Source organism: Sinorhizobium sp., from assembly GCF_059070375.1.
Genome location: NZ_JCACWC010000004.1, coordinates 230,687 through 286,805 on the forward strand (window position 1 = coordinate 230,687; position 56,119 = coordinate 286,805).

Below are 56,119 nucleotides of genomic sequence, written 5' to 3' on the forward strand. Positions count from 1 at the left end.
CCGGGTGCGGGTCTGAACATCGGGCAGGCCCCTGGAATCGGCAGATGCGAAACCGCCGACGGTCGTTACTGATTGGTGGCGCGCCTTGCGCCAGGTGTGATGGGGCGTGCGATGCTTGATCCGGACATGGCGGGTTCGGGTCTCCACATTGCCGAAACCGTCGCTTTCGGCGGCCCGTGCCGGCAAACCGGCGGGCATCGCAAGTGCGAAGGCCACGACTAGAGCTTTGGCCGCGCGGACCATTTGCGAGGGGTTCATGTCTCGCTGCCTCCGGATCATCATTAACAAACCGTTAAAGTGCATCCTGCGGCAACCGACGGGAAATGTCACGGATTCAGCTGGGTTTTTTCGTGCATATCGTTAAAAGGCCGGATGTCTCTCCGAGGCGGGAAAATGCCGTTTTCCGTCAAATCGATTAAATTGATTTTGCACTGCAAACACACTTGTCGTGAAGCCCTATGGTGATTAAAGGTCCGGGTGACTGAATTGCGCACAATCGGGTGCGATACCGGACGAAAAGAGTCCAGTTTTGGACGCATATCCGGTCATCCCGCGAGGTTCCGATGACGAATGTCACAAGAAGCCGGCCGCTCTCGCCGCATCTTCAAATCTACAAGCCGATCCCCACCATGATCATGTCGATCATGCACCGCATCACCGGCGGCGCGCTCTATTTCGGCACCGTCCTGGTGGCGTGGTGGCTGATCGCCGCTGCTTCGGGCGCTGCCTACTACGACTGGGTGAACTGGCTGTTCGGCACGTTCATCGGCAAGGTCGTCCTCTTCGGCTATACCTGGGCCCTTGTGCACCATCTGCTGGGCGGCATCCGCCACCTCGGCTGGGATCTCGGCTACGGCTATGAGAAGCACTTCGCGACGAGAATGGCGAAGGCCATGATCGTCGCATCGGCGACGCTGACGCTCGTCATCTGGGTCGTCGGCTACCTCGCTCGTTAAGGGACTTCGACATGAATATGCGCACACCTCTCGGCAAGGTCCGGGGTCTCGGTTCGGCAAAGGAAGGCACGGATCACTTCTGGCGGCAGCGCCTCACGGCCGTCGCCAGCATTCCTCTCACGATCTTCTTCGTCGTCTTTCTCGCCCATTATGCGGGCGCACCGCATGCGGAACTGATCGCGGCCCTTGCGAACCCCTTCGTGGCGGTTGCCATGGGTCTGATGGTCGTCGCCGGCCTCGTTCACATGAAGATCGGCATGCAGGTCATCATCGAGGACTACGTCCATGCGGAGGGCGCCAAGATAGCGCTTCTCATGCTCAACACATTCTTCACGATCGCGGTCGGCGGGCTCTGTCTTTTCGCCGTCCTGAAGATCGCTTTTGCAGGGTAATTTCGTCATGGCATCGATCAGTTCACCCGCTGCAAACGGCAAGGCATATCAATATGTCGACCATTCCTTCGACGTCGTCGTCGTCGGCGCCGGCGGGGCGGGCCTGCGCGCGACGCTCGGCATGGCCGAGCAGGGCCTGAGGACGGCCTGCATAACCAAGGTCTTCCCGACGCGTTCGCACACGGTCGCGGCACAGGGCGGCATCGCCGCTTCGCTGCAGAACATGACGCCCGACTGCTGGCAGTGGCATCTTTATGACACCGTCAAGGGCTCCGACTGGCTCGGCGATGTCGACGCCATGCAGTATCTCGCAATGGAAGCGCCGAAGGCGGTCTACGAACTCGAGCACTATGGCGTTCCGTTCTCGCGCAACGAAGAAGGCAAGATCTATCAGCGCCCCTTCGGCGGCCACATGCAGAACTACGGCGAAGGGCCGCCGGTGCAGCGCACCTGTGCTGCCGCCGATCGTACCGGCCACGCGATCCTGCATACGCTTTATGGCCAATCGCTCCGGAACAATGCCGAATTCTTCATCGAATATTTTGCCATCGACCTGATCATGTCGGCTGACGGGCGCTGCACCGGCGTGGTCGCCTGGAACCTCGACGACGGCACGATCCACCGGTTCGCCGCCAAGATGGTGGTGCTGGCGACCGGCGGCTACGGCCGCGCCTATTTCTCAGCGACCTCGGCGCATACCTGCACCGGCGACGGCGGCGGCATGATTGCGCGCGCGGGTCTGCCACTGCAGGATATGGAATTCGTGCAGTTCCATCCGACCGGCATTTACGGCGCAGGCTGCCTCATCACCGAAGGCGCCCGCGGCGAGGGCGGCTATCTGGTCAATTCCGAGGGCGAGCGCTTCATGGAGCGCTACGCGCCTTCTGCCAAGGACCTTGCCTCGCGCGACGTCGTTTCCCGCTGCATGACGATGGAAATCCGCGAGGGCCGAGGCGTCGGCAAGAACAAGGACCATATCTTCCTGCATCTCGACCATCTCGATCCCGCAGTGCTGCACGAACGCCTGCCGGGCATTTCGGAATCGGCGAAGATCTTCGCCGGCGTCGACGTCACGCGCGAGCCGATCCCGGTGCTGCCGACCGTTCACTACAATATGGGCGGCGTGCCGACCAATTACTGGGGCGAAGTGCTGAACGCGGACGGCCAGAACCCGGAGCGAATCGCCCCCGGACTGATGGCCGTCGGCGAAGCCGGCTGCGCCTCGGTGCACGGCGCCAACCGGCTCGGCTCGAACTCACTGATCGACCTTGTCGTCTTCGGCCGCGCGGCGGCGATCCGCGCCGGCCAGATCATCGACCGCAACGAGGCGGTGCCGGACGTCGACACGGCCTCCTGCGACCGCATCATGGAGCGTTTCGACCGGCTGCGGCACGCCAACGGCACCACGCCCACGGCAGTGCTGCGTGACAAGATGCAGCGCGCCATGCAGGAAGACGCGGCCGTGTTCCGTACGCAGGAGTCGCTCGAATCCGGCTGCCGTCGCCTGTCTGCGATCTGGAAGGAACTGCCGGACGTCAGGGTCACCGACCGCTCGATGATCTGGAACTCGGATCTCGTCGAGACGCTGGAGCTCGAAAACCTGATGGCCAACGCCATCACCACGGTCTACGGCGCCGAGGCGCGCAAGGAAAGCCGCGGCGCGCATGCGCGCGAGGACTACAAGGACGGCCCGCTCGCCGGTCGCGACGACGTCAACTGGCGCAAGCACACGCTTGCCTGGGTCAACGAAGCGGGCGACGTCCGGCTCGATTTTCGTCCGGTGCACACCGAGCTGATCGCCGAAGGCATCGATCCCTACAAGATCGAGCCGAAGGCGCGCGTCTACTGATCTCGAGGACTAAGGCACATGGTTGAACTCGCTCTCCCCAAGAACTCGCAGATCACCGAAGGCAAGGTGTGGCCGAAACCGGTCGGTGCGGCGAACCTGCGCGAATACCGGGTCTATCGCTGGAATCCGGACGACGGCAAAAACCCGCGGATCGATACCTATTACATCGATATCGACGATTGCGGCCCGATGGTTCTGGACGGTCTGCTCTACATCAAGAACAACATCGATCCGACGCTGACGCTGCGCCGCTCCTGCCGCGAAGGCATCTGCGGCTCCTGTGCGATGAATATCGACGGCACCAATACGCTCGCCTGCACCAAGGGCATGGATGAGGTGAAGGGCGCCGTGAAGGTGTATCCGCTGCCGCACATGCCCGTCGTCAAGGACCTCGTGCCCGACCTCACCAATTTCTATGCCCAGCACCGTTCGATCGAGCCCTGGCTGAAAACCGTTTCGCCGACACCGGCCAAGGAATGGCGGCAGAGCCACGAAGATCGCCTGAAGCTCGACGGCCTCTATGAGTGCATTCTCTGCGCCTGCTGCTCGACCTCCTGTCCGAGCTATTGGTGGAACGGTGACCGCTATCTCGGCCCCGCCGTCCTGCTGCAGGCCTATCGCTGGCTGATCGACTCCAGAGACGAGGCCACCGGCGAGCGTCTCGACAATCTCGAAGATCCGTTCCGGCTCTATCGCTGCCACACGATCATGAACTGCGCCCAGGCCTGTCCGAAGGGGTTGAACCCCGCCAAGGCGATCGGCGAGATCAAGAAGATGCTGGTCGAGCGGCGGTTCTGACCCTTCCGTCCTGCAGGTGTTCTCAGCATCATTTCAACGGCGGGCCTCGGCCCGCCGTTTTGCTTTCACGTCCGTCACATCGACGTGTTGCTAAGTGATTTGAAACGCGCCGCCAGGCAGTTAGGTAATAGCCGAGGATGGAGGGCCGCCGATGCTTCGCCTGCTGCTCGGTTTTCTCGTCGCTTGTTTCCTGCTGCTGCCGGCGCGGGCGGCAGAACCGCAATATGCTATCTTCGCCGGCGGCTGCTTCTGGTGCGTCGAGAGCGACTTCGACGCCGTGCCCGGCGTTCTCGAAACGATCTCCGGCTATGCCGGCGGCAAGAGCGCGAACCCCACCTATGAAGATTATTCGAGGGGTGGACACCGCGAGGTGGTGCGCGTGAAGTTCGACCCGGACCGGGTCTCCTATGCGGAGCTCGTCGGCATCCTGTTCCGTACGACGGACCCGACGGATAACGGTGGCCAGTTCTGCGACCGGGGCTTCGCCTATACGACCGCGATCTATGCGCTGAACGAGCGGCAGGCGATGGACGCGAAGGCGGAAAAGATCAAGGCCGAGGCGGAGCTCGGCCGGCCGATCGTCACGCCCGTCGAAGGCGCAGCGAAATTCTGGCCGGCGGAAGACTACCATCAGGACTTCGGCAAGCGGAACCCGATCCGCTACTGGTACTATCGCAACGGCTGCGGCAGGAACCGAACGGTCGAGAAGCTCTGGGGCGATCGCGCCTATGCAGGCGTCAATCATTGATCGTTTGCCCCTCATCCGCCCGTCGGCATCCCGCATAAGAAGTGTTGGATAGGATTCGGTATGCCATTGGCCGGTTTGCTTTCGCGCCTGGCCTCTCTTCAAGCCCATTTGCGGGCGTAGCCCGCGTCAATGCGTTTCTCGAAGCGCGCTCCTTCGCTGTCCGGAAGGCATCCTTTCTACTTTCGGATGACAACGCGCAGACGGCGTTGTGCCGCCGCTTGCTTGATCAGGGTGGCCACCTTGCGAACGAAAGCCGGGCTGAAGGTGCCGATCGGCGTTGTCGATGCGAGATCATAGGCTTCGTCGAGACGGAGCAGGTTGTACTCGTCCAGGATCAGCCAGGACGGGAAACGGAGCCCGCCACGGCGGCATTCGATTTCGCTGACGGCAATGTGGACGATCGACGGATCCGGACTCCGTGAGGTGATCGGGAACAAAAACAGCTTCACCGGCTCCGTCGGTGTCTTCACCAAAAGGCAAACCGGCCGCTCCTTGCGGCCCGATTCCTCACCGTCGCCGGCTTGCCTCGCCCAAAGATAGTAGCAGCGAAGGACGTCACCGGCCTTGAACATCGTCGTCGTCATCGCTGGCAATGATCGCATCGAGGCCGGTCATGAGTTCATCATGAATATCGTCCGGCGCATTCTCGAGCGTGTAGGCGGCTGCGTGAGGCCGGCCAACCAGTTTCTGATACTGAGCAGCGGACAGGATGACGAGCTTTTCCTTTCCGCGCTTGGTAAGTGCTACGGGCTCGATCAATGCTGCCTCGAGGATCTCGCCGGACGCGCGATTCATTTCGCTGAAAGTGAATTGCTTCATCTGCGTCGCTCCGTTGCCAATATACGTAAAATACGTAAATTATGCGGCTGCGTCCAGCGCTGAGTTGCCCCGTGGCCCGACCTGGGTGAGCGCGTCAAACTGCGGCTCGATGTCCTCCGCCACTGCAGGCTTCTCCGGGCTGCATCGTAGACCTTGAGGGAGCGCCTTCGACGAGCGCGGCGGACCCCGGTCGATCCGCCGTATCCCCCGTCAGCGCGCAGCCCAATTCGCGCCGCGGCGGAAGATCGTGCGCATCTCGGGCACCTCGAATTCCTTGGCCACATGGCCGAGCGAGGAGTAGAAGACCCGGCCCTTCCCATGCTTGCGCTTCCAGACCACCGGCATCGTCACGCCTTCGATCCAGGAGGCATGCTCGCCGGAGAAGGTGGTCGTTGCCAGCACCTCGTTGGACGGATCGACATGCATGTAATATTGCTCCGAGGTATAGGGAAAATCTACGATACCCTCCATCAGCGGATCGTCGGGGCGCGTAATGTTCACGCGATAGTCGATGATGTTGCCCGGGTGGGCCACCCACTGGCCGCCGATGATGAACTGGTATTCGACGCTCTCGCGGAAGGCATCGCCCGCGCCGCCGTGATAGCCGGCGATACCGACGCCGCCTTCGACGGCCGCGGCGAGATTCTTTACCTCTTCCTTCTCGATCTTCGACATCGTCATGATCGGAACGATCAGCGACAGGTCGTGGATCGACGGATCGGCGAAGGCTTCGGTCGTGTGTTCCAGATAGACCTTGAACCCGTCCTCCTGCAGCATGTCGCGAATGATATGGGCGCATTCCTGCGGCTCGTGCCCGCTCCAGCCGCCCCAGACGATCAGTGCCTCGCGCATTCTCATTCCTCCTCAAATTTGACTAGCGGCCGATGCGGCCGTCGACGAGCGATTGCGACAGAGGTGCCGGCCGCTCGGCCTTCGTGCTGATGCTGACGGTGGAACCGGTGTCGGCCGCCTTGTGGAACGCTTCCATGACCTCCAGCACGTGCAAGGCGAGGTCTCCGTTTGCCCGGTGCGGCCGGCCCGAGCGGATCGCATGTGCCATGTCGGCCACCCCGATCGAGCGGTAGTTGCCGTCGGCATAGGGCTCGCTCGTCGCGGTCTGCTCGAAGGCGCCGCCCTTTTTCAGTAGCTCGATCTGGCCGCCGAAATGGTTCGGATCCGGGACGATCAGCGTGCCCTCGGTTCCATAGAGCTCGAGAGGCACATGCCTGTGGCCCGCCACATCGAAGCTCATGCCGATCTGCACGACGGCTCCATTCTCGAAGGCCATGATGCCGGCGACATGGGTCGGCACGCGGACGGGGATGCGTTCGCCGTTGCGCGCCTCGCTGGTTATGGTCCGCTCCTTCCGTGCCGCCGTGGCAAATCCGGCAACCTTGGCGACGGGGCCAAGGAGGTTGACGAGGTCGGTGATGTAGTAGGGACCCATATCGAGCATGGGCCCGCCGCCGACGTCGTAATAGAAGTCCGGATTGGGATGCCAGCGCTCGTGACCCGGGCACATGAAGGTGGCGGTGCCGCCGACGGGCGTGCCGAGCACGCCGGAATCGACGATTGCGCGTGCCGTCTGATGCGAGCCGCCGAGAAAGGTGTCCGGGGCGGCGCCGATTCGCAGGCCTTTCGCGCGAGCCAGCGCCACCAGCTTGCGTCCGTCAGCGAAGTCGGTGGCGAGCGGCTTTTCGGAATAGGTGTGCTTGCCGGCCTCGAGGGCCTGCATGGCGACGGCCACGTGCGCCTTCGGCACGGTCAGGTTGACGATGAGCTCGATCGACGGGTCCGCGAGGAGATCGGCGACGCTGCGGGCCTCGACCTTGAACTCCGCCGCGCGCTCTTCGGCAAGGTTGCGGTTCAGGTCGGCGATGCCGCGGATGTCGAGGATCGGAAAGGCTGCCATCGCCTTCAGATAAGCCGACGAGATGTTGCCGCAGCCGATGATGCCGATACCGAGTTTTTCCATCAGTCTCCTCCCGAAATGGATACATAAGTTCGGCGCAGCGCATCAAAGCGCCGGCGCCGGTCCGGTCGTCCCCCAGGGGGACTCGTAGAGTTCGCAGAGCGCCACAACCGCCGCCCCCTGGGCCCAGGTCTCGTCGGCCGATTCGTCGAAGACGAGTTCGGCCACCGTCGAGATCGAGGGCGGGATCGCGTTCTGAAAGGACCGGCGGATGCTCTCCACGAAAACGGTGCCGAGCGACAGGCTCGAACCGACGATGACGACGCGCGGCGGTCCGAACAGCGTGACGATGTTGGCGACGGCGAGCCCGACCGCTTCTCCGGCCCGCGAGGCGGCCGTGGTCAGCGCTTCGTCGTCGGCCGCGATCAGCATCTGCGCATGCGTCATGCCCCGTCCGAGGCGCACCGCCTCGGCGAACCGCCCGTCCATCGGGTGTTCGCCGAGAATCGCGTTCTCCCCGGCGAGCGTCGAAAGGCGCACGGTACGGCTCTCGCCGACGCCGAGCACAAGATCGCCGAGATTGTGGCTCAGGCCCCCGGCGCCTCGGAAAAGCTGGCCGCCATGCAGCACGCCGAGCCCGAGGGTCTGCTCCAGCGAAACGAGAACCATGTCGTCGAGGTCGCGGGCGCGCCCGAACCAGTGATGGGCAAGCGTGATGGCGTGCGCGTCGCTCTCGACGATCGTCGGGACGTTGAGCCTGCTCGTCATTTCGCTTGCGAAATCGACGTCCGTTTCCCGGAAGATCGGGCTGGAGCGGACGTGACCGGTGCGGTGTTCGACCACGCCCGGCAGGCCGATGCAGATCGAATCGATGTCGTCGAGCGAAAGGTCGGCGTCGACCACACAGCGGCGCACGCCGTCCTCGATCAGATCGGCGATGACGGCGATCGGCTGGCGGTCGACCCGGATCGGCAATGTCAGGTCGGAGAGTACCTCGCCGCGAAAGTTGGTGACGGCGAAAACCATACGATTGGCGGCGATCTTGGCACCGACGACGCGAGCGGCCTCCGGGTCGAGCTCCAGCATGACGCGCGGGCGGCCCCTTGCGGCAGCGTTGCGGATATCGCCCTCGTGCCGGGTCAGGATGAGGCCATCGTCAAGCAGCGACGCGGTGATCGCGGAAACGGTGGTCGTGGACAGTTCGGTGCGTTCGCTGATCTCGACGCGTGAAATGGGGCCATGCCGGCGGATCGTATCGAGCACGTTGAAGCGATTTATCGCGCGCATCAGTTCGGGATCGGCGGTCTTCATCGGTCTTCAGTATGCTCGCATGCTCGATTGGCTGGCTGGGCGGGTCAAATCATTTAGCAGGAATACGAATTAAATAACGGGCAATTAGCGCCTCCTGTCAAGCGGAGCTCCCGAAATATTCGCGACGACTGTTGACATTTGCCGGCATCTCCTCTGAATTAATCCGCATCGGGGACAAAATGAAGAGGACGTTTTGCCCCCCTTTGAAGGAGTTTGGGAGGAGAAAAATGATGATGCTCGAACGCGGGTCGGCGCCTCTGCGCGCCACCAGACTTTCCGCGCTTGCTGCCGTAGCCGGCATGGCGCTTCTCTTCGATGCGAGCCACGCATCCGCCGATACGGTGGTCAGGTGGCTTCATCTGGAGACTGTTCCGGCCCATTTAAAGATGTGGGAGGACATCGCTGCAAAGTACGAATCGGAACATGCGGGCGTCGATATTCAGCTCCAGTTCCTGGAAAACGAGGCGTTCAAGGCGAAGCTGCCGACGCTTCTGCAGTCGGACGACGCGCCCCATTTCTTCTATAGCTGGGGTGGCGGCGTGCTGAAGCAGCAATCCGAGACCGGGGCGCTCATGGATCTGACGGAGGCAATGCGCGCCGACGGCGGAGCCTGGGAGAAGAGCTACAATCCCGCTGCGCTCAAGGGCTTCACCTTTGACGACAGAATTTATGCGGTTCCCTTCAAAATGGGAACGATCAGCTTCTTCTACAACAAGGAGCTCTTTCAGAAGGGTGGCGTCAAGGCCGAGGACATCAAGACCTGGGACGATTTCCTCACGGCCGTGAAGACGCTGAAGGAGGCCGGCATCACGCCGATCGCCGGCGGCGGCGGCGACAAGTGGCCGTTGCATTTCTACTGGAGCTACCTGGTCATGCGCAATGGCGGCCAGCAGGTTTTCGAGGATGCCAGGAACAATGAGGGCGAGGGCTTCCTGCATCCGTCGATCATCAAGGCCGGCGAGCAGCTCGCCGAACTCGGCAAGCTCGAGCCGTTCCAGGGCGGTTATCTCGGCGCGAGCTGGCCGCAGACGCTCGGCCTCTTCGGCGACGGCAAGGCGGCGATGATCCTGAGCTTCGAGACGACCGAAGCCACCCAGCGCGCCAATTCCGGCGACGGCAAGGGCCTCGCGCCAGAGAATATCGGCCGCTTTCCCTTCCCCGCCGTCGAGGGCGGAGCGGGTGCTGCCACCGACACACTGGGCGGTCTCAACGGCTGGGCGGTAACCAAAAATGCTCCGCCTGAAGCGCTGGATTTCCTGCGCTACCTGACCAATGCGGAAAACGAGCGGCTGATGGCGAGCATCGGCATGATCGTCCCTGCGGCGGCAGGGGCCGAGGATGGCGTCACCAACCCGCTTGTGCGGGCTTCGGCCGACCAGCTCGCGGCCTCTACCTGGCACCAGAACTATTTCGACCAGGATCTCGGCCCCTCCGTCGGCCGTGTCGTGAACGACGCTTCGGTCGAAATCGTCTCCGGACAGATGTCCTCGGAAGAGGCGGCCCGGATGATCCAGGACGCCCGCGAACTCGAATGAGAGCGTAAGCGAGGGCGGCGGGAGCTCCCGCCGCCCGGCTTTCCTTCGACCATCCGGAACGAAAGGTGCGAGGACCAGATGACCGACGCGACTGCGACGATCACCGCGGTGCCGGCCACGGCAAGCCGCAAGAAAGTACGGTACAAGAGCCCGACCGTGCGCGGGCGCCTGCCGGTACTCATCCTCTTCCTGCCGCCTGCCCTGCTGCTGTTCACGGTCTTCGTCATCCTGCCGATGGGAGAGGCGGCCTGGTACAGCCTCTATCGCTGGAACGGCTACGGAACCCCGACGCAGTTCGTGGGCCTGCGCAATTTCGAGGTGCTGTTCAACAATGCGGCCTTCTCGCGGGCGCTGATCAACAACGGCATCATCATTCTCGTTTCGGTGCTCCTGCAGATTCCGCTCGCCCTCTGGCTTGCGATGATGCTCGCGCACAGGATCGCCGGCGTCGTCGCCTTCCGGCTGATCTTCTTTCTGCCCTACGTGCTGGCGGATGTCGCGGCCGGACTCATCTGGCGTTTCGTCTATGATGGCGACTACGGGCTCGTGGCCGCGGTCGCCGGCTTCTTCGGCGTCGCCACCCCTTACGTGCTCGCCGACCGCAGCCTTGCCATCTATGCGGTGCTTGCCGTGATCATCTGGAAGTATTTCGGCTTCCACATGATGCTGTTCATCGCCGGCCTGCAGGCCGTCGACAGGAGCGTGCTCGAAGCTGCCGAGATCGATGGAGCGACCGGTTGGCAGAAATTCCGCTACGTGACGCTGCCGCTCCTCGGCTCGACCGTCAGGCTGTCGATCTTCTTCGCCGTCATCGGATCGCTGCAGCTCTTCGACCTCGTCATGCCCCTCACGGGCGGCGGGCCGTCGAACTCGACGCAGACCATGGTGACCTTCCTCTACACCTACGGTGTCACCCGCATGCAGGTGGGGCTCGGAAGCGCGGTCGGCGTGGTCCTCTTCGTCATCTGCGTCACGCTCGCTTTCGGCTACAAACGGATATTCATGCGCCATGACTGACACGACTTCTTCCGTTCGCATGACCGCAGCCAGCCTCTATCTCTACGTGTCGCTGTCGCTGGTGGCGATGCTGGTCCTGCTGCCCCTGGTCACCACGGCGCTCGGCGGCTTCAAGTCGCTCGGGGATCTGCGCGTCAATCCTTTCGGCCTGCCTTCCGAATGGCTGTGGTCGAACTATCTCGATATCCTTTTCGGCGACCGCTACTGGCGGCAGATGCTGAACTCGCTGTTCATCGCGGCCATAACGGTGGCGCTGACCGTCATCGTTTCGGCCATGGCCGCCTTCACCTTCGCCCATGTCAGGTTCTTCGGTTCGAACCATTTGCTGAACTACTTCCTGATCGGGCTCATGTTCCCGGCGGCAACGGCAATCCTGCCGCTCTTCATCCGCATCCGCGATCTCGGCCTGCTCGACACCTATTGGGGCGTGATCCTGCCCCAGGTGGCCTTCGGCCTCGGCATGAGCATCCTGCTTTTCCGCAATTATTTCCGGAACCTGCCGGAAGAACTCTTCCAGGCCGCCTTCGTCGACGGCTGCGGCTACATCCGCTTCTTCTGGTACATTTCCCTTCCGCTTTCCCGCCCCATCGTCTCGACGGTCGGCATCATCACCTTCGTGCATAGCTGGAACAGCTATATCCTGCCGCTGATCATGCTGAACACCGAGGCGAAATATCCCTGGCCGCTCGGCATCATGGTCTATCGCGGCGAGTTCGGCACCGATTGGCAGCTCGTGCTCGCCTTCATCACGCTGACGATCCTGCCGACGGTGATCGTCTTCTTTCTCGCCCAGAAGCACATCATCGCAGGCCTGACGGCCGGAGCGGTGAAATCCTGAGCCCTTTCCTGACGCGTCGTTCCAAGGAGAAAGCACATGGCATCCGTCGAACTCAGGGACATCCGCAAGAGCTATGCTGCGCTCGAGGTGGTCCACGGCGTGTCTCTCTCGATCGCGGAGGGCGAATTCATCGCGCTCGTCGGTCCGTCCGGCTGCGGCAAATCCACGTTGCTGCGCATGATCGCCGGATTGGAAGAGATCAGCGACGGCGAGGTGCTGATCGGCGGCAAGGTGGTCAATCCGCTGACGCCGCGCGAGCGCAACATCGCCATGGTCTTCCAGTCCTACGCGCTCTACCCGCACATGTCGGTGGCCGAGAACATGGGCTTCAACCTCAAGCTCTCCGGTCTCTCGCGTCCCGAGATCGACAGAAGGGTGGGCGAGGCGGCGCGCATGCTGGCGCTGACGGAGCTTCTCGATCGCAAGCCGAGCCAGCTTTCCGGCGGCCAGCGCCAGCGCGTCGCCATGGGACGCGCGATCGTCCGCGACCCGGCCGTCTTCCTGTTCGACGAACCGCTCTCCAATCTCGATGCCAAGCTCCGGGTGCAGATGCGCACCGAGATCAAGGCCTTGCACCAGAAGGTCGCCACCACCTCGATCTACGTGACCCACGACCAGATCGAGGCGATGACGCTCGCCGACCGCATCGTCGTCTTGAACGGCGGCAGGATCGAGCAGGTAGGCACGCCGCTGGAGCTCTATCGCACGCCCGCCAACCTCTTCGTCGCGGGTTTCATCGGTTCGCCGGCCATGAACGTGCTCGACGGAACGGTCGATGCGGATGACGGGGAGCCGGCGGTGCGCCTCGGCGACGGGTCGGCGATCCGCATCGCGCCCGAGCGCAAGGTGCGGCCCGGGCAGGCGGTCCGGATCGGACTGCGCCCGGAACATTTCGTCGCGGGCGGGGAGGGCAATGCCATCGCCGGCCAGACGCTGCTGGTCGAGCCGACCGGTGCCCAGACGCATGTGCTTTTCGAATTTGCCGGCGAACAGATAACCGCCGTCGTCGACGGCGACCACCCCGCCCGCCATGGTTCCCTCTTCAAGGCGGCGATGGACCGCAGCCAGGTCTATGTCTTCGACAGGCAGACGGGCGCGGCACTGTGAGCATTACGCCCGGCCGTCCGCCCGGGCGGGCCATGTCCGTGTGAAGGCACATGCGAGCGAATCCGCCGGGCGTCTCAATCCTGCAACTGCCGGACGCGAAATGGCTTGCCTTGATTTGAAAGGTGGTTTTGCTGTAATTCGGCCTATATTATCGCGTTGCGTTATGGTTCGCGGACAATGTCGGGGGTAAAGATATGCGGGTTTCACATGCGGCGGCCGGGTTGGCGGTTGTACTTGCGCTAGCCGGATGCCAGCGGACGTCCTTCGGTGGTTTCGGGTCTCAGGATGTTTCTCGCGCTCCCGCTCCCCTGCAGGCGCAGCCCGTACCTTCCGTCTCCGCGGGGCAACTGCCGCCCCCGGCGGGGGCGTCGCAGTTCCCGGCCGCACCGACGACAGGCACCGCAGCGCCCGGCGCCGCGGCCGGCACGGAAGTGGCCGCAGCCACCAATGCGCTCGACGTCACGAAGGAGTCGATGGTCGGCAACTGGCGCGTTTCGAGCGCCGGCAGTTCCTGCGACATGTTCCTGACCCTCACCAATCTCGGCAGCGGCTCGCGCGGCGGCACGCGCGGCTGCGCCGGCGAGCTGACGGCCATGGGATCCTGGGAAGTGGCGGGCAAGCAGGTCGTGCTCAAGGACCGCAGCGGCAATCCGATCGCCCGGCTCTACAAGACGGCCGATGCGCGCTTCGACGGCTCGACCAATGGCGGGCAGCCGGTCAGCCTCAGCCGCTAGGGCGGAGGAGAAGTGTGTGCGGTTTCGCCCGCATCCCGCATCTCAACTTGCAAGAATCGATCACGACCGGCGATACGGCTCTGCGGCTTTCCAAGGCCTTTGGTACGACGCCGGAATTCTGGATTAATCTCCAAAGCCATTATGAACTGGAACGCGCGCGTGATGCCGCAGGTGATCTGAGCATTTCTCCGCTTCACGCCGCATGATGGACCAAAGCCGCAAAACCACGAAACGGTAGAAGCGCATCGTGCTCAATCCCGACGACAGCATTCTTCGCAAGCTCGAGGCGCTCGTTGCCGCCGGCGAGCGGCAGCGCGACCCGGCTCAATTCGCAATCGCAAGACGGCTCGACAGCCTGACGGCAAAGCTCCTGGCGAGCCGCCCCTCGCGCAAGACCAATGCGCTCGGCTGGCTCTTTGCGGCGCGCAAAAAGGACCAGCCGCCGGTCAAGGGGCTCTATATCCACGGCGGCGTCGGGCGCGGCAAGACCATGCTGATGGACATGTTCTTCGACGCCGTGCCGATCCAGCGCAAGCGCCGCGCCCATTTCCACGAATTCATGGCCGATGTGCATGAGCGCATCTACAGGCACCGGCAGAAGCTCAAGAACGGCGAGACCAAGCAGGCCGATCCGATCCCGCCCGTCGCTTCCGATCTCTTCGGCGAAGCGCGGCTCCTGTGTTTCGACGAGTTCACCGTCACCGATATCGCCGATGCGATGATACTGGCGCGGCTCTTCGGCGAACTGTTCGCCAAGGGCTGCGTGCTTGTCGCGACCTCAAACGTCGAGCCGGACAATCTCTATCGCGACGGCCTCAATCGCGGTCTCTTCCTGCCGTTCATCGATCTTCTGAAGGCGAATGCCGAGATCATCTCGCTCGAGACGGAAACGGATTATCGTCTGGGCAAGACCGATGGCACGCCCGTCTGGCTGTCGCCGCTCGGGCCGGAAACGGAAGCCGCCATGGATCGCGCCTGGTATCGGGAAACGGGCGGAGCGCCGGTCGCCCCGGCCGAGATCGGCCGCAAGGGGCGCACGATCCGCGTGCCGGCGGCCGCCGGCCGGGCCGCGCGGTTCACCTTTGCAGACCTGTGCGCGCAGCCGCTCGGCGCCGCCGACTACCTTGCGATCGTCGCGCAGTACAGCACCATCTTCCTCGACCACGTTCCGCATCTCGGGCCGCACCTGCGCAACGAGACGAAGCGCTTCATCATCCTGGTCGACGCTCTCTATGATCAGGGCGCCCGCCTGTTCGCCTCGGCTGACGCCGAACCGCAGCATCTGCTGACCGCCAGGAAGGGCACCGAAGGCTTCGAATTCGACCGTACGGTTTCGCGTCTCATCGAGATGCAAAGCCAGGATTACGCTGCGGCTCACCCGCACGATTCAGCGGAGGAATGACGCTTAGGCGACAAGAATTCTTACGTTTACGTAAGAATTTTACGATCTAACCGATTGAATTTGCTCTGCTCAAAAGTATCGATTGATATTTTTCACTTTGCCGTTTAAGGGCTTTCGGCGAAGGTTTGGCGTTTGCCGCGTTTCAGGCCTTGATCATTTTGGGATCACAAAGGAAGCACTTTCATGGCGCGCAACAAGATCGCACTTATCGGTTCGGGGATGATTGGTGGCACGCTGGCGCATCTCGCCGGCCTGAAGGAACTGGGCGACATCGTCCTCTTCGACATTGCCGACGGCATTCCCCAGGGCAAGGGCCTCGACATCGCGCAGTCCTCTCCGGTCGAGGGCTTCGATGCATCGATGACCGGTGCGAGCGACTATTCCGCGATCGAGGGCGCCGACGTCTGCATCGTCACCGCCGGCGTGCCGCGCAAGCCCGGCATGAGCCGCGACGATCTGCTCGGCATCAACCTCAAGGTCATGGAACAGGTCGGCGCCGGCATCAAGAAATACGCTCCGAACGCCTTCGTCATCTGCATCACCAACCCGCTCGACGCCATGGTCTGGGCGCTGCAGAAGTTCTCCGGCCTGCCGAAGAACAAGGTCGTCGGCATGGCCGGCGTGCTCGACTCTTCGCGCTTCCGGCTCTTCCTTGCGGAGGAGTTCAACGTCTCGGTCAAGGACGTCACCGCTTTCGTGCTCGGCGGCCATGGCGACACCATGGTGCCCCTCGCGCGCTATTCGACCGTCGCCGGCATTCCGCTGCCCGACCTGATCCAGATGGGCTGGACCACCAAGGAAAAGCTCGACCAGATCATTCAGCGCACCCGTGACGGCGGCGCCGAGATCGTCGGCTTGCTCAAGACCGGCTCGGCCTATTATGCGCCGGCCGCCTCGGCGATCGAAATGGCCGAGGCCTATCTCAAGGACAAGAAGCGCGTGCTGCCCTGCGCCGCCCATCTCTCCGGCCAGTATGGCGTCAAGGACATGTATGTCGGCGTGCCCACCGTGATCGGCGCCGGCGGCATCGAGCGCATCATCGAGATCGACCTCAACAAGGGCGAGAAGGAAGCCTTCGACAAGTCGGTCGCGGCCGTCGCCGGCCTTTGCGAAGCCTGCATCAACATCGCACCCAGCCTGAAGTAACCGCCATCCGGCCTATCAGACAGGAAAGAACCCATGAACATCCATGAATACCAGGCCAAGGCTCTGTTGAAGAGCTATGGCGCGCCGGTCGCGGAAGGCGTCGCGATCTTCTCCGCCGACGAGGCCGAAGCGGCTGCGAAGAAGCTGCCGGGACCGCTTTACGTGGTGAAGAGCCAGATTTATGCCGGCGGCCGCGGCAAGGGCAAGTTCAAGGAACTCGGCCCCGATGCCAAGGGCGGCGTGCGCCTGGCCAAGTCGGTGGACGAGATCGTCGCCAATGCCAAGGACATGCTCGGCAACACGCTGGTGACCAAGCAGACCGGTCCGGCCGGCAAGCAGGTCAACCGCCTCTATATCGAGGACGGCGCCGATATCGACCGCGAACTCTATCTCTCGATCCTCGTCGACCGCTCCGTGGGCCGGGTGGCCTTCGTCGTTTCGACCGAGGGCGGCATGGATATCGAAGCAGTCGCCGAACATACGCCGGAGAAGATCGTCACCGTCGCGATCGATCCGGAAAAGGGTGTGACCGCAGAAAATCTGAAGACGCTCGCCGACGCGCTGAAGCTCGAAGGCGAAGCGCGCGCCGATGCCGAGAAGCTCTTCCCGATCCTCTACAAGGCATTCGTCGAAAAGGACATGAGCCTGCTCGAGGTCAATCCGCTGATCGTCATGACGAACGGCCGGATGCGCGTCCTCGACGCCAAGGTCTCCTTCGACGGCAACGCCCTCTTCCGCCATGAGGACGTGGTCGCGCTGCGCGACACGACGGAAGAGGACGACAAGGAAATCGAGGCGTCGAAATACGACCTCGCCTATGTCGCCCTGGACGGCAATATCGGCTGTATGGTCAACGGCGCCGGTCTCGCAATGGCGACGATGGACATCATCAAGCTCTACGGCGCCGAGCCCGCGAACTTCCTCGATGTCGGCGGCGGTGCCTCGAAGGAAAAGGTCACGCAGGCCTTCAAGATCATCACGGCCGATCCGGCGGTGAAGGGCATCCTCGTCAACATCTTCGGCGGCATCATGAAATGCGATGTCATCGCCGAGGGCGTGCTTGCAGCGGTCAAGGAAGTCGGCCTCAAGGTGCCGCTCGTCGTGCGCCTGGAAGGCACCAATGTCGAGCTCGGCAAGAAGATCATCAATGAATCGGGCCTCAACGTGATTTCCGCCGATGATCTGGACGACGCCGCCCAGAAGATCGTTGCAGCCGTGAAGGGAGCCTGAGGTTTCATGTCCATCCTGATCAACAAAGACACCAAGGTTCTCGTTCAGGGCCTCACCGGCAAGACCGGTACCTTCCACACCGAGCAGGCACTCGCCTATAACGGCACCAAGATGGTCGGCGGCATCCACCCGAAGAAGGGCGGCGAGACCTGGACCGGTGCCAAGGGCGAGCAGCTGCCGATCTTCGCGACGGTCGCCGAGGGCCGCGATGCGACCGGCGCCAACGCTTCCGTGATCTATGTCCCGCCGGCCGGTGCCGCCGCGGCGATCATCGAAGCGATCGATGCGGAAATCCCGCTCATCGTCTGCATCACCGAGGGCATTCCCGTCGCCGACATGGTGAAGGTCAAGGCGCGGCTCGAAAAGTCGTCTTCGCGCCTCATCGGCCCGAACTGCCCGGGCGTGCTGACGCCGGACGAGTGCAAGATCGGCATCATGCCGGGCAACATCTTCCGCAAGGGTTCGGTCGGCGTGCTTTCGCGCTCCGGCACGCTGACCTACGAGGCGGTGTTCCAGACCACCAATGAAGGCCTCGGCCAGACGACGGCAGTCGGCATCGGCGGCGACCCGGTCAAGGGCACCGAGTTCATCGACGTGCTGGAAATGTTCCTGGCAGACGACGAGACCAAGTCGATCATCATGATCGGCGAGATCGGCGGCTCGGCCGAAGAGGAAGCGGCGCAGTTCCTGAAGGACGAGGCGAAGCGCGGCCGCAAGAAGCCGATGGTCGGCTTCATCGCGGGCCGTACCGCGCCTCCCGGCCGCACGATGGGCCATGCCGGCGCCGTCATCTCCGGCGGCAAGGGTGGTGCGGAAGACAAGATTGCGGCGATGGAATCGGCCGGGATCCGCGTCTCGCCTTCGCCCGCACGCCTCGGCAAGACGCTGGTCGAAGTCCTGAAGGGCTGACGAACGATCCCGCGGCGCCCGCGCGTCCTGCCGGACGCATCAAGGTCGCCGTGGCACTTTGCAGCGGGGCGGCAGGCCATGCCGCCCCAATGGAGCCACGAAAGATACGATGATGAGCGTCAAGTCCGGTGCAGATGGCGAACAGCCGGAACCGGGCCGACGCAGCCGGAACGACGCGCCTGACCGTTGAAGGCGCCGATCCGGCAGAAGGCAAACACGACCGGGACAACCCGGCACACCAACTTAAGTCAGGAGGCGGGCTGAAGTCCGCGATAGACCATGACAAGGCAAGAGGCCAACGAGCAATTCCAGCTCACATCCTTTCTGGACGGCGCCAATGCCGCCTATATCGAGCAGCTCCATGCGCGCTATGAAGCGGACCCCTCATCCGTTTCGGCCGAGTGGCAGTCCTTCTTCAAGGCGCTTGCCGACCGGCCCGAAGATGTGGTGAGGGCGGCCAAGGGCGCCTCCTGGAAGAAGCAGAACTGGCCGATTCCCGCCAATGGCGAACTCGTCTCGGCCCTCGACGGCGACTGGGGCACGGTCGAAAAGGTCATCGAAAAAAAGGTCAAGGCGAAGGCCGAGGAAGCCGCAGCCGCTGCCGGCGTGGCGCTCAGCGAGGCCGAGGTGCATCAGTCGACGCGCGATTCCGTCCGCGCCATCATGATGATCCGCGCCTATCGCATGCGCGGCCACCTGCACGCCAAGCTCGACCCGCTCGGCCTTGCCGATCCGGTCGAGGATTACGACGAACTCTCCCCGAAGACCTACGGCTTCGAAGAGAAGGACTACGACCGCAAGATCTTCATCGACAACGTGCTCGGCCTCGAATATGCGACCGTGCGCGAGATGGTCGAGATCCTCGAGCGGACCTATTGTTCGACGATCGGCGTCGAATTCATGCATATGTCCAACCCGGAAGAGAAGGGCTGGATACAGGAACGCATCGAAGGCCCGGACAAGGGCGTCGAATTCACCCCCGAGGGCAAGAAGGCGATCCTGCAGAAGCTCATCGAGGCGGAAGGCTTCGAGCAGTTCATCGACGTCAAGTACAAGGGCACCAAGCGCTTCGGGGTCGACGGCGGCGAATCCCTGATCCCGGCGCTCGAGCAGATCATCAAGCGCGGCGGCCAGCTCGGCCTCAAGGAGATCGTGCTGGGCATGGCGCATCGCGGCCGCCTCAACGTTCTCTCGCAGGTCATGGCCAAGCCGCACCGCGCCATCTTCCACGAGTTCAAGGGCGGCTCCTACACGCCCGATGACGTGGAAGGCTCCGGCGACGTCAAATATCACCTGGGCGCTTCCTCGGACCGCGAGTTCGACGGCAACAAGGTCCACCTGTCGCTGACGGCAAACCCGTCGCATCTCGAGATCGTCAATCCGGTCGTCATGGGCAAGGCGCGCGCCAAGCAGGACCAGATGGCGACCGTATTCGAAGGCGACATCATTCCGCTGCGCGAACGCGTCAAGGTCATGCCGCTGATCCTGCACGGCGACGCGGCCTTTGCCGGCCAGGGTGTGGTCGCCGAAATTCTCGGCCTCTCCGGCCTGCGCGGGCACCGTGTCGGCGGCACGGTGCATTTCATCATCAACAACCAGATCGGCTTCACCACGAACCCGGCCTTCTCGCGTTCCTCGCCCTATCCGTCGGACGTGGCGAAGATGATCGAGGCGCCGATATTCCACGTGAACGGTGACGATCCGGAAGCGGTGGTCTATGCGGCCAAGGTCGCGACCGAATTCCGGATGAAGTTCCACAAGCCGGTCGTCATCGACATGTTCTGCTACCGCCGCTTCGGTCACAACGAGGGCGACGAGCCGGCGTTCACGCAGCCGAAGATGTACAAGGCGATCCGTGCGCACAAGACCGTCGTCCAGCTCTATTCGGACCGGCTGATCGCCCAGGGCCTGATCAGCGAAGGCGAAGTCGAGAAGATGAAGGCCGATTGGCGCGCCCATCTCGAACAGGAATTCGAGGCGGGTCAGTCCTACAAGCCGAACAAGGCCGACTGGCTCGACGGCGCCTGGTCGGGCCTGCGCACGGCCGACAACCAGGATGAGCAGCGCCGCGGGCGCACTTCGGTGCCGATGAAGCAGTTGAAGGAGGTCGGTCGCAAGCTGTCCGAAATTCCGGCCGGCTTCAGCGCGCACCGCACCATCCAGCGCTTCATGGAAAACCGCGCCAACATGATCCAGACCGGCGAGGGCATCGACTGGGCGATGGCGGAAGCGCTCGCCTTCGGTACGCTGGTGACCGAGGGCACCAAGATCCGCCTGTCCGGTCAGGATTGCGAGCGCGGCACCTTTTCCCAGCGCCATTCGGTCCTCTACGATCAGGAGACCGAAGAGCGCTACATCCCGCTCGCCAACCTGTCGCCGACCCAGGCACGCTACGAGGTCATCAACTCGATGCTCTCGGAAGAGGCCGTCCTCGGCTTCGAATACGGCTATTCGCTCGCTCGCCCGAACGCCCTGACGCTCTGGGAAGCCCAGTTCGGCGACTTCGCCAACGGCGCGCAGGTGGTCTTCGACCAGTTCATCTCGTCTGGTGAGCGCAAGTGGCTGCGCATGTCGGGCCTCGTCTGCCTGCTGCCGCACGGCTACGAGGGTCAGGGGCCGGAGCATTCCTCCGCCCGGCTGGAACGGTTCCTGCAGCTTTGCGCGGAAGACAACATGCAGGTCGCCAACGTCACGACCCCGGCGAACTATTTCCACATCCTGCGCCGTCAGGTGAAGCGCGATTTCCGCAAGCCGCTGATCCTGATGACGCCGAAGTCGCTGCTGCGTCACAAGCGGGCGGTCTCCAGCCTGTCGGAAATGGCCGGCGAGAGCTCCTTCCACCGTCTCCTCTGGGACGATGCCGAGGTCATCAAGGACGGCCCGATCAAGCTGCAGAAGGATTCGAAGATCCGTCGCGTCGTCATGTGCTCGGGCAAGGTCTATTACGACCTTCTGGAGGAGCGCGAGAAGCGCGGCATCGACGACATCTACCTGCTGCGCGTCGAGCAGCTCTATCCGTTCCCGGCCAAGGCGCTTATCAACGAGCTCAGCCGCTTCCGCAACGCGGAGATGGTCTGGTGCCAGGAAGAGCCGAAGAACATGGGCGCCTGGGCATTCATCGATCCCTATCTGGAGTGGGTCCTTGCCCATATCGATGCCAAGTACCAGCGGGTGCGCTATACCGGCCGTCCGGCCGCCGCTTCGCCGGCGACCGGCCTGATGTCCAAGCATCTGGCCCAGCTTGCCGCCTTCCTCGAGGATGCGCTGGGTGGCTGACCAAGCCCCTCACGGTCTGCCGCTCGCTGACGCGCTTTCAGCGTAGCGGTTTTCCGTCCGGGAGCGCGTAACTCAAAGAGCTAGAAACAGAAATCTGATCAACGGAACAAAACTCATGGCAACAGAAATCCGCGTTCCCACCCTTGGCGAATCCGTCAGCGAAGCGACCGTCGGCACCTGGTTCAAGAAGGTCGGCGACGCGATCAAGGCCGACGAGCCGATCCTCGAGCTCGAGACCGACAAGGTGACGATCGAAGTCCCGGCCCCGGCCGCCGGCACGCTCAGCGAAATCGTCGCGCAGGCGGGTGAAACCGTCGGCCTCGGCGCGCTGCTCGGCCAGATCTCCGAGGGCGGCGCGGGTGCTGCCGCCGCTGCGCCGGCTGCGGCCGAGAAGAAGCCTGAACCTGCGGCGGCTACCGCTGCTCCGGCTGCGGCCGCACAGCCGGCCGCCGCTGCCGCGACGCAAACGTCCACGTCGATGCCGCCGGCACCGGCGGCTGCCAAGCTCATGGCCGAGAACAGTCTTTCGGCCGATCAGATCGACGGCTCGGGCAAGCGTGGCCAGGTGCTGAAGGGTGACGTGCTCGCGGCCGTCGCCAAGGGCATTTCGGCTCCGGCTGCAGCCGAGCCGGCCAAGATCCAGGCCCGCGCGCCGGCACCGGCGGAAGATGCCTCTCGCGAAGAGCGCGTGAAGATGACCCGCCTGCGGCAGACGATCGCCCGGCGCTTGAAGGATGCGCAGAACACCGCGGCTATGCTCACCACCTATAACGAGGTGGACATGAGCGCCGTCATGAGCCTGCGCTCGAAGTACAAGGACATCTTCGAGAAGAAGCACGGCGTGAAGCTCGGCTTCATGGGCTTCTTCACCAAGGCGGTGACGCATGCGCTGAAGGAGTTGCCGGCCGTCAACGCCGAGGTCGACGGCACCGAGATCATTTACAAGAACTTCTGCCACGTCGGCGTCGCCGTCGGCACCGACAAGGGCCTCGTCGTGCCGGTCGTGCGCGATGCCGACCAGATGTCGATCGCCGAAATCGAGAAGGAAATCGGCCGTCTCGGCAAGGCAGCGCGCGACGGAACGCTGGCTATGGCCGACATGCAGGGAGGCACCTTCACCATCTCCAACGGCGGCGTCTACGGTTCGCTGATGTCCTCGCCGATCCTCAACGCTCCGCAATCGGGCATCCTCGGCATGCACAAGATCCAGGACCGCCCGGTCGCGATCGGCGGTCAGGTCGTCATCCGGCCGATGATGTATCTGGCGCTCTCCTACGATCACCGCATCGTCGACGGCAAGGAAGCGGTGACCTTCCTCGTGCGCGTCAAGGAAAGCCTCGAGGATCCGGAACGCCTGGTGCTGGATCTCTAGATCACGGTGATTTAGGCCGGGTCGGCCTGAATGGCGGGGGCCGCGTGCCCCCGTTTCCATCTCCACCGATGCCCGGACCGGGACGCACGTCTGACGGGCATCGACAGCCACGGAACCAGAGGTTAGGTTTTGGGGGCACGCTATGCGCGCATCCCGGACAGTTGGGCATCGTAAGCACCGGTCGCAACCATGATGAGCTATCTGATCGAACTCGCTTCGCTAATGGCGATCTTCACCTTCGCCATCGTTTCGCCCGGCGCCGACCTCGCCATGGTGCTGCGCCAATCGCTGGTGCACGGCCGCCGCGCGGCGATCGTCACCTCCTTCGGCATCGGCGCGTCGCTGATGTTCCACGTGACCTACACCATTCTCGGCCTTGGGCTGATCATCTCGCAGTCGATCTACCTCTTCAACATCGTCAAGTGGTGCGGCGTCGCCTACCTGATCTACATCGGCATCAAAGCCCTTCGCGCCGGCCAGACGGAAATCGCGGTCGAGGCAGCGGCCGAGACCGGCGAAGCCCGCAGGCAGCAGTCGGCGCTGAAGGCCTTCGGCCTCGGCTTTGCGGCCAACGCGCTCAATCCCAAGGCGGTCTTCTTCTTCCTGTCCATCTTCTCGACGGTCGTCAGCGCCCATACGCCGATGACGGTCAAGTTCGGCTATGGCTTCGTCATGGCGAGCGCGCTGATCCTCTGGTTCGTCGGCGTCAGCCTGTTCATGACGACGCCGCGGATGCGGGCGGCCTTCACGCGCGCGAGCAAATGGATCGACCGGGCGAGTGGCATGGTCTTCATCGCTCTCGGACTGAAGCTGGCGACGGAAAAGGCCGCGTGATGATCTGCGGCCGCAACGTTCTCTTCGCTTCGCTTATGCTTTCGGCAGCACCGGCGCTTGCGGACGAGTGCACCCAGGCGCGGGCGGTCTACGCCGATCCGGCCGGAACCTATGAGCTGCGCTTCGAGCCCGTCGGATCGGAGGCAGCAGTCACCAGCAATCACTTCAAGATCAGGATCGGGGACACCGGGCTTCTGCTCGATGGGGTCGTGATGCAGTCCGGCGAACCGCTGCGGGCGAACGGGATCGTCATGAACGACTGCCCGACCGGCGACGTCACCGGCGCGGAACTCGAGGCCTGCACCGTCTGGCAGGGCCCGATCTATGCGGTCGACAAGGCCGGCCAGATCGGGCTGCTTCAGCCGGAGGACGCGCCCGCAGCCGATCGAGTCCTGCTTCCGGATTTCGGACCGTCGCTGCGTGAATCGAGTGCCTGGGGCGAAGGCAAGGGCACCACCGACAGTTCGGACGTCTTCCAGTTCAAGGGGTGTGGATCATGAGCAGCGGACCTGTGCTTCTCGTCACCGGGGGCAGCCGCGGCATCGGCGCCGCGGTCGCGCTTGCCGCGGCCAGCGAAGGCTGGCGGGTCGCCGTCAACTATGCGTCCAATCGCGATGCGGCCGAGGACGTGGTCCGCCGCATCGCGGAGGCCGGCGGCACGGCCGTTTCCGTCGAGGGCGACGTGGGCAGGGAAGAGGGGGTGAAGGCGATCTTTGCAGCCGTCGACACCGCCTTCGGCCGTCTCGACGGCCTCGTCAACAATGCCGGGATCATCGGTCCGCCGCAGCGCGTTGACGAGGTTTCGCCCGAGCGGATCGAGCGGCTGTTCCGCACCAACGTGACGGGCTCCATCCGTTGCGCCGCCGAGGCGGTGCTCCGGATGTCGACGCGCCACGGCGGGCGGGGCGGCTCGATCGTCAATCTCTCCTCCATCGCCGCCGTGCTTGGCGCGCCGGGGCAATATGTCGACTATGCCGCCACGAAGGGCGCGATCGACAGCTTCACGGTCGGCCTGGCGCGTGAAGTTGCCACCGAGGGCATACGCGTGAACGCGGTCCGTCCCGGCATCATCGATACGGAAATTCATGCCTCCGGCGGGCTGCCCGACCGCGCCCGCGACCTCGCACCCACGATCCCGATGCAGCGGCCCGGAACGGCCGGCGAGGTTGCCGATGCAATTCTCTATCTCCTGTCCGACAAGGCGACTTACGTGACGGGAACCATTCTCACCGTCAGTGGCGGGCGGTAGCCCTCCCAAGACCGTCCTCCCAAGAAGGATTATCAAATGGCCTATGATCTCATCGTTATCGGAAGCGGCCCCGGCGGCTATGTCTGCGCCATCAAGGCGGCGCAGCTCGGCATGAAGGTTGCCGTGGTCGAGAAGCGCAGCACCTATGGCGGCACATGCCTGAATGTCGGCTGCATCCCCTCCAAGGCGCTGCTGCATGCTTCCGAAATGTTCCATCAGGCGCAGCACGGCCTGGAGGCGCTGGGAGTCGAGGTCGCAAGCCCGAAGCTCAACCTTCAGAAGATGATGGCCCACAAGGACGCGACCGTTAAGTCCAATGTCGACGGCGTCTCCTTCCTCTTCAAGAAGAACAAGATCGACGGATTCCAGGGTACCGGCAAGGTTCTCGGCCAGGGCAAGGTCTCGGTCACGAACGAAAGCGGAGAGGAGCAGGTGCTCGAGGCGAAGAACGTCGTCATCGCCACCGGCTCGGACGTCGCCGGCATTCCGGGCGTGGAGGTCGCGTTCGACGAAAAGGTGATCGTCTCCTCGACCGGGGCACTCGCGCTCGAAAAGGTCCCGGCGAGCATGATCGTCGTCGGCGGAGGCGTCATCGGCCTCGAGCTCGGCTCCGTCTGGGCGCGCCTCGGCGCAAAGGTGACCGTGGTCGAATTCCTCGACACGATTCTCGGCGGCATGGACGGCGAGATCGCCAAGCAGCTTCAGCGGATGCTGACCAAGCAGGGCATCGACTTCAAACTCGGCGCTAAGGTCACGGGCGTCGTGAAATCGGGCGACGGTGCCAAGGTCACCTTCGAACCGGTGAAGGGCGGCGATGCGACCACGCTCGATGCGGAAGTCGTGCTCATCGCTACCGGACGCAAGCCCTCGACGGACGGCTTGGGTCTCGCCAAGGCGGGCGTCGTGCTCGATTCGCGCGGTCGCGTCGAGATCGACCAGCATTTTCAGACGAGCATCACCGGTGTCTATGCGATCGGCGACGTCGTGCGTGGGCCGATGCTGGCGCACAAGGCCGAGGACGAAGGCGTTGCCGTCGCCGAGATCATCGCAGGCCAGGCCGGGCATGTGAATTACGACGTCATTCCAGGCGTCGTCTATACCCAGCCGGAGGTCGCCTCCGTCGGCAAGACCGAGGAAGAGCTGAAGGCCGCGGGCGTCGCCTACAAGGTCGGCAAGTTCCCCTTCACGGCCAATGGCCGCGCCCGCGCCATGCTGCAGACGGACGGCTTCGTGAAGATCCTCGCGGACAAGGAGACCGACCGCGTGCTCGGCGGCCACATCATCGGCTTCGGCGCCGGCGAAATGATCCACGAGATCGCGGTGCTGATGGAGTTCGGCGGATCGTCGGAGGACCTCGGCCGCACCTGCCACGCCCATCCGACGATGTCGGAGGCGGTAAAGGAAGCGGCGCTCGCCACCTTCGCCAAGCCGATCCACATGTGATTATCGGGAGGGCCCTGCCCTCCCACCGCATTGACCGGCCGGTCATTCCACCTGCGTCACAGTGAACCCCTGCTGACGCAGGAGTTCGACGAGGCCTTCCTTCCCGGGAAGGTGCAGCGCGCCCACGGCCATGAACACGCCGCCGCCCTTCAGGAGGGGCGCGGCGCGGTCTGCCATGATCCTGTTGCGATCGATGATGATCCGCTGCTCGAATTCGGCATAGCCGGCGTCGTCGGATGAAATCCCGGCGGAGGCGAGTTTCATCATGGGCATGATCGTGCCCGTCTCGCCGGAGAGGTAGAGATCGGTGGTCGTCGTCATCACGTCGTCGATCGTCTTGCCGAGAGCAAGCGTTTCGATCAGTGCCTTGAGATGCATTTCGACCGGCAGCGAATCCATTGCCGAAAGCTGCTCGACCAGCGTTTCAAGACCCTTGAGCGTCTTGCCCTCCCTCAGAGCGTCCTCGGCGAGCTTCTTGTCGAGGAAGGAGGCACCGGCCGCCTTGCGCGAGAACTCGCAGGCCGGCAGGGCGACGAAGCTGGCAATCATCCAGGGCTTCATCTTGGTGACGAGCGGCAGCGGGATGCCGCGCGCCTTGAGACCGCTTTCGAGTAGCGCGCGGTCCTCCGGCTTCAGGAAATCGTTGATCGTTTTGTCGCCGGTGAACATGGTCAGTTCCGGCTGCATCATGATCGCGGCGGTTGCCCTGTTCTGGTCGACGATCTCGTCGGACTCGACGATCACCGTCTCAGCCCTTGCGAAGGCCTCCGTCGCGCCGCCGGGCATCGCCAGCACGCGCGGATCGGTGACATGCATGGTGCCGAGCAGGAAGGAGGGTGCCTGACCGTGCCCTTCGATCTTCCAAAGCAGGCCCTTTCCGTTGGGCACCGCCGCTGCTTCCGCGCGCAGCGCCGCCAGGCGGGCCGGATCCGAATGTTCGAGGCCGGTCAAGATGTTGCTGCCGGCGCAGTCCGTCTCTTCCGCCCGTGCCTCCGACACATGGAGCAGGGCGGCAACGAGGCTCGCTGCCGTCAGTAGATTGAGCAGTGCCGTCAGCCACAACAGGCCGTCGGCCGCCTTGGCCGCGAGATCGCGGACGGGTCTGGTGAAAGTGTTCATGGATGCCCCCGGCATTGACGGAACCCTACTCCCCCACGGTCACGGGTTCCTTAACACGCTTGGTTAACGGCCAAGGACGTCAGATTTTAGGCGCGCGGGTGGGCGCGGTCGTAGATTTCCAGAAGCCGTGCCGAATCGACGCCGGTATAGACCTGCGTGGTCGACAGGCTGGCATGGCCGAGCAGTTCCTGGATGGTGCGGAGATCCCCTCCGCCCGCCAGAAGATGCGTCGCGAAAGAGTGGCGCAGCGCGTGCGGTGTCGCCGAATCCGGCAGGCCGAGTGCGGCGCGCAGCTTCTGCATCTCGCGCTGGATGATCGCCGGCTGGAGCTTCGCGCCGCGGGCGCCGCGGAAAATCGGCTCTCCGGGCTCGATATGGTAGGGGCAGAGCTTTCGATAGGTCTCGACCGCTTCGGCGGCGGCGGCGATCATCGGCACGATCCGTGTCTTGCCGCCCTTTCCGGTGACCCTGAGCGACGTCACCGGTCCTGAGAAATCGGTGGGGGTCAGGTCCAGCGCCTCCGCTATCCGCAGGCCGCAGCCATAGAGCAGGGTCAGCACTGCGGCATTGCGCGCCGCGATCCAGGGTTCCTCGGCCAGTTGCGCGTCCGCGGTGACGACCTTCAGGGCCTCCCGGTCGGTCAATGCCTTGGGGAGAGACTTCGGCTGCTTCGGGGACCGCACCGCCCCTGCACCCGCCGCATTGGCGAGCCCGTTTCTCTCGAGATAGCGCAGGAAGGAACGCAGACCTGCCAGGCCGCGGCCGAGCGTGCGTGCGCCGGCGCCTCCCTTGCGGCGCTGCGCCAGGAAGCCGCGCAGATCCGCGGGGCGAAGGGCGCGAATATCCGAGAGCCGCGGCGGACCGGCGAGGTGCCCGGTCAGGAATGTCAGGAACTGCCGCGTGTCGCGTTCATAGGCGTCTACCGTTTTTTCGGACAACCGGCGTTCCTCGGCGAGGCTCGCAAGCCAGCGCCTTCGTTCCGCCATCACTTCGGGATGGCCTATGGCAAGAAGTTCGTTCATCATCGGGCCCGGCGGGTTCATCAGCGCGGTGCGCTCACTGATCCAGGCTCGGAGCATCGCATCGGGCGTGTTATGTTTTTGCTAACGTGCTGAAGTTTGCTGCTGCGGCCCCTTGGAATTTGTCATTGTTCGATCATATTGAACTGCAATGTTCGGCCAGCAACAGCGGATGGGACAATGTCGAGACGTGATTCGGCGAGCGCTCTGGCGCATTTTGCAGAGGCGGTTGCGCTGGTCTCGCAAGGGCGTCCGGGTCATATCGTCGATACGCTGATCGCGGAACGCGGCCAGAAGATCGTCTGCCATCCCCTGTGGCCCGTCATGCGGCCCTTTCTCTACACGCTGCTCAACTACCGCAAGGCGATCGAGTTCGCCAATGCCGTCGCCAATATGCCGGGCTTCCAGGCCTTCGAGCATCTGAGTTCGCTTCTCGCTCTCGAGATCCGCGCCGATAAGCCGGAGCGCATTCCCGAGAAGGGCGGGTTCCTGCTCGTCAGCAACCATCCGACGGGGATCGCCGACGGCATCGCCGTCTTCGATCTCCTGAAGAGCCGGCGGCCGGACATGATGTTCTTTGCGAACCGCGACGCGATCCGCGTCAATCCGCGCTTCGTGGAAATGGTCATTCCGGTGGAATGGCGCGAGGAATACAAGTCGAAGCTCAAGGCGCGCGAAACGCTGCAGGTGACGAACAGGGCCATCGAGGCGGGCAAGGCGACCGTGCTCTTCCCCTCCGGCCGCATCGCCTATTGGGCCGAGGGACGGCTCAACGAGCGCCCCTGGAAGAGCTCGGCGGTCGGCTTCGCACGCAAATACGGCCTGCCGATCCTGCCGGTGCATATGAGCGCGCGCAATTCCGGCCTCTTCTACTGGTTTGCCAAATGGTCGACGGAACTGCGCGACATGACGGTGTTCCACGAACTCCTGAACAAGAAGGGCGACCGCTTCGACTTCCGGATCGGCAATCTCATTCCGGCGGATGCGCTCGACGGCGATCCGGTGGAGGTGACGCGTGCGCTGGAGCGTCATACGGTACACGCACTGGCTGCCGACAGCGATGCGGCGTTCGAGCTGTCTGCCAGGGCGGTTGTGCCGGGCTAAGCCGTCACCATGATGCTTCGCTCGATGTTCGCCGAGAACTACCGGTCGCTGCGCTCGATCCGAATGGATTTGGCCGGCGTCAATCTTTTCATCGGAGAGAACGGCGTCGGGAAGTCCAACCTCTATCGTGCCCTGCAGCTGGTTCAGGCTGCCGTGAGAGGCCATCTCGCCCGCGAGATTGCGGAAGAAGGCGGCATGGCGTCCGCCATCTGGAGCGGCCCGCAGCGCGTCGGCAAGCCGGCGCGTATTCGGCTGGACGCCGAACTGATCGACGAGGAGCGAGCGATCACCTTCCGCTACCGGATCGAGGCGGGTTTCCGCCCGCCAAAGGCGGCGGCGGGTTTCGCCTATGAGCCGCAGGTCAAGGAGGAGGAGCTCACGATCGAGACGGGCCGGCGCCCGGTTCCGGTGATGAAGCGCACCGGCCCCGGTATCTTCGTGCGCGGCGAGGGCGGCCGGATGGTGGACTATCCGGAGCAGGCGATGACCTCGGAGACGGCTATCGCGCTGCTCGGCGACGCCGGCCACTACCCTGAAATCGGCAGCTTCCGCCGGGCGGTCGACCAATGGCGGTTCTTTCACGGCTTTCGCACCGACCGCGAATCGCCGCTGCGGATGCCCTGCCTCGCCATCACCGCGCCATTGCTGGACGAAACCGGCGCCAACATGGCCGCCGTCTTCGCGACGCTCCGGCACACGAGGCAGGATACGGTCGATCTCGATCGCGCGGTCGCCGACGCCTTTGCAGGCGCCCGCCTGCAGGTGCCCGAACCCGGCCAGTTCGCCGAATTCTCGCTCGTCTTTCCGGACTTTCCGCACCGGGCATTTTCGCCGCGCGAGCTTTCGGACGGGCAGATGCGTTTTCTGGCACTTGCGGCGGCGCTGTTATCCTATCGCCGTCCCCGGTTCATCGCGCTCAACGAGCCCGAGACGAGCCTTCATCCCGATATGCTGCCGGCACTGGCTGCCATGGTCGCCAGTGCCGCTGGGGAGAGCCAGATCTGGATCGTCACGCATTCCGAACGCCTGGCCGAGCTGGTCCGGCAGCAATGCGGCGTTCGCCCGCGGCGTGTGATTCGCAAGGACGGAGCCACCTGGATCGATGGCATGCGGCTTACCGGCGCGGTCGAAGAGGAGGACGAATAAGGGCTCTCTTATCTGGCCTGCCGGCCACCCTGCAGGCAAGGCAACATGACGGCCGCGTACTCGTCCCCTCGCCCGCCTGCAGAGCGACCTTTAGAAGACGGGCGAACTCGGAAAAAAGGCCCCGCATCACTGCGAGGCCCCTGGTCAGTTCCGTTCGACGCCGGAGGATCAGGCGATCTTCTGGCCGGTCTTGGCCCAGTCGGCGAGGAACATTTCGAGGCCCTTGTCGGTCAGCGGGTGCTTGACCAGGGCTTTCAGCGTTGCCGGCGGGGCGGTGACGACGTCGGCGCCGATGAGGGCGGCCTCCTTGACGTGGTTGACCGTGCGCACCGAGGCGGCGAGGATCTCCGTCTCGTAGCCGTAATTGTCGAAGATCTGGCGGATTTCGCGGATCAGGTCCATGCCGTCTACGGCGATATCGTCGAGGCGGCCGATGAACGGCGAGACGAAGGTCGCGCCGGCCTTGGCGGCGAGCAGCGCCTGGTTTGCCGAGAAGCACAGCGTCACATTGGTCTGGTGACCGTCCGAGGTCAGCGCCTTGCAGGCCTTGAGGCCGTCGAGCGTCAGCGGCAGCTTGATGCAGATGTTGTCGGCGATCTTCGAAAGGGCGGCCGCTTCCTTCATCATCGCGCTGTATTCGGTCGCGGTCACTTCGGCCGAAACCGGTCCTTCGACGATCGAGCAGATTTCCTTGGTAACCTCGACGATGTCGCGGCCCGCCTTCAGGATCAATGACGGATTGGTGGTGACGCCGTCGAGCAGGCCGAGATCGTTCAGTTCCCGGATGTCCTTCACATCGGCGGTATCAACGAAAAATTTCATCGGAGTCTTCCTTTGGCACTCAGCCGTTTCGGGCGCATCTCCACAGCAGGAAATTCCATGGCGGATATCGCGCGCGTTGAAACTCGGTTGGAACCGTGACAAACCCTGCTTTCCGCAAGGCAGCGGTTCGCTGCGAGTTTTCTTTAACTGAAAGCGGTGGCAAGGTCACGGCAAAATGACTCTTGATTCAACCGATTTATTCGGCCCCGTACTCGACCGCCGTGTGGTGCCCGTCCTGGTGCCCATGCCGGCGCCGAGGGCCTATTCCTACGCGGTGCCCGACGGCATGGCGGTCGAGCCGGGATCGATCGTCCAGGTGCCGCTCGGCCCCCGTTTCGTCGTCGGCGTCGTGTGGGACGGCGAAGATGACGGCGGCGTCGATCCGAAAAAGCTGAAGCAGATCGAGAAGGTCTTCGACTGCCCGCCGCTCGGCCCGGACATGCGCGCCTTTCTTGACTGGGTGGCGAGCTACACGCTGACGCCGCCGGGCCTCGTCGCCCGGATGGCACTCCGGGCGCCGACCGCGTTCGATCCGGAGCCGATGGTGGAAGCCCTGCGCCTGACCGAGATGCGGCCGGAACGGATGACTGCGGCGCGCGAGCGCGTCCTCGCCACCGCGAGTGACGGGCTTTCCTGGACCCGCTCGGGGCTCGCCCATGCCGCGGGGGTCTCGTCCAGCGTCATCGACGGCCTGACGTCGCAGGGCGTGTTCGAAACCGTCTTCATGCCGCCGCCGCCGGTCGTCGCCGCGCCGGATCCGGCTTTCGCCGCGCCGCGCCTCGAAGGCCCGCAGAGGCAAGCGGCTGCCGACCTGCTGGTCGCCGTCGAGGAGCGGAAATTCTCGGTATCGCTGATCGACGGCATCACCGGTTCCGGCAAGACTGAGGTCTATTTCGAGGCGATAGCGGCGACGTTGCGCGCCGGCAAGCAGGTCCTGATCCTGCTGCCGGAGATCGCGCTGACCGCAAGCTTCCTCGAACGCTTCCAGGAGCGCTTCGGCGCGAAGCCCGCGGAGTGGCATTCCGATCTCGCGCCGCGCACGCGGGAAAAGGTCTGGCGGCAGGTGACGACCGGCCAGGTGCGCGTCGTCGCCGGCGCCCGCTCGGCGCTGTTCCTGCCCTTCGAGGATCTCGGCCTCATCATCGTCGACGAGGAGCACGACCCCGCCTACAAGCAGGAGGACCGCGTCTTCTATAATGCGCGCGATATGGCCGTGGTGCGCGGGCGGATCGGCAATTTTCCGGTCGTGCTCGTCTCCGCCACGCCTTCGGTCGAGAGCCGGGTGAACGGCGAGGTGGGGCGTTACCGGCCGATCCATCTGCCCACCCGCTTCGGCGATGCGGCGCTCCCCGATCTCGGCATCGTCGACATGCGCCGCCATCCGCCGGAACGCGGCGGCTTTCTCTCGCCGGTGCTCGTGAACCAGATCGGCAAGACGATCGGCCGGCGCGAGCAGGCGCTCCTGTTCCTGAACCGGCGCGGCTATGCGCCGCTGACTCTCTGCCGCGTCTGCGGCCATCGCTTTCAGTGCCCGGACTGCTCGAGCTGGCTGGTCGAGCACCGTTTCCGCGGGCAGATCCAGTGCCATCATTGCGGCTATTCGGAGAGGACGCCGGAAGCCTGCCCGGAATGCGGCACGCTCGATCATCTCGTTGCCTGCGGCCCCGGGGTAGAGCGCATCGCCGAAGAGGTCGAGCGGCATTTCCCCGACGCGCGCACCATTGTGCTCTCCTCCGACCTGATGGGCGTCAAGCGGCTGCGGCTGGAGCTCGAGGCGATCGCCCGCGGGGAGGCGGACATCGTCATCGGCACCCAACTCGTCGCCAAGGGGCACAACTTCCCGAACATGACGCTCGTCGGCATCGTCGATGCGGATCTGGGTCTTGCCAACGGCGACCCGCGCGCTGCGGAACGGACGTTCCAGCTCCTTTCCCAGGTGACAGGGCGTGCCGGCCGGACGGGCCTCAAGAGCCTCGGGCTTCTGCAGACCTATCAGCCGCAGCATCCGGTCATGCAGGCGATCGTGTCCGGCGATTCCGACGCTTTCTACGAACGCGAGATCCATGAGCGGGAAAGGGCGGTGCTGCCCCCTTTCGGCCGGCTCGCCTCGATCATCGTTTCGGCCGATACGCGCGGCGATGCCGAGGGCCACGCCCGCGGACTGCGCAATGCCGCGCCGCGCGTCGACGGCATCGCGATCCTCGGACCGGCGGAAGCGCCGCTCGCGCTCATCCGCGGCCGACATCGCTTCCGGCTTCTCGTCCACGGGCGGCGCAACAGCGACATGCAGTCCTTCGTCCGGGCGATGATCGCCGCCGGCCCCAAGGAGCGCGGATCGGTCAGCGTCCAGCTCGACATCGATCCGCAGAGTTTTTTGTGATCACTGTCGGATCTTCGTCCTTCGACCGATTCACATCCGGAAGGACATAGGCTAGACCTCTTTCACGCATCGCGTCGGCTCGGCGCGAGGCGGAGGGTCCACAGCAACGGGCGGGGACGGAGATGGAGTTCTACATACCGACGGAAACCGGGGAGCTGCTGGCTTTTTGTGCGGCCGCGCTCGCGGCGCTGATCGGGCTCGTCATGCTCTTTGCGCCGCGCCTGACCTTTCGTGCCGCCGGAATCGGCATCGCCGAGGGGCGGCGGGGAGGGCTGGCGGAGGCCCGCTCCACCATGGGCGGCATGCATCTCGGCCTGGGCCTCGGCGCCATCCTGCTTGCCCAGCCAATGGTCTACCTCGCCGTCGGCGCGGCTTTCGCACTCGCGGCGTTCGGTCGCATCCTGTCGATCATGAGCGACAACGGCGCGACCCTCTTCAACTGGCTCGCGCTCCTGGTCCAGGCGGCGCTCGCGATCCTGCCTCTTGCCTATGTTTTCGGGCTGATCTGATCGCCGACAAGGGCCTGCGACACTATTTACGGCAAAATTCGGCCGAAGCGGCCGGGTAATGCCGCATTCCTGCCGTTGGCGTGTTGCGAGTCCAAACATCCTATGCTAGACGAACCGCGAACTGCGGGGGAAGTGGGTCGACCGGCCTCGATATCCTGCGAGTTATTGCAGCAAATTCAAGATGTTAGGTCGGCGGTTCGCCTGTCCTGGCATTCCTGGATGATTTTGAGAGAAGCTTGTGCCCGTGGCAGACACATCCCAGCTCATTTCCGGTGTTGCAGAAAGATATGCCTCCTCGCTTTTCGAGCTTGCCCTTGATGCCGGGTCGATCGAAGCAGTCGGCGCCGATCTGACGCGCATCCAGGCGCTGATCGACGGCAGCGACGATCTGAAGCGGCTGATCGTAAGCCCGGTCTTTTCCGCCGACGACCAGTTCAAGGCCATTTCCGCCCTCGTCGAGAAATTCGGCTTCTCCGGGCTGGTCGGCAACTTCCTGAAGGTCGTCGCGCGCAATCGCCGCCTCTTCGTGCTGCCGGGCATCATCAAGGCGTTCCGTCTGCTCGCTGCCCGTCACAAGGGCGAAATCACCGCCGACGTCACGTCGGCACATGCGCTGACGCTGGCGCAGGAAATCGAATTGAAGGCGGCGCTGAAAGGCGTCACCGGCAAAGACGTGGCGGTAAACGTCACCGTCGACCCGTCTATTCTTGGAGGTCTGATCGTGAAGGTCGGGTCCCGCCAGATTGACACCTCCCTTCGCACCAAACTCTCTACCCTTAAGCTTGCACTGAAAGAGGTCGGCTGATGGATATCCGCGCCGCGGAAATTTCCGCAATTCTTAAAGATCAGATCAAAAATTTCGGCCAGGAAGCGGAAGTTTCCGAAGTCGGCCAGGTGCTTTCCGTCGGTGACGGTATCGCCCGCGTCTACGGCCTCGACAACGTCCAGGCAGGCGAGATGGTCGAATTCCCAGGCGGAATTCGCGGCATGGCGCTGAACCTCGAAGCCGACAATGTCGGTGTGGTTATCTTCGGCTCGGACCGGGACATCAAGGAAGGCGACACGGTCAAGCGGACCGGCGCCATCGTGGACGTTCCCGTAGGTCCGGAGCTGCTCGGCCGCGTCGTGGACGCACTCGGCAATCCGATCGACGGCAAGGGCCCGATCAATGCCAAGCAGCGCGCCCGCGTCGACGTCAAGGCGCCCGGCATCATTCCGCGCAAGTCGGTCCATGAGCCGATGTCGACCGGCCTCAAGGCCATCGACGCTCTCATCCCGGTCGGCCGCGGCCAGCGCGAGCTCGTCATCGGCGACCGCCAGACCGGCAAGACCGCGATCATTCTCGATACGATCCTCAACCAGAAAGCCATTCACGACAATGGCCCGGAAGGGGATAAGCTCTATTGCGTCTACGTCGCTATCGGTCAGAAGCGCTCGACGGTCGCTCAGTTCGTCAAGGTGCTCGAAGAGCGCGGCGCGCTGCAGTATTCGATCATCGTCGCTGCAACGGCTTCCGATCCGGCGCCGATGCAGTATCTGGCTCCGTTCGCCGGCTGCGCGATGGGCGAATATTTCCGCGACAACGGCAAGCACGCCCTGATCGGCTATGACGACCTTTCCAAGCAGGCCGTCGCCTACCGTCAGATGTCGCTGCTGCTGCGCCGCCCGCCGGGCCGTGAAGCCTATCCGGGCGACGTCTTCTACCTGCATTCGCGCCTCCTGGAGCGCGCCGCCAAGCTCTCCGACGAGCGTGGCGCCGGCTCGCTGACGGCTCTGCCGGTCATCGAGACGCAGGGCAACGACGTGTCCGCGTTCATTCCGACCAACGTGATCTCGATCACCGACGGCCAGATCTTCCTCGAAACCGACCTGTTCTACCAGGGTATCCGTCCGGCCGTTAACGTCGGTCTGTCGGTTTCGCGCGTCGGCTCCTCCGCCCAGATCAAGGCGATGAAGCAGGTCGCCGGCTCGATCAAGGGCGAGCTCGCCCAGTACCGCGAAATGGCGGCCTTCGCACAGTTCGGCTCGGATCTCGATGCCGCGACGCAGCGTCTGCTCAACCGCGGTGCCCGCCTGACCGAACTTCTGAAGCAGCCGCAGTTCTCGCCGCTGAAGACGGAAGAGCAGGTCGCGGTCATCTTCGCCGGCGTCAACGGCTATCTCGACAAGCTGCCGGTCAGCGAGGTCGGCAAGTTCGAGCACGGTCTCCTTTCCTACCTCCGTTCGGAAGGCAAGGCCGTTCTGGATACCATCCGTACGGAAAAGGCTATCTCGGACGACACCAAGGCCAAGCTGAAGGGCGCAATCGACAGCTTCGCCAAATCCTTCGCCTGAGCGGACCTCAACTAGGACGGACAACGGATGCCTTCACTTAAGGATCTGAAGAACCGGATCGCCTCCGTCAAGGCGACGCAGAAGATCACCAAGGCGATGAAGATGGTCGCCGCGGCGAAGCTTCGGCGTGCGCAGGAGGCGGCCGAGGCCGCCCGGCCCTATTCGCAGCGCATGGCTGCCGTTCTCGCCAATATCGCCCAGGCGGTCGGCGCGGACGACAGCGCGCCGCGGCTGATGACGGGAACCGGCAAGGACGACACGCACCTGGTGATCGTCTGCACGGCCGAGCGCGGTCTTTGCGGCGGCTTCAACTCGCAGATCGCCCGCTTTGCCCGCGACCATGTGCGCAAGCTTCTGGCCCAGGGCAAGACGGTCAAGATCATCTGCGTCGGGAAGAAGGGCTTCGATATGCTTCGGCGCGACTTCGCGTCGCTGATCATCGACCGTGTCGACCTGCGTGAAGTCAAGAAGATCGGTTTCGAGAACGCGGACCGGATCGGCCATAAGGTCATCGAGCTCTTCGACAACGGCGAGTTCGACGTCTGCACCCTGTTCTATTCCGAGTTCAAGTCCGTCATTTCCCAGATCCCGACCGCCCAGCAGCTCATCCCGGCATCGGCCGGCGAAGTGGCCGCCGAAGGCGAAGGTGCATCGGCGATCTACGAATACGAGCCGGAAGCCGGCGCGATCCTCAGCGATCTCATCCCGCGCAATATCTCCGTGCAGATCTTCCGGGCCCTGCTCGAGAACGTCGCGGGTGAAATGGGCGCGAAGATGAGTGCCATGGACAATGCGACGCGCAACGCGGGTGAGATGATCGACAAGCTGACGCTCAGCTACAACCGTCAGCGGCAGGCGCAGATCACCAAGGAACTCATTGAAATCATCTCTGGCGCGGAAGCGCTCTAAGGTTACGAGAAGAGGGTAAGAATTATGGCTAAGGCAGCTACCCCGAAAGAAACCGCAGCGGCGAAGAAGCCGGCTGCTCCGAAGAAGGCAGCTTCCGCCAAGACAGTCGTTGCGGCTACGGGTGCTGTCGGCCGCGTGACGCAGGTCATCGGCGCCGTCGTCGACGTCGCATTCGAAGAAGGCCAGCTCCCGCAGATCCTGAACGCGCTGGAAACCGACAACAACGGCAACCGCCTCGTTCTCGAAGTCGCACAGCATCTCGGCGAAAACTCCGTCCGCACGATCGCCATGGACTCGACCGAAGGTCTCGTTCGCGGCCAGAAGGTCGCCGACACGGGCGGCCCGATCGCGGTTCCGGTCGGCAAGGAAACGCTCGGCCGCATCATGAACGTCATCGGCGAGCCGGTCGACGAAGCCGGTCCGCTGAAGACTTCCGCCCGCCGCGCCATCCACCAGGACGCTCCGGCCTATGTGGAACAGTCGACCGAAGCGCAGATTCTCGTCACCGGCATCAAGGTCGTCGACCTGCTCGCTCCCTATGCCAAGGGCGGCAAGATCGGCCTCTTCGGCGGCGCGGGCGTCGGCAAGACCGTTCTGATCATGGAACTGATCAACAACGTCGCCAAGGCGCACGGCGGTTACTCCGTCTTCGCAGGCGTCGGCGAGCGGACCCGCGAAGGCAACGACCTCTATCACGAAATGATCGAATCCGGCGTGAACAAGCACGGCGGCGGCGAAGGCTCCAAGGCCGCACTCGTCTATGGCCAGATGAACGAGCCGCCGGGCGCCCGCGCACGCGTCGCGCTGACCGGCCTGACGGTCGCCGAACAGTTCCGTGACGAAGGCCAGGACGTTCTCTTCTTCGTCGACAACATCTTCCGCTTCACCCAGGCGGGCTCGGAAGTGTCGGCTCTGCTCGGCCGTATTCCTTCGGCCGTGGGCTATCAGCCGACGCTTGCAACCGACATGGGCCAGATGCAGGAGCGCATCACCACCACGACCAAGGGCTCGATCACCTCGGTTCAGGCGATTTACGTTCCCGCCGACGACTTGACCGACCCGGCACCGGCGACCTCGTTCGCGCACCTCGATGCGACGACGGTTCTGTCGCGTTCGATCGCCGAAAAGGGCATTTATCCGGCCGTGGATCCGCTGGATTCGACCTCGCGCATGCTGGACCCGATGATCGTCGGCGAAGAGCATTACGAAGTGTCGCGCAAAGTGCAGTCGACCCTGCAGCGCTACAAGGCCCTCCAGGACATCATCGCGATCCTGGGCATGGACGAGCTTTCCGAAGAGGACAAGATCGCCGTCGCCCGCGCCCGCAAGATCGAGCGTTTCCTGTCGCAGCCGTTCTTCGTCGCCGAAGTCTTCACCGGCTCGCCGGGCAAGCTGGTTGCGCTCGAAGACACGATCAAGGGCTTCAAGGGCCTCGTCAACGGCGAGTACGACCACCTGCCGGAAGCTGCCTTCTACATGGTCGGCTCCATCGAGGAAGCCGTCGAGAAGGCCAAGAAGCTGGCTGCCGAAGCGGCCTGATCTGCATCAGGAACCGTGGCGCGGAGTTCCTTGCGCCACGGCTTTCATCCCGCCTGACAGTTGAGGCGGAGAACGTGCACAGCCCGCCGACCAGCGGCGCGCTCACCAGAAGTGAATGGTCATGGCCGAAAGTTTCAATTTTGAGCTTGTTTCCCCCGAGCGTCTGCTTGTCTCGGAGAAGGTGACCGAAGTCGTCATTCCGGCGACCGAGGGCGAGATGACCGTGATGGCCAATCACGCGCCGACCATGACGACCGTCAAGCCGGGCGTCGTCGCGGTCAAGACCGCCGCCGGCAAGACCGAACGCTACGCCGTCTTCGGCGGCTTTGCCGATATCCTGCCTTCCGGCTGCACGCTTTTGGCCGAATCCGCCGTCCACGTCGACGAACTGGACAGCACGGTTCTCGAAAATCGCATCGAAGCGGCACGCGCCGAACTCGAAGGCGCCGGTGACGAGAAGAAGACGCGTCTGGAACAATTCATCGCCGAACTCACGAAGCTCGGGGAGATCGTGATCCCGGCCTGAAAGGGACATCCCGATAAGGGATAATGCCTATCGAACCCCGCCTCGAGCGGGGTTTTTCGTGTCCGCGAGATCGTTTCTCCCCGCAAGCGGCCGATAGGCGTTTCAAGACAACCGGTACTTTCCGTCCGTTGCCGCCCCTCATCCCGCTGCCGCGACCTTCTCCCCGCAGGCGGGAAGGGGCAAGCCGCGAGGGCCCAGCCCCATTCCGCCACTCGCTTCGAGGAAAGAGAACAGACGCCGCCGCGTGTCTCCTTCGCCCCGCTTGCGGGGAGAAGGTGCCAGCAGGCGGATTAGGGCGGGCGGAAAGCAGAAACGAAAATGCCCGGACGAAAGGTCCGGGCATTTCGGTAATCGACCTAGACTAGCCTTGGCCTCGGCCTCAGCTCGCGGCGCGTTCCGTCTCGTGCTTCTGGGCGTAGTAGTGGCCGAAGCGGTTGGCGAGGAAGGCGTCGAGCGCGATGTCTTCCTGGCGGACGAAGCCCTTGGTGGGGATCTTGCCTTGGGCGAGCATGTCGAGAACGGCGCAGATGCTGCCGGCGGTGGTGATCTGGATGCCGCTCTGCATGCGTCCCGCAACGACGCCGCTATAGACCTTGTTGGCGTAGGTCTCCTGCACCAGGCGACCTTCGCGGAAGCCCGAAACGGTGACGAAGATCACGACCACGTCCTGGGTGGTGGTCGGCAGGGCGTTTTCGAGGATGTCCTTCAGTACCTCGCGGCGATGACGCAGGCCGAGGTCGTTCAGGAGCGCCTTGAAGATCGCGGCATGACCGGGATAACGGATCGTCTTGTAATTGAGCGTGCGGACCTTGCCCTTCAGCGTCTCACAAAGCGTGCCGAGGCCGCCGGAGGTGTTGAAGGCCTCGTAGGTGACGCCGTCGAGCGAGAACTCCTCGCGCTCTTCCATCGCGGGAACTTCGATCAGCGAACCTTCGACGATCGCCTCGCAGGGCTCGATATATTCGTTGATGACCCCGTCGGTGCTCCAGGTGAGATTATAGTTCAAAGCGTTCGACGGGTATTGCGGCAGGGCGCCGACGCGCATGCGAACGCTTTCGAGCGTATCGAAATGCCGGCTGAGATCGTTGGCGACGATCGAAATGAAGCCCGGTGCGAGGCCGCATTGCGGAATGAAGGCGGTGTCGGCCTCAGCTGCGATCGCCTTGACCTGGCGGGTGGATTCGACGTCTTCCGTCAGGTCGAGATAGTGAATTTTCGCCTCGGCTGCGGCTTCGGCGATCGCGACCGTCAGATGGAACGGCGCGGCGCTGAGCACGGCGAATTTTCCGGAGAGCAGGGCGACGAGCGCCTTTCTGTCGGCGATGTCGACGACTGCGGTCGAGACGGCATCGTGCTTCTCGACCTGCTGCAACTGCTCGGCGCTGCGATCGGCGACGCAGACGCGGTAGTCGCCGCTATGTGCCAGCATGCGCGCGATGGTGGAGCCGATCTTGCCGGCACCGATGACGACGATGTCTTTCATTTTGTATCCCCGGGGTATGAGCCTCTTTCACCACCATTGTCTCGCGGCCGAATATTGATTTGAAGCGTCGATATGGTTAAATCGTCGGTCTGTATTCGGCATTTTGCCGATCAAGGTCGACGATATGCATGTAACGGACAAGGATCGCGAACTCCTCGCCATACTGAGCGAGAACGCCCGCATGCCGACGGCGACGATCGCCCGCCGGCTCGGCCTGTCGCGCACCACGGTGCAGGCGCGCATCGAGCGGCTGGAGCGCGAGGGGGTGATCGCAGGCTATGGCGTGCGCCTCTCGGAAAACTACGAGAAAGGCCTCGTGCGAGCGCATGTTCTGATCACGATTGCACCGCGGGCGCTCGGTCGGGTCACGCCCGAGCTCGCCGCCATTCGCGAAATCCGCATGCTGCATTCCGTCAGCGGCAGCTTCGATCTGATCGCGGTCGTCGCTGCAGCTTCGATCAGCGAGCTGGACCTGTTGATCGACCGGATCGGCGAAATCGAGGGTGTCGAAAAGACCCTGTCCTCCATCATTCTCTCGACGCGCATCGATCGCTGATACGCAGGTTCGCATCAATGCTCGGGCGTTGCGCCCCGACCGGCAGGCTGCCCCGCTGCACTCTGCGGTTCTGCCGATTGGACCGGCCGCGTCCAGGCGCTTGGGCCCCGGATATAGGAAACGCTCGCGCCGTCGCCCGGGACCAGCCATTTATCGCGGTCGAAATAGAGCTCGGCGATGCTCTTCGGCCGCGCGCGTGCGGCCTGATTGGCAAGGAAGTTGTAGCGGGGCGTGTCCCCCATTTCCCGCTTGAACTGGATACGACTGCCGAAGCGCTTGAGGTCGAATTCCTGGAGGCCCTGGATCTGGAGAGTGACGCTTGCGCTCCCGGCCCAACGAACCTCCCTCAAGAAGACGGATGCCGCCTTGGCAGCAGCGCTGGTGACGACCGGTGTGTCCCCGCTGTGCTCGATGTTGAGTTTTACGCGAAAGGAGGTGATCTCCTCCTCGCCACGGCCCTTGACCAGGATAAAGATGGACGAGCTCGGCTCCTGGCCCGGGCGGGCAAAGGGAACGAGCGACGAGCACTCCCAGCGGCCGCTCTCGGCTGATTTCCATTCGAGGTCGCGGAAGCCGGCTTCCCTTAGTCCCTCGCAAAGCGCCCGCGGGTCGCTGCGGATCTGACGGATGAATTGCTGTTCCGGCGTTGCAAGATCCGCGAAAATGTGGGCGGGCAGGAGTGCCTTTGGCGGTTCGGGCTTTTTGCGTGGACCGCGGGCAGTCTCCGGCGGCCGCTCCGCTTGCGGCGGCGTCATCACGAAACCCAGCCCCGTGAGCAGCTGCTTCAGGTGGCGCTGTTCGTTGGCCAGGAGCACGGTCGCGGCGATCGCCGTAAAGACGAGCCCCACGGCGACGAGGAAGAAAGCGATGCCGGAACGGCTTTGCTGTTTCCTCTCCATCTTGCGCCGTCGCTCCGCCACGGGAAGATCACGGCATTCCACCGGACCGCTCCAAACCTTCAGTCGTGGCGCACCATAAGGGATCATGGCGCCGGCGTCCAAGAGGTGAAAGAGAGGTCTTCCTTCCTTCTATTCCACGCTTGACCGCTGCGCTTCGGCGCGTGCCACCTTCCAGGTGGAATAGGCGAAGGCGAGCAGGAATATCGCCGTCATCAGAAGGACGATGGTGGGTGCCGGTGCGCTGTCGATGAAGAAGGAGAGATAGACGCCGCAGAAGGAGGCGGCGACGGCGACGATCACCGCGACCGCCAGCATGTGGCCAAACGTCCGCGTGACGAGATAGGCGATCGCGCCGGGGGCAATGAGCATGGCGATGGCCAGGATCAGCCCGACGGCCTTGAGGGCGCCGACGATCGTCAGCGACAGGATCGCCAGCAGTCCGTAGTGCAGCCAACCGACCCTCAGACCGATCGCGCGTGCCTGAGCCGGATCGAAGGCGTGGAGCAGCAGATCGCGCCACTTCAGGCCGAGAATGCCGGCGGCGAGAAGCGCGATGAGGCCCGTCTCCAGAATGTCGCCCCAGCCGATGCCGAGCATGTCGCCGAAGAGGATGTGATCGAGATGCACGTCGCTCTGGATCTTGGTGTAGAGCACAAGGCCAAGGCCGAACATGCCGGAAAAGACGACGCCCATCACCGTGTCCTGCTTGATGCGGCTGTTTTCCTTCAGATAGCCGGTCAAGAGTGCGCAGCACATGCCGGCCGTAAAGGCGCCAACGGCGAGCGGCAGGCCGACAATGTAGGAGACGACGACGCCGGGAAAGACCGCATGCGAGATCGCGTCGCCCATCAGCGACCAGCCCTTGAGGACCAGGAAACAGGAGAGCATCGCCGTCGGAATCGCGACCAGGACCGAGATCAGGAGCGCATTGCGCATGAACTCGAACTCGAAAACGGCAAGGAGCATGTCGAGCGAAGGCATCATGCGGTCTCCAGAGCCTCGGATGCGCGGCGGCGTGCAGCGAGCAGCCCGTGTTTCGGGGCAAATACGAAGGCGAACAGAAAGATCGCAGTCTGCAGGACGATGATGATCCCCCCGGTTGCGCCGTCGAGGAAGTAGCTCGCATAGGCGCCGACGAAGCTCGTCAGGGCCCCGATCGCGACGCTGATCACGATCAGCCGCGGAAAACGATCGGTCAGGAGATAGGCTGTCGCGCCGGGGGTGACGACCATGGCGATGACCAGGAAGGCGCCGACTGTCTGCAGCGCCGCCACGGTCGAAGCCGAAAGGAGGGTGAAGAAGAGCACCTTCAGGAAGGTGGTGTTGATGCCGATCGAGCGGGCGTGGCTTTCGTCGAAGAAAGTCACCATTAGGTCCTTCCACTTCGCGGACAGGATCAGCAGCGAGACGATGCCGATGATGGCGAGCTGCAACGTGTCGGCCGGCGTGATGGCGAGGATATTGCCGAGCACGATCGTCTGGATGTTCACCGAGGTCGGCGACAGAGAGACCATGAACAGGCCGAGGCCGAAGAAGGAGGTGAAGATCAGGCCGATGATCGTGTCCTCCTTCAGCCGCGTGCGCTGGTTGAGGAACAGCATGGCACCGGCGGCAAGCGCACCGGAAAAGAAGGCGCCCAGCGAGAATGGAAGCCCGAGCATGTAGGCCCCGGCGACGCCCGGCACGATCGAATGGGAGAGCGCATCGCCGATCAGCGACCAGCCCTTCAGCATGAGATAGGCCGAAAGGAACGCGCAGACCGCGCCCACGAGTGCGCTTACCCACATGGCATTCACCATGTAGCTATAGGCGAACGGCTCGATGAGCGTGGCGATCATTCGGAGTCCGCCTCGGAATCCGATTCCGGTTTGGCCGGCTGCGCAACCATGCGGTCGCGGGCGCCATACATGACGAGCGGACGCTCGTCGTCGCTGATGACAGAGAGCTGGCGTGGATCGGCATCGTCATGGAGGTTCTCTCCGCCGAGCACGAAGTGACGCAGGACGCCCCCGAAGGCGAGCTCCAGGTTTTCGCGGGTGAAGGTGGTTTCCGTCGGACCGTAGGCGAGCACCGTATTTTTCAGAAGGATGGTGCGGTCGCAGAATTCCGGCACGCTTCCGAGATTATGGGTGGAGACGAGCATCACGCGACCCTCTTCGCGAAGCGCGACGAGCAGGCGGATGATAGCGTCCTCCGTCTTCACGTCGACCCCCGTGAAAGGCTCGTCGAGCAGGATGACGCGGCCGTTCTGGGCAAGTGCCCGGGCCAGGAAGACCCGCTTCTTCTGGCCTCCGGAAAGCTCGCCGATCTGGCGCTTGCGGAACTCGCTCATGCCGACCCGTGCCAGCGCCGTCTCGACCGCCTCGTGATCGGCCTTTTTGGGGATGCGCAGCATGTTCATATGGCCGTAACGGCCCATCATCACCACGTCTTCGACGAGGACGGGAAAATTCCAGTCGACCTCTTCGGCCTGCGGGACATAGGCGACGAGGTTCTGTTTCAATGCCTGCGTCACGGTGAGGCCCAGGATCGAGATGTCGCCCTTGGCCAGCCGGACGAAGCCCATGATCGCTTTGAACAGCGTCGACTTGCCGCTGCCGTTTACGCCGACGAGGGCCGCGATGGTGCCCGTCGGGATTTCGAAGGAGGCGTCGCGCAGCGCCCGGTGGCCGTTGCGGTAGGTCACCGTAGCACCGCTGACGCGAATGCCGCCATCCTCGTCTTGCGGAGCAGCTCCCGGATAGGCGCGGGCCTTTTCCTGAAGGTTCATTGCGACAAGCCTTTCGCGATCGTTTCCGATGTAACGCGCAGCAGATCGATATAGGTCGGAACGGGGCCGTCGGCCTCGCTCAAGGAGTCGACATAGAGCACGCCTCCGTATTTTGCACCCGTCTCCCGCGCGACCTGCTCAGCGGGGTCCGGCGAAATGGTGCTTTCGGAGAAGACGACGGGTATCCGATTAGCTCGAACCACGTCGATCACCTTGCGCACCTGCTGCGGCGTGCCTTGCTGGTCGGCATTGATCGGCCAAAGATAAAGCTCCTTCATGCCGAAATCGCGGGCGAGATAGCTGAAGGCGCCCTCGCTCGAAACGAGCCATCGCCTTTCCGCCGGGATCCTTTCGAGCTCGGCGCGGATGGGTGCGACCGCCGCCTCGATCTTCTTCTTGTAGGCCTCGGCATTGGCCTTGTAGACCTCGGCATTGGGGGGATCGTGTTGCACGAAGGCGTCGCGAATATTGTCGACATAGATCAGGGCGGCCGATGGCGACATCCAGGCGTGCGGGTTGGGTTTGCCGGTATATGGGCCCTCGGCGATGCCCATCGGCTCGACGCCTTCGGAGACGACGACGCCCGGAACGCCGTCGAAGTTCTGGAAGAACCTTTCGAACCAGAGCTCGAGGTTCAGCCCGTTCCAGAGAATGAGGTCGGCATCATGCGCCTTGAGGATATCGCGGGGCGTCGGCTGGTAATTGTGGATCTCGGCGCCCGGCTTGGTGATCGATTCGACCACCGCGGCGTCGCCCGCGACGTTCTGCGCCATATCGGCGATGACCGTGAAGGTGGTGACGGCCTTGAGCTTTTCCGCCGCCCGCGCCGCCGCCGGCAGGAGCGATAGAGCAGCCATCGCCGCTGCGGCCGCCACGATCATGCGCCTCGTTGGATGGATCATCCGGCTCTCCTCTTTGCGAACCATAATATGGGTAGGCGAATGGTCTGCATAAGTCAATGCAAATGAGAAGCATTTGCAACTAGCTATTTCCAAAAGGCGTCCCCTTGGCTAGTGTCGCGGGATGAGCCAGAGCAAGAATCGGATCGAGGAACTGGAAGGAATCCTGCGGGAAGGCGGCGTGCGTGTGACGCGCCAGCGCGCCGCGATCCTCAAGATTCTGGCCGAGGCCGCGGACCACCCGGATGCCAGCGAACTTCACCGGCGCGCGAAGGAAATCGACGCGACGGTGTCGCTCTCGACGGTATACCGCACGCTTTCGGCGCTGGAGCAGCAAGGGGTGGTGCAGCGGCATGCCTTCGAGAATGCGACTGCCCGCTTCGAGACGGCGGATGCGCCCCACCACGATCACCTGATCGATATCGAAACGGGTGCGGTGATCGAGTTTCGCTCCGACAAGATCGAGCAGTTGCAGGCGGAGATCGCTGCCGAGCTCGGCTACGACCTGGTGCGCCACCGGCTGGAGCTCTATTGCCGGAAGCGCAAGGACTGAGGTGAATTACCCTCCGACGGCGGCAATCTTGGGGCGCGTCGGCATGGTCATGGCGGCGACGCCGGCGATGACGCAGCCGAGGCCGAGCCATGCGGTGGTCGAAAGCGTTTCCCCGAGAAAGACCACTCCGATCGCAACGCCGATCGGAACGCGTACATAGGCCTGTGCCGTCGCGCCGACGGAACCGAGCGTGTGGATCAGGCGGAAATAGATGACGAAGGCGAGCGCGGTCGAGAAGACGGACAGGCAGAGGAGCGCGATCAGCGATTCCGGCGAGGGATCGAGCGTCCAGGGCCGATCGACGACGAGGCTTGCCGGGATGAGCAGGGTCGCACCCGCGAGAAGCGATCCGCAAGCGGGCATCATCGGATCGAGGCCCCTGAAGCCCTTCCCGAATATCGCCGCGCCGGCATAGCAAACCGTCGCAAGAACGACCGCAAGCTGCGGGATGAGCTGATTGCCGATGCCGCGGAAGGCCTCGAGACCGATGATCAGCGCGATTCCGGCGAGGCCCGCAAGGACGCCCAGGAACTTGCGGGCGGTAACGGGCTCGTGCCGGGTGATCAGCGCCGTCAGGAGAAAGGCGAAGATCGGCGTCGTGGAGTTGAGGATGGCCGCGACGCCGGCATCGATCGTACGCTCCGACCAGGCGATCAGGGTGAATGGGACGACGCTGTTGAGGCAGGCCTGGAACAGGAACCGCCGCCACATCGCCCCGTCGCGCGGCAATGTCAGGCCGCGCCATGCGATCAGCGCCAGAAGAACCATGCCGGCAAGCAGCGTTCGCGCGGCGATCAGCGTCACCGGGGGAATGGTTTCGACGCCGATCTTGATGAAGGTGTAGGAGGCGCCCCAGAGCGTTGCCAGGGCGACGAGCAGAAGCAGTTCGAGAGTGAGACGTGGCCTGTCCATGAATGCGGTCCTTGTGAATCGTTGTTCATCGGACCATTCCTAACGTCCGGAGCCCCTGCGATGCTTCGGTGCCGATCGAAGTATGGCGCATACCCCGCGGCCTTTCGCCCGCGGGGTATCGCGGTTCAATGGCCGTCTGCCAACCGCGCGGCCTCGACGCATGCGGAACGCTCGATGCTGAGGCCGTTGAAGAAGGCATTGAGCACGACGGCCGAGGCCGCCGCCAGCACTATGCCGGACTCGATGATGGGATGGATCGCATGCGGCATCCACATCAGGAAGTTGGGAGCGATCATCGGAATGAGGCCGAAGCCGACGGAGACGGCGACTACGAACAGGTTGTTCCGCGAGGACTTGAAGTCGACCGTCGAGAGTATCCTGACGCCGGTTGCCGCCACCATGCCGAACATCACGAGCCCCGCGCCGCCGAGAACGAAGGTCGGAACCGCCTCGACCAGCGCGCCCATCTTCGGGACAACGCCCAGCAGGATCATGATGACGCCGCCCATCACGCAGACGTAGCGGCTCTTGACGCCGGTGACGCCGACGAGGCCGACATTCTGCGAAAAGCTTGTATAGGGAAATGTATTGAAGAGACCGCCGATGATGGTGCCGAGACCGTCCACCCGAAGTCCGGCGGTCAATTGCTGTTGCTTGACCTCTCGGTTCGTCATCTCGCCGAGTGCCAGGAACATGCCGGTCGACTCGATCATCACGACGATCATGACGAGCGACATGGTGGCGATCAGCACCGGATCGAAGATCGGCATGCCGAAGCGCAATGGGGTCACGACGGCGAACCAGCCGGCGCTCGCCACACGATCGAAATGCATCATGCCGAGCATGGCTGCCACGACGCATCCGATCACGATGCCGATCAGAACCGCGATGTTGCTGATGAGCCCCTTGCCGAAACGGGCCACTACGAGAATGGAGACCAGCACGAAGGCGGCAAGCGCCACATGGCCCGGTTCGGCATAGATCGGGTTCGGAACCGTGGCACCCAGGACCAGCCCGTCCGGCACGGCCGGACCGCCGGTCGCGGCGAGCTGCTTCAAATCGGCCAGCCATTGTGCGTGAGCCGGATCGACGAGTTTCGGCGCCGTCGGACCGAAGGGGTTGCCGAATATCCAGTTGACGCCGACGCGCATCAGGGTCACCCCGATGACGAGAATGATGGTGCCGGTGACGACGGGCGGGAAGAACTTCAGCAGCCGTCCCATGATGGGCGCGATGAAAAGGGCCACGAGGCCGGCGCCGATGATCGCGCCGAAGATCGTCCGTGCTCCGTCGATCCCGGGTGTCATGGCGGCCATGGAGACCATCGGGCCGACGGCGGCAAAGGTGACGCCCATCATCACGGGAAGGCGGATGCCTATGCCCCTGGTCAGCCCGAGCGACTGAATGATGGTGACGATGCCGCAGACGAACAGGTCCGCCGAGATCAGGAAGGCGACGTCCTCCGGGCTCAGCTGCAGCGCCCGGCCGACGATCAGGGGCACTGCGACGGCGCCGCCATACATGACAAGAACATGCTGTATCCCGAGGGTCGCAAGCCTGCCGATCGGCAGGCGCTCGTCCACGGGATGTATGCTGGATGCGTCGTTCATGGTTCCTCCTCCATCGCCGCCACCGTCCGTTCCCGTCCTCCAACGGGGAGGGGAATTTTTCGCGCCGCGGGAGCATGCCGCAAGGGTGCAGGAAGTGAAAACACTTTCGGATTTTCGAGGGTAATCGGGCGCATCGCGGGCGATCCGGACATGCGCCCGGATCGCGTTCAGGGGAACGGCTTGCCGGCCGTCAATGCGCTTCCGCGGCAAGCACGCGCACTTCCGTGCCGTTGGCGTCGTAGAGCTTGCCGTTGAGGAAATAGTCGCCGTCGTGCAGTCGCGCGATGTCCTGGTAGCGGAGCGTCCGCTCCGTCCCGGCGACGAACACCGATTGCTGGTCCGAGTTCCCGGCGGTCATATGGTTGAAGATCAGGTTGAGGCCGATCGCCATCAGCGCGGCGGAGCTGATGCCGGAATGGAAGATCGTCTCGACCCAGGCCGGGAAATGCTCGTAGAAGGTCGGCGAGGCGATCGGGATCATGCCGAAGCCGATCGAGGTCGCGACGATGACAAGGTTCATGTTGTTGGCGTAGTCCACCTTCGACAGGGTGCGGATGCCGCTCGCGGCGACCGTGCCGAAGAGCACGATGCCGGCGCCGCCGAGCACCGAACTCGGAACCGCCGCGACGATGCGGCCCATGACCGGCAGAAGACCGAGCGTGACGAGAAACAGGCCGCCGGTTGCAACGACATAGCGGCTCTTGACTCCGGTGACCGCCACCAGCCCGACATTCTGGGCAAAGGCGCTCTGGGTGAAGGAGCCGAAGATCGGAGCGAGCAGGCTCGACAGCATGTCGGCCCTGAGTCCGTCGCCGAGCCGGCGCGAATCCACCTTCGTTTCGATGATCTCGCCGACCGCCAGAATGTCCGCCGAAGTCTCGACCAGCGTCACCATGATGACGATGAACATCGAGGCGATCGCCGCGACTTCGAAGGTCGGATAGCCGAAGTGGAAAACCAGCGGAAGCGCGAAGAAAGGCCCTTCGGTTACCTGCGAGAAATCAGCCATGCCGGCGAAATAGGCTATCACCGTCCCGATGATCAGGGCGAGCAGGATCGAGAGCCGCGAGATCGCGGCGCTTCCGAGCTTGCTGAGCAGGAGCACGATGACGAGCGTGACCGCTGCAAGCTGGATATTGGCGGGACTGCCGAAATCGGGGGCACTGCTGTTCCCGCCCATGGCCCAGCGCGCGGCCACCGGCATCAGCGTCAGTCCTATGGTGGTGATCACGATTCCGGTGACGAGCGGCGGAAAGAAGCGGGTGATCCGCGAAAATACAGGCGTTATCAGCAGGCCGATCAGCGAGGCGGCAATGACGGCGCCGAGCACCGACTGGAGCCCCCCATTGCCGGAAATGGCGATCATCGTCGCCACGCCGGAAAAGGAAACGCCCTGGACCAGCGGCAACTGGCTTCCGAAGAAGGGCAGGCCGATTGTTTGCAAGATGGTGGCGAGGCCGCCGGCAAATAAGGATGCAGTGATGAGCAGGCCGATGTCGCCGGGGCTAAGGCCTGCGGCCTGACCCAGTATCAGGGGCACGGCGACGATGCCTCCATACATCGTCAGCACGTGTTGCAGGCCATAGGCCAGATTGGCGCCGATTCCGAGCTTCTCATCCTCCGGACGCGTTGGTGATAGGGTTTCCTCTGCACTGTTTGCCAAGGTAATCTCCTCCAATACCTTTGCATGTCATCCACTTCTTACGAAGAAGGTGGCGAATAATGTCAGCGACGATGAGGCGCTGCCTTACCGAAATAGGGGAAACAGTTTTCGTCTGGCGGGCGGTAATGCTGCGGTGAGCGCAGCGGCGGGCGTGGGGTGGCCCCCTCGATTCGAAACGAAAAAACCGGGGCCGTTTCCAGCCCCGGTGCCGCATCTCCCTTTAACAACGCCGCCGACGGATCGCGCAGCGTCTGTCGATCAGTTCGTCTGCCAGCTCTTGACCAGCTCGTCGTAGTTGACGGTGGTCGGCTTTTCCTTCTCGTTCTCGATCTTGAGCTGCGGTGCGAGGTTGCCGGCCTTTACGGCTTCGGCGTTCCAGTATTCCAGATCGTGCTCTTCGGCGAGCTTCGGACCGATGTCGCCCTGGACGCCGGCACGTTCCAGGCGCTGCAGCACCTTTTCCTGCTCGGCGCAGAGCGAGTCCATGGCTTCCTGGGCGGTTTTCGCGCCGGAGGAAGCGTCGCCGATCGCCTGCCACCAGAGCTGTGCCAGCTTCGGATAGTCGGGCACGTTCGTTCCGGTCGGCGACCACTGCAGGCGGGCCGGTGAACGGTAGAACTCGATCAGGCCGCCGAGCTTCGGGGCGCGGTCGGTGAAGCTCTGATGGTCGAGCGTCGACTGGCGGATGAAGGTCAGGCCGACATGGCTCTTCTTAACGTCCACCGTCTTCGACGTCACGAACTGCGCATAGAGCCAGGCGGCCTTGGCGCGATCGTCCGGCGTCGACTTCAGCAGCGTCCAGGACCCGGCGTCCTGGTAGCCGAGCTTCATGCCGTCCTTCCAGTAGACGCCGTGCGGGCTCGGGGCAAAACGCCACTTCGGTGTGCCGTCCTCGTTCACGACCGGCAGGCCTTCCTTCACGAAATCGGCGGTGAAGGCCGTATAGGTGAACATCTGCTGGGCGACCTCGCCCTGCGATGGTACCGGACCGGATTCCGAGAAGGTCATGCCCTGGGCAGCAGCCGGCGCATAGGCCTTCATCCAGTCGAGATATTTCTGGATGGCGTAGACCGAGGCCGGGCCGTTGGTGTCGCCGCCGCGCGCGACGCAGGATCCGACGGGCCGCGAGTTCTCGTCGACCTTGATGCCCCACTCGTCGACCGGCTTGCCGTTCGGGATGCCCTTGTCGCCGTTGCCGGCCATCGACAGCCAGGCATCGGTGAAGCGCCAGCCCAGCGACGGGTCCTTCTTGCCGTAGTCCATGTGGCCATAGACCTTCTTGCCGTCGATCTCGCGCCCGGTGAAGAACTCGGCGATGTCCTCATAGGCCGACCAGTTGACCGGAACGCCGAGTTCGTAGCCGTACTTGGCCTTGAAGTCCGCCTTGTTTTTCTCGTCGTTGAACCAGTCGTAGCGGAACCAATAGAGGTTCGCGAACTGCTGATCGGGAAGCTGGTAGAGCTTGCCGTCCGGCGCGGTCGTGAAGGATTTGCCGATGAAGTCGTCTATGTCGAGGTTGGGGTTGGTGACATCCTTGCCCTCGTTCGCCATGAAGTCGGTCAGGCTGCGGGCCTGCTGGTAGCGCCAATGCGTGCCGATCAGGTCAGAGTCGTTGATATAGGCGTCATAGACGTTCTCGCCCGACTGCATCTGCGTCTGCAGTTTTTCGACCACGTCGCCTTCGCCGATCAGGTCATGGGTGATCTTGATGCCGGTGATCGCGGTAAAGGCGGGTGCCAGAACCTTCGATTCGTATTCATGCGTGGTGATCGTTTCGGAAACGACCTTGATCTCCATGCCGGCAAAAGGCTTTGCCGCATCGACGAACCATTGCATTTCCGCTTCCTGGGCGGCGCGGTCGAGCGAGGACATGTCGCCGACTTCCTTGTCCAGGAACTGCTTTGCCTCGTCCATCCCGGCAAATGCCGAGCCGGTAAATGCCAGCAGCATAGCCGCCGTCGTTGTCAAAAGGTGCCTTCGCATTAAATCCTCCCTTGGGTTTTGCGATTGCGTTCACTTGCAGTTTCAAAGGGCGCCCGCGGTGAGCGCCCTTCTTTTGGTTCCTCAGACGTAGCGGAAGACGCCGACCGCATAGATCACCGACAGGGCGACCGCCCACCAGAGATTTGCGCCGACCAGCCCCAGCCAGGCGAGGTGAATGAATGCGCTTCCGAGCAGCGACACGAAGAGCCGGTCGCCGCGGGTCGTCTCGAAGCGCAGGATGCCGACGCGCGGGTTTCCGCCCGGCCGGGCATATTCCCAGACGGCCATCAGCGACAGGAGCGCGAAGATCGTCAGAAAGAACATGGCGGTAGGGAAAGACCAGGCCATCCAGCCGCCGGGGATCAGCGGGGCGAACCAGTCGGTCTTGCCGTCCTTGGCCGGCAGAACGGAAAAAAGCAGGCCGGCCGCGATGAGATAGACGACGAGCACGGCGGCAAGCGCGACGGGCCAGCGGTTCTTGCGAGTGGCGACGGTTGCCATCAGACCCTCCCCAGGGCGAAGCCCTTGGCGATGTAGTTGCGAACGAAATAGATGACCAGCGCGCCGGGGATGATCGTCAGAACGCCGGCGGCGGCGAGCACGCCCCAGTCGAGACCGGAGGCGGAGACCGTGCGCGTCATCGTCGCGGCGATCGGCTTGGCGTCGGTCGTCGTCAGGGTGCGGGCGATCAGCAGCTCGACCCACGAGAACATGAAGCAGAAGAAGGCCGCCACGCCGATGCCGGACGCGATCAGGGGCACGAAGATCTTCACGAAGAAACGCGGGAAGGAGTAGCCGTCGATATAGGCGGTCTCGTCGATCTCCTTCGGCACGCCGGACATGAAGCCTTCCAGGATCCAGACGGCGAGCGGCACGTTGAACAGGCAATGCGCGATCGCCACCGCGATGTGCGTGTCGATGAGACCGAAGGCGGAATAGAGCTGGAAGAAGGGCAGCGCGAAAACCGCCGGCGGCGCCATCCGGTTGGTGAGCAGCCAGAAGAACAGGTGCTTGTCGCCGAGGAAGCGGTAGCGCGAAAAGGCGTAGGCTGCCGGCAGCGCCACCGTCACCGAGATCAGCGTGTTCAGGACGACATAGGTGATCGAATTGATGTAGCCGTTGTACCAGGAGGGATCGGTAAAGATCACCGCATAGTTCCGAAGCGTCGGATTCTGCGGCCACAGCGAGAAGGTGCTGAGGATCTCGCTCGTCTCCTTGAAGCTCATATTGACGAGCCAGTAGATCGGCAGGAGCAGGAAGACGATGTAGATCGTCGGCACCAGCCAGGAGAGGCGCTGCGAAAGTGGTTGCTTGTTGGTCATCATGATGTCTCCTCCCTCCTTCTCAGCCTTGCGCGTCGCTCGTGGTCATCACCGTGTAGAAGATCCACGACAGGAGCAGGATGATGAGGAAGTAGATGATCGAGAGGGCTGCGGCCGGGCCGAGGTCGAACTGGCCGATTGCCGTCTTGACGAGATCGATCGACAGGAAGGTCGTCGAATTGCCCGGGCCGCCGCCAGTCACGACGAAAGGTTCCGTATAGATCATGAAGCTGTCCATGAAGCGCAGCAGGAAGGCGATCAGGAGCACGCGCTTCATCTTCGGAAGCTGGATGTAGCGGAAGACCGACCAGCGCGAGGCGCCGTCGATCTTGGCGGCCTGGTAGTAGGCGTCCGGGATCGAGACGAGGCCGGCATAGCAGAGCAGCACGACGAGGCTAGTCCAGTGCCAGACATCCATGACGATCAGCGTGACCCAGGCGTCGAGCGGATTCTGCACGTAATTATAGTTGATGCCGAGCGAGGCGAGCGTGCGCCCGAGCAGGCCGATGTCGACCCGGCCGAAGACCTGCCAGATGGTGCCGACGACGTTCCACGGAATGAGCAGCGGCAGCGCCATCAGAACGAGGCAGATCGGCACGCCGATGCCTCTCTTCGGCATGTTGAGCGCGATGACGATGCCGAGCGGGATCTCGATCGCGAGAATGATCGCCGAGAAGATCAGATTGCGGGTAAGCGCGTCCCAGAAACGGTCGGATTCGAGCACGTCCAGGAACCAGTCGGTGCCGGCCCAGAAGAACTCGTTATTGCCGAAGGTGTCCTGTACCGAATAGTTGACGACGGTCATCAGCGGGATCACCGCCGAGAAGGCGACGAGCACCAGTACCGGCAGGACCATGAACCAGGCCTTGTTGTTCCAGGTCTTTTCCATGTCAGGCCTCCCCGCCGACGCGCCAGGAATCGGCGTAGATGTTGATTGCCTTCGGATCGAAGGTCACGCGCGGCTCGGCGGGGATCTCGCCGTCCTCGTCGACGATGATCGAGATCGGCCGGTCGGCGAAGCGGGCGCGTACGACCTTGTGGCGGCCGATATCCTCGACCTTCGTGACGGCGACCGGCATGCCTTCGCGGCCGAGGGAAATGAATTCCGGACGGATGCCGAGTTCGGTTCTGGCGCCCGGCTTGATCTGCGGCTGGAAATCGAGCGCGATCCTCTGGTCGCCGACG

The 56,119-nt window shown here is 63.5% G+C and carries 54 protein-coding genes and 1 pseudogene (2 of these 55 cut by a window edge); 32 read left to right on the top strand and 23 right to left on the bottom strand.

What is annotated here, in order from left to right:
• A protein-coding gene (locus AC5J09_RS27410; protein ID WP_494299027.1) for a hypothetical protein crosses the window boundary here: on the bottom strand, positions 1 to 258 show its start. 366 nt of this gene lie to the left of the window's left edge; only the first 258 of its 624 coding nucleotides appear in the window; the start codon lies at positions 256 to 258; its stop codon lies beyond the left edge, outside the window.
• 305 nt (positions 259 to 563) lie between these two features.
• Between AC5J09_RS27410 and sdhC the strand changes: the two genes are divergently transcribed.
• The 5 genes from sdhC (at position 564) to msrA (ending at position 4,743) form a co-directional block, all read left to right on the top strand.
• Positions 564 to 956, top strand: a complete 393-nt coding sequence (gene sdhC, locus AC5J09_RS27415) for a succinate dehydrogenase, cytochrome b556 subunit (protein ID WP_018097306.1) — start codon at positions 564 to 566, stop codon at positions 954 to 956.
• A gap of 11 nt (positions 957 to 967) precedes the next feature.
• The gene (gene sdhD, locus AC5J09_RS27420; protein ID WP_100672783.1) at positions 968 to 1,348 is read left to right on the top strand and encodes a succinate dehydrogenase, hydrophobic membrane anchor protein; all 381 of its coding nucleotides are present in this window, start codon (positions 968 to 970) and stop codon (positions 1,346 to 1,348) included.
• Between the two features lie 7 nt (positions 1,349 to 1,355).
• Positions 1,356 to 3,197 carry a succinate dehydrogenase flavoprotein subunit gene (gene sdhA / locus AC5J09_RS27425; protein ID WP_026168837.1) on the top strand — a complete coding sequence of 614 codons (1,842 nt, stop codon included), beginning with the start codon at positions 1,356 to 1,358 and terminating at the stop codon, positions 3,195 to 3,197.
• Between the two features lie 18 nt (positions 3,198 to 3,215).
• Entirely contained in the window at positions 3,216 to 3,995 is a 780-nt protein-coding gene (locus AC5J09_RS27430; protein WP_003531162.1) for a succinate dehydrogenase iron-sulfur subunit, read from the top strand.
• A gap of 151 nt (positions 3,996 to 4,146) precedes the next feature.
• Positions 4,147 to 4,743 carry a peptide-methionine (S)-S-oxide reductase MsrA gene (gene msrA / locus AC5J09_RS27435; protein WP_494299028.1) on the top strand — a complete coding sequence of 199 codons (597 nt, stop codon included), beginning with the start codon at positions 4,147 to 4,149 and terminating at the stop codon, positions 4,741 to 4,743.
• A gap of 176 nt (positions 4,744 to 4,919) precedes the next feature.
• Here msrA and AC5J09_RS27440 read toward each other — a convergent pair whose 3' ends face one another.
• The 5 genes from AC5J09_RS27440 to AC5J09_RS27460 form a co-directional block, all read right to left on the bottom strand.
• Complete coding sequence (locus tag AC5J09_RS27440) at positions 4,920 to 5,315, bottom strand: hypothetical protein (protein ID WP_018097302.1); 396 nt, start codon at positions 5,313 to 5,315, stop codon at positions 4,920 to 4,922.
• Complete coding sequence (locus AC5J09_RS27445) at positions 5,299 to 5,562, bottom strand: type II toxin-antitoxin system prevent-host-death family antitoxin (protein WP_100672785.1); 264 nt, start codon at positions 5,560 to 5,562, stop codon at positions 5,299 to 5,301. Before AC5J09_RS27445 ends, AC5J09_RS27440 begins: the two co-directional genes overlap by 17 nt.
• A 210-nt stretch (positions 5,563 to 5,772) precedes the next feature.
• On the bottom strand, positions 5,773 to 6,414 hold the full coding sequence (locus tag AC5J09_RS27450) for a ThuA domain-containing protein (RefSeq protein ID WP_411932341.1): 642 nt from the start codon (positions 6,412 to 6,414) through the stop codon (positions 5,773 to 5,775).
• A gap of 22 nt (positions 6,415 to 6,436) precedes the next feature.
• Positions 6,437 to 7,537: a Gfo/Idh/MocA family protein gene (locus AC5J09_RS27455; protein WP_494299029.1), complete on the bottom strand. Its 1,101-nt coding sequence runs from the start codon at positions 7,535 to 7,537 to the stop codon at positions 6,437 to 6,439.
• Between the two features lie 42 nt (positions 7,538 to 7,579).
• Entirely contained in the window at positions 7,580 to 8,785 is a 1,206-nt protein-coding gene (locus AC5J09_RS27460; protein ID WP_100672788.1) for an ROK family transcriptional regulator, read from the bottom strand.
• Between the two features lie 230 nt (positions 8,786 to 9,015).
• Between AC5J09_RS27460 and AC5J09_RS27465 the strand changes: the two genes are divergently transcribed.
• The 16 genes and pseudogenes from AC5J09_RS27465 to lpdA all read left to right on the top strand — a co-directional run bounded on the left by AC5J09_RS27465 (position 9,016) and on the right by lpdA (position 26,877).
• Complete coding sequence (locus AC5J09_RS27465; protein ID WP_100672813.1) at positions 9,016 to 10,320, top strand: ABC transporter substrate-binding protein; 1,305 nt, start codon at positions 9,016 to 9,018, stop codon at positions 10,318 to 10,320.
• Between the two features lie 78 nt (positions 10,321 to 10,398).
• Positions 10,399 to 11,337, top strand: a complete 939-nt coding sequence (locus AC5J09_RS27470) for a carbohydrate ABC transporter permease (RefSeq protein ID WP_100672789.1) — start codon at positions 10,399 to 10,401, stop codon at positions 11,335 to 11,337.
• The gene (locus AC5J09_RS27475) at positions 11,330 to 12,175 is read left to right on the top strand and encodes a carbohydrate ABC transporter permease (RefSeq protein WP_494299030.1); all 846 of its coding nucleotides are present in this window, start codon (positions 11,330 to 11,332) and stop codon (positions 12,173 to 12,175) included. The genes AC5J09_RS27470 and AC5J09_RS27475 overlap by 8 nt, the downstream gene beginning before the upstream one ends.
• A gap of 36 nt (positions 12,176 to 12,211) precedes the next feature.
• A complete protein-coding gene (locus tag AC5J09_RS27480) occupies positions 12,212 to 13,282 on the top strand; it encodes an ABC transporter ATP-binding protein (protein ID WP_324762457.1) in 1,071 nt (356 codons plus the stop codon).
• Between the two features lie 194 nt (positions 13,283 to 13,476).
• Positions 13,477 to 14,016, top strand: coding sequence for a protease inhibitor Inh/omp19 family protein (locus AC5J09_RS27485; protein WP_018097293.1), 540 nt, complete (start codon positions 13,477 to 13,479; stop codon positions 14,014 to 14,016).
• 62 nt (positions 14,017 to 14,078) lie between these two features.
• A pseudogene (locus AC5J09_RS27490) lies at positions 14,079 to 14,222 on the top strand (helix-turn-helix transcriptional regulator); the annotation flags it as partial.
• 41 nt (positions 14,223 to 14,263) lie between these two features.
• Positions 14,264 to 15,418, top strand: a complete 1,155-nt coding sequence (gene zapE / locus AC5J09_RS27495; protein ID WP_494299031.1) for a cell division protein ZapE — start codon at positions 14,264 to 14,266, stop codon at positions 15,416 to 15,418.
• Between the two features lie 183 nt (positions 15,419 to 15,601).
• On the top strand, positions 15,602 to 16,564 hold the full coding sequence (mdh, locus tag AC5J09_RS27500) for a malate dehydrogenase (protein WP_018097290.1): 963 nt from the start codon (positions 15,602 to 15,604) through the stop codon (positions 16,562 to 16,564).
• Between the two features lie 33 nt (positions 16,565 to 16,597).
• Positions 16,598 to 17,794: an ADP-forming succinate--CoA ligase subunit beta gene (sucC, locus tag AC5J09_RS27505; RefSeq protein WP_494299032.1), complete on the top strand. Its 1,197-nt coding sequence runs from the start codon at positions 16,598 to 16,600 to the stop codon at positions 17,792 to 17,794.
• Positions 17,795 to 17,800: 6 nt separating this feature from the next.
• Positions 17,801 to 18,703 carry a succinate--CoA ligase subunit alpha gene (sucD, locus tag AC5J09_RS27510; protein WP_003530262.1) on the top strand — a complete coding sequence of 301 codons (903 nt, stop codon included), beginning with the start codon at positions 17,801 to 17,803 and terminating at the stop codon, positions 18,701 to 18,703.
• A 279-nt stretch (positions 18,704 to 18,982) separates the two neighbouring features.
• Positions 18,983 to 21,979: a 2-oxoglutarate dehydrogenase E1 component gene (locus tag AC5J09_RS27515; RefSeq protein WP_018097288.1), complete on the top strand. Its 2,997-nt coding sequence runs from the start codon at positions 18,983 to 18,985 to the stop codon at positions 21,977 to 21,979.
• Positions 21,980 to 22,094: 115 nt separating this feature from the next.
• Positions 22,095 to 23,351 carry a 2-oxoglutarate dehydrogenase complex dihydrolipoyllysine-residue succinyltransferase gene (gene odhB / locus AC5J09_RS27520; protein ID WP_018097287.1) on the top strand — a complete coding sequence of 419 codons (1,257 nt, stop codon included), beginning with the start codon at positions 22,095 to 22,097 and terminating at the stop codon, positions 23,349 to 23,351.
• 189 nt (positions 23,352 to 23,540) lie between these two features.
• Positions 23,541 to 24,185, top strand: a complete 645-nt coding sequence (locus AC5J09_RS27525; RefSeq protein WP_018097286.1) for a LysE family transporter — start codon at positions 23,541 to 23,543, stop codon at positions 24,183 to 24,185.
• Positions 24,185 to 24,685, top strand: coding sequence for a hypothetical protein (locus AC5J09_RS27530; RefSeq protein WP_440853712.1), 501 nt, complete (start codon positions 24,185 to 24,187; stop codon positions 24,683 to 24,685). The genes AC5J09_RS27525 and AC5J09_RS27530 overlap by 1 nt, the downstream gene beginning before the upstream one ends.
• A complete protein-coding gene (locus tag AC5J09_RS27535) occupies positions 24,682 to 25,434 on the top strand; it encodes an SDR family oxidoreductase (protein WP_100672793.1) in 753 nt (250 codons plus the stop codon). The genes AC5J09_RS27530 and AC5J09_RS27535 overlap by 4 nt, the downstream gene beginning before the upstream one ends.
• 36 nt (positions 25,435 to 25,470) lie before the next feature.
• A complete protein-coding gene (gene lpdA / locus AC5J09_RS27540) occupies positions 25,471 to 26,877 on the top strand; it encodes a dihydrolipoyl dehydrogenase (protein WP_494299033.1) in 1,407 nt (468 codons plus the stop codon).
• 42 nt (positions 26,878 to 26,919) lie between these two features.
• Here the strand turns inward: lpdA and AC5J09_RS27545 are convergent, their stop codons facing one another.
• On the bottom strand, positions 26,920 to 27,996 hold the full coding sequence (locus tag AC5J09_RS27545; RefSeq protein ID WP_018097282.1) for a TraB/GumN family protein: 1,077 nt from the start codon (positions 27,994 to 27,996) through the stop codon (positions 26,920 to 26,922).
• A gap of 86 nt (positions 27,997 to 28,082) precedes the next feature.
• Positions 28,083 to 29,018: a tyrosine recombinase XerC gene (locus tag AC5J09_RS27550; RefSeq protein WP_440853689.1), complete on the bottom strand. Its 936-nt coding sequence runs from the start codon at positions 29,016 to 29,018 to the stop codon at positions 28,083 to 28,085.
• A 177-nt stretch (positions 29,019 to 29,195) separates the two neighbouring features.
• Here AC5J09_RS27550 and AC5J09_RS27555 point away from each other — a divergent pair, with 177 nt between their 5' ends.
• Entirely contained in the window at positions 29,196 to 30,119 is a 924-nt protein-coding gene (locus AC5J09_RS27555; RefSeq protein WP_494299034.1) for a GNAT family N-acetyltransferase, read from the top strand.
• Between the two features lie 9 nt (positions 30,120 to 30,128).
• Complete coding sequence (locus AC5J09_RS27560; RefSeq protein WP_100672796.1) at positions 30,129 to 31,265, top strand: AAA family ATPase; 1,137 nt, start codon at positions 30,129 to 30,131, stop codon at positions 31,263 to 31,265.
• Positions 31,266 to 31,433: 168 nt separating this feature from the next.
• Here the strand turns inward: AC5J09_RS27560 and fsa are convergent, their stop codons facing one another.
• A complete protein-coding gene (gene fsa / locus AC5J09_RS27565) occupies positions 31,434 to 32,087 on the bottom strand; it encodes a fructose-6-phosphate aldolase (protein WP_003530290.1) in 654 nt (217 codons plus the stop codon).
• A gap of 175 nt (positions 32,088 to 32,262) precedes the next feature.
• Between fsa and AC5J09_RS27570 the strand changes: the two genes are divergently transcribed.
• The 7 genes from AC5J09_RS27570 to AC5J09_RS27600 all read left to right on the top strand — a co-directional run bounded on the left by AC5J09_RS27570 (position 32,263) and on the right by AC5J09_RS27600 (position 40,284).
• The gene (locus tag AC5J09_RS27570; RefSeq protein WP_494299035.1) at positions 32,263 to 34,467 is read left to right on the top strand and encodes a primosomal protein N'; all 2,205 of its coding nucleotides are present in this window, start codon (positions 32,263 to 32,265) and stop codon (positions 34,465 to 34,467) included.
• Between the two features lie 122 nt (positions 34,468 to 34,589).
• The gene (locus tag AC5J09_RS27575; protein WP_003530294.1) at positions 34,590 to 34,976 is read left to right on the top strand and encodes an AGROH133_08824 family phage infection protein; all 387 of its coding nucleotides are present in this window, start codon (positions 34,590 to 34,592) and stop codon (positions 34,974 to 34,976) included.
• A 238-nt stretch (positions 34,977 to 35,214) separates the two neighbouring features.
• On the top strand, positions 35,215 to 35,781 hold the full coding sequence (locus tag AC5J09_RS27580) for a F0F1 ATP synthase subunit delta (protein WP_010970368.1): 567 nt from the start codon (positions 35,215 to 35,217) through the stop codon (positions 35,779 to 35,781).
• Positions 35,781 to 37,310 (top strand): F0F1 ATP synthase subunit alpha, encoded by a 1,530-nt coding sequence (gene atpA, locus AC5J09_RS27585; protein ID WP_018097277.1) that lies wholly within the window; start codon positions 35,781 to 35,783, stop codon positions 37,308 to 37,310. Before AC5J09_RS27580 ends, atpA begins: the two co-directional genes overlap by 1 nt.
• 27 nt (positions 37,311 to 37,337) lie before the next feature.
• Complete coding sequence (locus AC5J09_RS27590; protein WP_018097276.1) at positions 37,338 to 38,219, top strand: F0F1 ATP synthase subunit gamma; 882 nt, start codon at positions 37,338 to 37,340, stop codon at positions 38,217 to 38,219.
• A gap of 24 nt (positions 38,220 to 38,243) precedes the next feature.
• Positions 38,244 to 39,758 (top strand): F0F1 ATP synthase subunit beta, encoded by a 1,515-nt coding sequence (gene atpD / locus AC5J09_RS27595; RefSeq protein ID WP_018097275.1) that lies wholly within the window; start codon positions 38,244 to 38,246, stop codon positions 39,756 to 39,758.
• A gap of 121 nt (positions 39,759 to 39,879) precedes the next feature.
• The gene (locus AC5J09_RS27600) at positions 39,880 to 40,284 is read left to right on the top strand and encodes a F0F1 ATP synthase subunit epsilon (protein WP_026168835.1); all 405 of its coding nucleotides are present in this window, start codon (positions 39,880 to 39,882) and stop codon (positions 40,282 to 40,284) included.
• Positions 40,285 to 40,663: 379 nt separating this feature from the next.
• Here AC5J09_RS27600 and AC5J09_RS27605 read toward each other — a convergent pair whose 3' ends face one another.
• A complete protein-coding gene (locus AC5J09_RS27605) occupies positions 40,664 to 41,767 on the bottom strand; it encodes a saccharopine dehydrogenase family protein (protein ID WP_127710640.1) in 1,104 nt (367 codons plus the stop codon).
• Positions 41,768 to 41,891: 124 nt separating this feature from the next.
• Here AC5J09_RS27605 and AC5J09_RS27610 point away from each other — a divergent pair, with 124 nt between their 5' ends.
• Positions 41,892 to 42,323 (top strand): Lrp/AsnC family transcriptional regulator, encoded by a 432-nt coding sequence (locus tag AC5J09_RS27610; protein ID WP_033047599.1) that lies wholly within the window; start codon positions 41,892 to 41,894, stop codon positions 42,321 to 42,323.
• Between the two features lie 14 nt (positions 42,324 to 42,337).
• Here AC5J09_RS27610 and AC5J09_RS27615 read toward each other — a convergent pair whose 3' ends face one another.
• The 5 genes from AC5J09_RS27615 to AC5J09_RS27635 form a co-directional block, all read right to left on the bottom strand.
• Positions 42,338 to 43,222 carry a DUF6030 family protein gene (locus tag AC5J09_RS27615; RefSeq protein ID WP_494299036.1) on the bottom strand — a complete coding sequence of 295 codons (885 nt, stop codon included), beginning with the start codon at positions 43,220 to 43,222 and terminating at the stop codon, positions 42,338 to 42,340.
• A gap of 129 nt (positions 43,223 to 43,351) precedes the next feature.
• Positions 43,352 to 44,206: a metal ABC transporter permease gene (locus AC5J09_RS27620; RefSeq protein WP_494299037.1), complete on the bottom strand. Its 855-nt coding sequence runs from the start codon at positions 44,204 to 44,206 to the stop codon at positions 43,352 to 43,354.
• On the bottom strand, positions 44,203 to 45,060 hold the full coding sequence (locus tag AC5J09_RS27625) for a metal ABC transporter permease (RefSeq protein WP_018097269.1): 858 nt from the start codon (positions 45,058 to 45,060) through the stop codon (positions 44,203 to 44,205). The genes AC5J09_RS27620 and AC5J09_RS27625 overlap by 4 nt, the downstream gene beginning before the upstream one ends.
• Entirely contained in the window at positions 45,057 to 45,992 is a 936-nt protein-coding gene (locus AC5J09_RS27630; RefSeq protein WP_127710646.1) for a manganese/iron ABC transporter ATP-binding protein, read from the bottom strand. The genes AC5J09_RS27625 and AC5J09_RS27630 overlap by 4 nt, the downstream gene beginning before the upstream one ends.
• The gene (locus AC5J09_RS27635) at positions 45,989 to 46,894 is read right to left on the bottom strand and encodes a metal ABC transporter substrate-binding protein (RefSeq protein WP_018097267.1); all 906 of its coding nucleotides are present in this window, start codon (positions 46,892 to 46,894) and stop codon (positions 45,989 to 45,991) included. The genes AC5J09_RS27630 and AC5J09_RS27635 overlap by 4 nt, the downstream gene beginning before the upstream one ends.
• A gap of 121 nt (positions 46,895 to 47,015) precedes the next feature.
• Between AC5J09_RS27635 and AC5J09_RS27640 the strand changes: the two genes are divergently transcribed.
• Complete coding sequence (locus AC5J09_RS27640) at positions 47,016 to 47,444, top strand: Fur family transcriptional regulator (RefSeq protein WP_018097266.1); 429 nt, start codon at positions 47,016 to 47,018, stop codon at positions 47,442 to 47,444.
• Between the two features lie 6 nt (positions 47,445 to 47,450).
• Here AC5J09_RS27640 and AC5J09_RS27645 read toward each other — a convergent pair whose 3' ends face one another.
• From AC5J09_RS27645 to AC5J09_RS27680, 8 genes are all read right to left on the bottom strand, one after another.
• Positions 47,451 to 48,356, bottom strand: coding sequence for a DMT family transporter (locus AC5J09_RS27645; protein WP_494299038.1), 906 nt, complete (start codon positions 48,354 to 48,356; stop codon positions 47,451 to 47,453).
• A 125-nt stretch (positions 48,357 to 48,481) separates the two neighbouring features.
• Positions 48,482 to 49,966: a nucleobase:cation symporter-2 family protein gene (locus AC5J09_RS27650; RefSeq protein ID WP_494299039.1), complete on the bottom strand. Its 1,485-nt coding sequence runs from the start codon at positions 49,964 to 49,966 to the stop codon at positions 48,482 to 48,484.
• Positions 49,967 to 50,156: 190 nt separating this feature from the next.
• Positions 50,157 to 51,629, bottom strand: a complete 1,473-nt coding sequence (locus tag AC5J09_RS27655; RefSeq protein ID WP_494299040.1) for a nucleobase:cation symporter-2 family protein — start codon at positions 51,627 to 51,629, stop codon at positions 50,157 to 50,159.
• A 258-nt stretch (positions 51,630 to 51,887) separates the two neighbouring features.
• Complete coding sequence (locus AC5J09_RS27660; RefSeq protein WP_018097262.1) at positions 51,888 to 53,612, bottom strand: ABC transporter substrate-binding protein; 1,725 nt, start codon at positions 53,610 to 53,612, stop codon at positions 51,888 to 51,890.
• Positions 53,613 to 53,693: 81 nt separating this feature from the next.
• Positions 53,694 to 54,113, bottom strand: coding sequence for a DUF2160 domain-containing protein (locus AC5J09_RS27665; RefSeq protein ID WP_494299041.1), 420 nt, complete (start codon positions 54,111 to 54,113; stop codon positions 53,694 to 53,696).
• Complete coding sequence (locus AC5J09_RS27670; RefSeq protein ID WP_010970356.1) at positions 54,113 to 54,937, bottom strand: carbohydrate ABC transporter permease; 825 nt, start codon at positions 54,935 to 54,937, stop codon at positions 54,113 to 54,115. Before AC5J09_RS27670 ends, AC5J09_RS27665 begins: the two co-directional genes overlap by 1 nt.
• 19 nt (positions 54,938 to 54,956) lie before the next feature.
• Positions 54,957 to 55,823 carry a carbohydrate ABC transporter permease gene (locus AC5J09_RS27675; RefSeq protein ID WP_003530331.1) on the bottom strand — a complete coding sequence of 289 codons (867 nt, stop codon included), beginning with the start codon at positions 55,821 to 55,823 and terminating at the stop codon, positions 54,957 to 54,959.
• 1 nt (position 55,824) lies between these two features.
• Positions 55,825 to 56,119, bottom strand: the final stretch of a protein-coding gene (locus tag AC5J09_RS27680) for an ABC transporter ATP-binding protein (protein WP_018097260.1). Its footprint extends 776 nt past the window's final position; only the last 295 of its 1,071 coding nucleotides appear in the window; the start codon falls outside the window, past its right edge — the gene reads right to left on this strand; its stop codon occupies positions 55,825 to 55,827.

Bases quoted from the DNA above. Each gene is read 5' to 3' on its own strand.
- mdh (WP_018097290.1), top strand. From the start codon at position 15,602: ATGGCGCGCAACAAGATCGCACTTATCGGTTCGGGGATGATTGGTGGC.
- AC5J09_RS27480 (WP_324762457.1), top strand. From the start codon at position 12,212: ATGGCATCCGTCGAACTCAGGGACATCCGCAAGAGCTATGCTGCGCTC.
- AC5J09_RS27460 (WP_100672788.1), bottom strand. From the start codon at position 8,785: ATGAAGACCGCCGATCCCGAACTGATGCGCGCGATAAATCGCTTCAAC.
- AC5J09_RS27430 (WP_003531162.1), top strand. From the start codon at position 3,216: ATGGTTGAACTCGCTCTCCCCAAGAACTCGCAGATCACCGAAGGCAAG.
- AC5J09_RS27515 (WP_018097288.1), top strand. From the start codon at position 18,983: ATGACAAGGCAAGAGGCCAACGAGCAATTCCAGCTCACATCCTTTCTG.
- sdhD (WP_100672783.1), top strand. From the start codon at position 968: ATGAATATGCGCACACCTCTCGGCAAGGTCCGGGGTCTCGGTTCGGCA.
- AC5J09_RS27630 (WP_127710646.1), bottom strand. From the start codon at position 45,992: ATGAACCTTCAGGAAAAGGCCCGCGCCTATCCGGGAGCTGCTCCGCAA.
- sucC (WP_494299032.1), top strand. From the start codon at position 16,598: ATGAACATCCATGAATACCAGGCCAAGGCTCTGTTGAAGAGCTATGGC.
- lpdA (WP_494299033.1), top strand. From the start codon at position 25,471: ATGGCCTATGATCTCATCGTTATCGGAAGCGGCCCCGGCGGCTATGTC.
- AC5J09_RS27675 (WP_003530331.1), bottom strand. From the start codon at position 55,823: ATGGAAAAGACCTGGAACAACAAGGCCTGGTTCATGGTCCTGCCGGTA.
- AC5J09_RS27535 (WP_100672793.1), top strand. From the start codon at position 24,682: ATGAGCAGCGGACCTGTGCTTCTCGTCACCGGGGGCAGCCGCGGCATC.
- AC5J09_RS27625 (WP_018097269.1), bottom strand. From the start codon at position 45,060: ATGATCGCCACGCTCATCGAGCCGTTCGCCTATAGCTACATGGTGAAT.
- AC5J09_RS27600 (WP_026168835.1), top strand. From the start codon at position 39,880: ATGGCCGAAAGTTTCAATTTTGAGCTTGTTTCCCCCGAGCGTCTGCTT.
- AC5J09_RS27645 (WP_494299038.1), bottom strand. From the start codon at position 48,356: ATGGACAGGCCACGTCTCACTCTCGAACTGCTTCTGCTCGTCGCCCTG.
- atpD (WP_018097275.1), top strand. From the start codon at position 38,244: ATGGCTAAGGCAGCTACCCCGAAAGAAACCGCAGCGGCGAAGAAGCCG.
- AC5J09_RS27590 (WP_018097276.1), top strand. From the start codon at position 37,338: ATGCCTTCACTTAAGGATCTGAAGAACCGGATCGCCTCCGTCAAGGCG.
- msrA (WP_494299028.1), top strand. From the start codon at position 4,147: ATGCTTCGCCTGCTGCTCGGTTTTCTCGTCGCTTGTTTCCTGCTGCTG.
- AC5J09_RS27475 (WP_494299030.1), top strand. From the start codon at position 11,330: ATGACTGACACGACTTCTTCCGTTCGCATGACCGCAGCCAGCCTCTAT.
- sdhC (WP_018097306.1), top strand. From the start codon at position 564: ATGACGAATGTCACAAGAAGCCGGCCGCTCTCGCCGCATCTTCAAATC.
- AC5J09_RS27610 (WP_033047599.1), top strand. From the start codon at position 41,892: ATGCATGTAACGGACAAGGATCGCGAACTCCTCGCCATACTGAGCGAG.
- AC5J09_RS27615 (WP_494299036.1), bottom strand. From the start codon at position 43,222: ATGGAGAGGAAACAGCAAAGCCGTTCCGGCATCGCTTTCTTCCTCGTC.
- AC5J09_RS27665 (WP_494299041.1), bottom strand. From the start codon at position 54,113: ATGGCAACCGTCGCCACTCGCAAGAACCGCTGGCCCGTCGCGCTTGCC.
- AC5J09_RS27470 (WP_100672789.1), top strand. From the start codon at position 10,399: ATGACCGACGCGACTGCGACGATCACCGCGGTGCCGGCCACGGCAAGC.
- AC5J09_RS27560 (WP_100672796.1), top strand. From the start codon at position 30,129: ATGATGCTTCGCTCGATGTTCGCCGAGAACTACCGGTCGCTGCGCTCG.
- AC5J09_RS27545 (WP_018097282.1), bottom strand. From the start codon at position 27,996: ATGAACACTTTCACCAGACCCGTCCGCGATCTCGCGGCCAAGGCGGCC.
- AC5J09_RS27570 (WP_494299035.1), top strand. From the start codon at position 32,263: ATGACTCTTGATTCAACCGATTTATTCGGCCCCGTACTCGACCGCCGT.
- AC5J09_RS27650 (WP_494299039.1), bottom strand. From the start codon at position 49,966: ATGAACGACGCATCCAGCATACATCCCGTGGACGAGCGCCTGCCGATC.
- AC5J09_RS27465 (WP_100672813.1), top strand. From the start codon at position 9,016: ATGATGCTCGAACGCGGGTCGGCGCCTCTGCGCGCCACCAGACTTTCC.
- sucD (WP_003530262.1), top strand. From the start codon at position 17,801: ATGTCCATCCTGATCAACAAAGACACCAAGGTTCTCGTTCAGGGCCTC.
- AC5J09_RS27440 (WP_018097302.1), bottom strand. From the start codon at position 5,315: ATGTTCAAGGCCGGTGACGTCCTTCGCTGCTACTATCTTTGGGCGAGG.
- AC5J09_RS27635 (WP_018097267.1), bottom strand. From the start codon at position 46,894: ATGATCCATCCAACGAGGCGCATGATCGTGGCGGCCGCAGCGGCGATG.
- AC5J09_RS27555 (WP_494299034.1), top strand. From the start codon at position 29,196: ATGTCGAGACGTGATTCGGCGAGCGCTCTGGCGCATTTTGCAGAGGCG.
- AC5J09_RS27670 (WP_010970356.1), bottom strand. From the start codon at position 54,937: ATGATGACCAACAAGCAACCACTTTCGCAGCGCCTCTCCTGGCTGGTG.
- AC5J09_RS27575 (WP_003530294.1), top strand. From the start codon at position 34,590: ATGGAGTTCTACATACCGACGGAAACCGGGGAGCTGCTGGCTTTTTGT.
- AC5J09_RS27605 (WP_127710640.1), bottom strand. From the start codon at position 41,767: ATGAAAGACATCGTCGTCATCGGTGCCGGCAAGATCGGCTCCACCATC.
- fsa (WP_003530290.1), bottom strand. From the start codon at position 32,087: ATGAAATTTTTCGTTGATACCGCCGATGTGAAGGACATCCGGGAACTG.
- AC5J09_RS27640 (WP_018097266.1), top strand. From the start codon at position 47,016: ATGAGCCAGAGCAAGAATCGGATCGAGGAACTGGAAGGAATCCTGCGG.
- AC5J09_RS27450 (WP_411932341.1), bottom strand. From the start codon at position 6,414: ATGCGCGAGGCACTGATCGTCTGGGGCGGCTGGAGCGGGCACGAGCCG.
- atpA (WP_018097277.1), top strand. From the start codon at position 35,781: ATGGATATCCGCGCCGCGGAAATTTCCGCAATTCTTAAAGATCAGATC.
- AC5J09_RS27525 (WP_018097286.1), top strand. From the start codon at position 23,541: ATGATGAGCTATCTGATCGAACTCGCTTCGCTAATGGCGATCTTCACC.
- AC5J09_RS27660 (WP_018097262.1), bottom strand. From the start codon at position 53,612: ATGCGAAGGCACCTTTTGACAACGACGGCGGCTATGCTGCTGGCATTT.
- AC5J09_RS27455 (WP_494299029.1), bottom strand. From the start codon at position 7,537: ATGGAAAAACTCGGTATCGGCATCATCGGCTGCGGCAACATCTCGTCG.
- AC5J09_RS27445 (WP_100672785.1), bottom strand. From the start codon at position 5,562: ATGAAGCAATTCACTTTCAGCGAAATGAATCGCGCGTCCGGCGAGATC.
- sdhA (WP_026168837.1), top strand. From the start codon at position 1,356: ATGGCATCGATCAGTTCACCCGCTGCAAACGGCAAGGCATATCAATAT.
- AC5J09_RS27620 (WP_494299037.1), bottom strand. From the start codon at position 44,206: ATGATGCCTTCGCTCGACATGCTCCTTGCCGTTTTCGAGTTCGAGTTC.
- AC5J09_RS27530 (WP_440853712.1), top strand. From the start codon at position 24,185: ATGATCTGCGGCCGCAACGTTCTCTTCGCTTCGCTTATGCTTTCGGCA.
- AC5J09_RS27485 (WP_018097293.1), top strand. From the start codon at position 13,477: ATGCGGGTTTCACATGCGGCGGCCGGGTTGGCGGTTGTACTTGCGCTA.
- AC5J09_RS27550 (WP_440853689.1), bottom strand. From the start codon at position 29,018: ATGAACGAACTTCTTGCCATAGGCCATCCCGAAGTGATGGCGGAACGA.
- odhB (WP_018097287.1), top strand. From the start codon at position 22,095: ATGGCAACAGAAATCCGCGTTCCCACCCTTGGCGAATCCGTCAGCGAA.